This is a genomic window from Pacificibacter marinus (assembly GCF_900109555.1).
Taxonomy (GTDB): domain Bacteria; phylum Pseudomonadota; class Alphaproteobacteria; order Rhodobacterales; family Rhodobacteraceae; genus Celeribacter; species Celeribacter marinus_C.
The window spans coordinates 1-50,072 of sequence record NZ_FNZV01000018.1 but is presented as its reverse complement, the minus strand read 5'-3'; the positions used below and the strand labels follow the sequence as shown (position 1 = coordinate 50,072).

The window sequence follows — 50,072 nt, the reverse complement described above, 5'->3', positions numbered from 1 at the left end:
AATTTGGTACGACCGCTCAGACACATCGTTGATCAGGCAAAAGCCAGCAACGTGGTCCATCGCGTCGGCTTCAGACACGTATTTGGCTTTCTTGCCGATCACAAACCCAAGCTCGACTTCCCAGTCGGTTTTCTCAGACTCGCGCGGGATGATAATGTCATCATTCGGGCCACAAATCGCTGAGGTGTATTTTGCAAAAATCACTGGCTCAGGCGGCACTTCCAGACCGGATTCAGCCGCGTGATCGGCGTAATTGAGACCGATACAGATGAATTTTCCGGTTCCACCCACACAAGCGCCATAGCGCGGATTGCCCTCAACCAGTGGCAAAGTCGCAGGATCAATGTCTTTGAGCGCGCTCAAGTTCACCAGAACTTCGCCAGCAATATCAGACACATGAGCAGACAAATCGCGCAACGCGCCATCCGCATCAATCATTCCCGGTTTTTCAGCGCCGCGCGCCCCATAGCGTACAAGTTTCATAGTCTTCCTTCCTCAAAATCAAATTTCTTAAGCTGTCCAGCCGCCATCGATGATGTGTTCTTGTCCCGTGGTGAAACCAGATTCATCCGAAGCAAGATAGGCCACAAGAGCAGCAATTTCATGCGGTTGCCCAATGCGCCCCATGGGCTGACGCGCCACAAAAGCACTCAGCGCGCCCTCGTAATCGCCGGTATCTTTCAGGCGTTGATGCAATGATGGGCTGTCGACCGTGCCGGGGCAAATCGAATTACAGCGGATGCCTTGCGTCACATAATCCGTCGCGATTGCCCGCGTCATGCCCGCGACAGCCGCCTTGGACGCGCTGTAAGCCAAGCGATTTGCAGGCCCCGTAACAGGCCCCGCGACCGAAGACATATTGATGATAGAGCCGCCGCCGTTGGTCAACATCGCAGGCAAAAATGCGCGGATCATACGGTATTGCGCCTTGGCGTTGAGCGCAAATGCCATGTCCCAATCGTCTTCTGGCGTGTGCAAAATATCGCCCGCATGGACGATGCCTGCGCAGTTGAACAGCACATCGACAGCGCCGATATCAGTTGCCAATTCCGTGATCGCATTGGCATCTAACACATTGAGAACACGCGCCTCTATGCCATCAATCGCGTTCAATTCCGCCACAGAATCCGCGTTGATATCCGTCGCAATAACCCGCGCGCCTTCCGCTGCCATCCGCACCGCACAAGCCCGACCAATCCCCTGACCCGCAGCCGTCATGACAACGACCTTGCCCTGCAACCGTTTGCTCATATCCATGTGTTTTTCCTTTACCCTGCAGCCGGTAAGCACGCTGGCCCTGCCGGTTCGAATGTTTTGTAAGTTAATATAAATTCACGATGCCCAAGCGCTTCGGATTTGCTCTGTGCGCCGTTTGAGACAGACACGACCAAATCGTGAATTTCTTGTCCGATATCGTCGATGGTTTTGAGGCCTTCGATGATCGCGCCTGCGTTGACATCCATATCGCCCGCCAACGCACGATAGGTGTCGGGGTTAGCGCAAATTTTGATCACTGGTGAAATGGCTGAGCCCACAACAGACCCCCGCCCCGTGACAAACAGCGTCACATGCGCGCCTGATGCGATCATTTCGACGATTTCCGCGTTGTCCGAAATGTTGGGGAAACCAAAGCGCACATCGCCGTCTGGCACCACATCCATCAAATACAAACCGCCCGTCGGCGGCACATCGCCCGGCTTTAAGATGCCCGATATCTGGCTGTCGCCCGATTTAACATAGGCCCCAAGGCTTTTCTCTTCGATTGTAGACAGACCGCCTGCGGCATTGCCTGCTGCAAAAGACCCGTAGCCTAAGGTGGCATAATAACGTTCGGCTTTGTGGACACTTTCGCGCAAAAGTTGGCCCAATTCGGGCGTCACAGCGCGCTCGGCCATGATATCTTCACAGCCAATCAATTCGCCTGTTTCTTCGAAAATACAGGCTGCCCCTTGCGCGACCAAAAGATCAAAAGCTTTGCCTGCAGCAGGGTTTCCAGAGATACCAGACGTGCCATCAGACCCGCCGCAAATCGTGCCAATGATCAACTCATCCATGGCCATGGGCACACGCTCAACAGCCATAACTTCGGCCATAACATCGCGCACCCAAGTGCGACCAAGATCGACCGTGCCTGCGGTACCACCCGCCTTTTGAATCACCAGCGTTTTCACGGGTCGTCCCGATGCAGACACCGCATCAGACACGCGTACTTTATCAAAACTTTCACAGCCCAAAGACACAAATAGCACCCCGCCCACATTCGGGTGGGTGCAGAGTTTCTCCATCATCTGTGCTGCGTATTCATTGGGGTAACATCCGGGGAAACCGATGAGTTGTACATCTTCGCCATCAAATCCCGCAACGATTTTAGAGGCCACGAAATGGGCGCATTCAACCAGATATGCGACCAAGATTGTGTTACGAATGCCTTTACGTCCATCTGCTCGGAGGTAACCACTAAGAGGGGCGCTGTTGGTCATTTTGAAACTCCCGATGAAACACCATCAGCATCCTGCAGCATATGGGTTGGGGTATAGGCCGAGCGCATATTGTGCACATGCACATGCGCACCCGCAGGAATATCCGCTGTCGCGATCCCGATGGGCATTCCGTATTTGAGAATTTTAGTGCCGCTCAAAATATCATGGCGGGCGATTTTATGGGCCAAAGGAATAGCCTGAGGCAAATCCACAGGTCCCTGTTCCAGATCAATCTTAGTGCCTTGCGCCACGGTCGCGCGCGCAACTAAAATGGTGTCTTTTTCGTGCAGCAGCAAAAAGGGCCCGATCATGGCGTCATCTCCACCATATAGATATGGTCTGCAACTAAAGCGACCTCTCCGGTCTGTTTGCTAACCGTCAGGCGTTCAGTCACGCGGCCGTACCCGGGGCGTTTTTCCATCACTTCTTTGCCTATAATTTCGACCAAAGACGTGATGGTGTCGCCAATAAACACAGGTTTGACAAAGCGCATCCGGTCATAACCATATGAAAATGCAACAGGATTGATAATGGTCGCCGTCAGCCCCACACCGATGGTGAACACCATGGTGCCATGGGCGATACGTTGACCAAAGGGTAGCGTTTTACAAAATTCTTCATCCAGATGATGTGGGAAAAAGTCACCCGAATGGCCCGCGTGCACCACAAAATCCGTTTCCGTAATGGTACGTCCTACGGTTTTACGCTGCGCGCCAATAACGAAATCCTCGTAATATGTTGTTTGCTCAAGCATCAGGCATTTCCTTGATTTTATGCGCAGGCAAAGCCGCACTTTCATAGGCAGCTTCAACCAGTGCCATCGTGTGCCACGCATCTTCGACAGAGCCTTGCAACGAGGAATCAAGTCCTGCTGCGAACCGCTGAACTTGTGCAAAACGGCCTTTGAAAGCATCAATGAACCAATTGCCAATCAACGGCACTTCTTGCCAATCGCCGTCTTGGTTGATCCAAAGCGTATCGGGTTCACCACGTGGATAATCAAGATTCACACCCATTTTCACATGTGCAGCACCTTTGGTGCCACCGATAATGAACTCGCATCTTTGAAATTTACGGCCAAAACTATGGTTGTGATTAACCGACAGATTACATCGCGCTCGTGTGCCATAGTCCAATATCATAGCACTGCGCGTGTTCGATATGCTCGACGACGGATGGCCCATGGTTGTAGCGTGCACCCCTTGAGGGTTTCCTAAAACATCGCGGATAAAATCGAGATAATGAATGGAATGCAGCAAGATTTCGACACGTGGCAAATCCGCTAAGAATTCCCAAAGATGCCACGGTGTGTCCAAAATCATCGATGCATCAATATCGACAATGTCACCCAAAGCACCCTGTGCGATCGCATCTTTGAGTGCCAGCATCATCGGCGCAAACCGCAGCTGAAAATTCACTGCTACGTTTAACTTTCTTGCGCGGCAAATTTGTAAAATCTCGCTGGCCTCATCTAAATTGGCCCCCATAGGTTTCTGCAAAATCACAGTGGCGCCAACAGGCAAAGTCTTCAAAATCGCAGGTAAAGCGGCAGGAGGAACGGCCAAATCATAGATAACGTCACTGCGCGTGGTGGCCTGTTCAATCGTCTCAAATGCAACGGCTTTGGTGCCTGTCGAAATTCCATCTAAAACAGCGGCGGCTTTAGCCGTATTTGGATCATAAATACCCGCGACAGGCACACCCAATGCGGCATAGGCTGGAAGATGCGCATCTACCACAATCGATCCCGCGCCGAAGATGACCACAGGTTTCACTTCAGTAGGAAGGTCTAAAGTTTGAACAAGTTTGCGTACATCAATCATGAAAAAATACCTCTTCCATATCAGCCCACCACGATCCATCAGTGCGGGTCTTTAGCGGGCATTGCAGGGGTTCGCACAGCGCCCACCATTTTTGAGTTTCGGGATCTGCCGCCATTGCTGCCATATCAGATGCAAAATCAGCACCGTGATATTCAAACGACGCGAATAACAGGTTTTCCGGCTCTCTCAGATAGATGACATAGTTGCGAATATGGCATTCGGAAATTTTCGCCAGCACGCTAGGCCACACATCCGCATGCAGCTTTTTGTATGCCTCGATATGCTCGGCCTTTAGCCCAATCACTTGTCCGTATCGTTTCATGCGAGCCCCCTCACTGCGCTTTCAAAGCATTGCCTGTTTGCGCATCAAAAATGTGGCATTTATCGAGACTGATCTCAAACGTCAGGCGTTCACCATTTTGCACGGGACGCGGGTTAAGCATTTTAGCCTGCACCTCAGAACCCGCGAGTTCAGCGAACAACAGTGTTTCTGTGCCCAAAGGTTCAGTCAAAGACACTTCCATCTCAACCAACGCCATATTGTTGCCAGCTGGCATGGCATGATTTTGCGGCATAATGTTATCGGCTCGTACACCAAACGTCACCTTTTGGCCTTCATTTGCAGCATATCCAGCAGGCATCGTCAAAGCTGTCCCGTCTTGCAAAATGATTTTGCCACCGTCGATCTGCGCCTCAAGAAAGTTCATTGGTGGCGAACCGATAAAGCTGGCAACAAACGTATTCACGGGGTGTTCAAACACATCCAAAGGCGTGCCGATTTGTTCGATATGACCATCACGCATGATCACAATACGGTCTGCCAATGTCATGGCTTCGATCTGATCATGGGTCACATAAACGATGGTAGACTTGACTTTTTGGTGCAGTTTTTTGATCTCAACCCGCATTTGTGTCCGCAGTTTTGCATCCAAATTCGACAAAGGCTCGTCAAACAAAAACACATCAGGATGGCGCACAATCGCACGTCCCATCGCCACACGTTGACGTTGCCCGCCAGACAGCGCGCCCGGCTTGCGATCCATCAAGTCGGTCAACGATAAAATCTCGGCAGCGTTTTGCACGGCAGCGTCAATTTCGGATTGGCTGAACTTGGCAATTTTTAGAGAAAATCCCAAGTTTTCTTGCACAGTCATATGCGGGTAGAGCGCGTAGTTTTGAAACACCATCGAAATATTGCGATCCCGAGGTGCCAAATCATTCACCACGCGGTCGCCGATTTCGATGTCACCGCCCGATATATCTTCAAGCCCTGCAATCATACGCAGCGTTGTCGATTTACCGCACCCTGATGGGCCAACAAGCACAACAAATTCGCCGTCCTCAATATCAAGGTTGATCGCATGCACGACTTCGAGTGAGCCGTATTTTTTAACGACATTCTTAAGATGAACCTGAGCCATATTTTATCCTTTCACGCCGCCAAATGTGAGGCCAGCAATGAGGTGTTTTTGCACAAGGAACGTCAGCACCAGCGCAGGCAAGATCATCAAGACCGCCAGCGCACACATGCCGCCCCAATTGAGCGTAAATTCTGATGTAAAATCCAAAAGCCCAACGGGCATTGTTTTAGACGTGGTTGAACGCGAAAGCTGCGATGCCAAAGCGTATTCGTTCCACGAGGTGAGAAAGGCAAATATCCCTGCCGAAGCGATCCCAGAGCGCGCGACAGGAAATTCGACCCGCCAAAATGCTTGCCAGCGTGTGCAACCGTCGATTTCGGCGGCCTCGGCAAGTTCTTTGGGAATTTGGCGCATAAAACCGTCGATCAACCAAATCGTAAAGGGTACATTCATCGCCACATAGGCCAGTATGATGCCGAAATGGGTGTCGATAATGCCCAAGCGCGCAAAGATAATAAACAGCGGCAAAGACAGTGCCACACCGGGAACTGCACGGGTCACCATAAGCCCCACGAAGATCGCAGATTTGCCTTTGAAATGGTAGCGCGCAAATGCGTACCCGCCCCCCATGCCAACCAAAAGCGCGATCACGGTCGAGGTGATTGAAATGATCATGGAGTTGCGAAAATAGGTCAAAACAGGCACGCCGCCCTCGCCAGCCCCACCGAACATGGCGCGGTAGTGATCAAGGTTTAATTCATTAGGGATCCAAACCGGCGGCTTAGCCATGATTTCAACAGTGGGACGAAACGAGTTGAGCACGATCCAAAGACCTGGGATACAAATGATCGACATCGCAATGAAAAGCCCAACGAAATGCGCCGTTTTGGCGATCCGTTTGCGGTTTTGAGCAGAAACTGATTGCATCATTGATCAAACCCCCATGCCAAGCTCGGCGCGTGCGGCGGTGAGCTTGCGGAAAAAATAGATGGTAAAGAAGATTGCGAGAAAGATCGAAATATAGCCCATAGCATTGGCGTAACCCATTTTCGCATCGACATAACCAGTGCGCCCAATCAGCGTCCAAAGCAATTCAGTACGCCGTGCGGGACCACCATTGGTCATGATCTGCACGATGTCATAGGCCCGTGCCACATCCAACGACCGGATGGCCATTGCGATGTAAATGAACGGCATCAAAAACGGCAGCGTCACAAATCTAAAACTCTGGATTGGCGTGCAACCATCAACTTTGGCCGCTTCTAAAGGGTCTTGGGGAATGGCAAACAGACCAGCAAGGATCAAAATGGCAAAGACCGACGTCGATGTCCACATCTCAGCAAAGATGATGGCAAACATCGCCAACTTACCATCAACCAGCCATGGGATCGCCATATCTGTGATGCCCAAAGATTGCAGAGCGTTGTTCACCAAGCCAACGTTATCGTTGAAGATAAACTTAAATTGAAACCCAACCAGTATGGGTGAAAACATCATCGGAAACATCATCGCAGTGCGCAAAGCACGTTGCCCGCGCGTGACCTTTGACACCATCAAAGCAAGGCCAAGCCCGCACAGCATCTCAAGGTTCAACGCAATCGTCAGCAACAAAATCGTGCGCCCGAATGCCGCCCAAAACTTGGTATCTCCAAGCGCTTTTTCGTAGTTGAAAGTACCGATCCATTTATACAGGCTCTCAGGCCGCGTCAGCTTGTAGGGGGTGAAACTGGAATACAAGGACAGCACAAGCGGGATCAGCACAACAGCCGATAGGATAATGATAGCTGGCAATAACAAGACCAGCCATGGGGGCATTTTAAAGCGTTTCATGGGATTTCCCGTGGGGAGGGCGACGACATGGCCGCTGTGTCGAGGAAAGGATGGCGCACAGCAAAAGCGCGCCATCCCCTAGGGCTGGATGGGCGAAAGGTGTTTAGTAGACACCCTCTTCACGCATCATTTCGTCAACAGCCTCGGCTGCATCAGCCAGTGCTTCGTCAACAGTTTTATCACTCAAGATCGCGGCTTGCAGTTCTGGGTAAATCAAGTTTGTAGCTTCGATCCACAAAGGCGTTGCAGGCACAGCAAATGCTGTTTTTGCAGTCTCTTTAAAGGCAGCTAAAACTTCAGTCCGGAACGCATCGCCTTTCGCATCTTCGGTCACATAGTCCCAAACAGCTGTACGCGTTGGCAATGGACCTGCTGCGCTTTCGATTTTTTGACTGTCTTCGTTCGTCAAAAAATCTACAAGCGATGCTGCTGCGGCCTTGTCATCACATTGCTCAGTCACTGAGAAACCGTGGAACCCAGACCAACCTGTGCGCACACCAGCTGACCCTTTGGGCGCAGGTGCGACACCAAGATTACCGGCAACTTTTGACGCAGATGGATCACTAAAGAACCCAGCCCAGCCTGGCCAATCCAAGTTGAGCGCGATGGTGCCCGACGCAAAGCCGTTGCCCAAATCGTCCCAAAGATAGTTGGTTGTGCCCGCGGGCACCGCTTTGGCGTCGTACAAGTCAACGAACCATTGCAGCGCTTGTTTGCCCTCAGCTGAATCGAACGCAGGCGAGAAATCATCGTTGAAGAACTTGCCGCCTTCAGCGACGACCATTTCATAGTAACGCCCAACGATGGCTTCATCTTTACCAGCGTATTGTGTGCCATAGAAATTCGGACCATCTGCAAAGAAAATCGCTTGGTCTTTCACTTGGGCCCATGTTTCTGGCACAGTAAGATCATAGCCATACTCGGCCTTAAACGCAGTGGATTTGGCCTCATCCGTGTACAGATCTTTTTGGTAGTACAGCGCGGAAACATCAAATTGCGCGCGTGGTAACATCACCAAACGTCCCCCCAGCGTAGCCGCTGCAATGTTTGCGCCGACGAAACCATCAATGCTGTCTTGCGCAATCAACCCGTTCAAATCGGTGTAAAGCGATGGGTATTGCGCAGCAAAGGATGAGTGGTTCGATCCAACACACCACCCTGTGGTGCCTGCCGCGATGTCAGATTTGAATTCTTTATCCAGTTCAAAGTGGTTTTTCTTTGAAATGATATTCACTTTCGCACCCGTCGCCGCTTCCCATTCAGGAATGCGCGCATAGAGCGCTTCATATTGTTGGCCGCCAATCAGCTTGGCATCGATGGTCACACCATCAAATTGGCCAGCCTGCGCGCCAGACGCAAGCCCAAGAGCCAGAACAGCGATTGATGCGCCGTTGGTGAATTTTGTCATTGGTAGTCCTCCCTGAACTCAGGCGGATCAAGTTCGCCTTGACCCATTCCCTAGGCTCCCATTTTTGAATTCAGCACACCAAAGTGTATAAATTTTATATTCGGAAGCTCATTTCATATCTAAACTTGACTTTTATCCCGAGTCAAGATGGACTCCCGCCAAATTCGCTGAAAAATTGAGCCACTCTGGACCTGCAAGGAAACAAAAATGCTCATTGATACCCATCTTCATCTCATTGACCGCACACGACTGAGCTATCCGTGGTTGTCGGGCACACCAGCGCTTGACCAAGACTGGACCTACGCAGCCTACGCGGCCCTTGCCAAACGGATGGGCATCACCCGAGCGTTGCATATGGAAGTGGATGTTGCGGCCAATGACATCGATAACGAAACCTGCATGGTCGCGCAGTTGATGACGCAAAAAGACAGCTTACTATGCGGGGCCATTTCATCCGCGCGACCAGAGGATGCAGGCTTTGACGCCTTTCTCGAAGGCTTAGATAAAACCACAGTCAAAGGGTTGCGCCGTGTATTGCATGTCATGCCCGATGACCTGTCACGCGCAGAAAACTTTCGCAGCAATATACGCAAGATTGGCGCGGCAGGCCTACCCTTTGATATCTGCGTCGCGGCAAGGCAGCTGCCTATCGCGTGCGCTCTTGCTGACGCTGCCGAGCACACGCGATTTGTGCTTGATCACTGCGGCGTTCCAGACATCGCAAGCGGTGAGTTTGAAAGCTGGGCCAATGCGATCACCGACCTTTCGAGGCGCCCAAATGTTTGTGCCAAAATTTCAGGGATTACAGCTTATGCAAACCCAAATTGGACCTTGGACACACTGCGCCCCTACGTGGAACACATCATCCAAGCCTTTGGCTGGGACAGGGTCGTATGGGGTTCGGACAGCCCAGTATGTACGTTAAATGCATCACTCGAACAGTGGGTTGCAGTCACCCATGCGCTGACCATTGGGGCATCCGCCGATGAATTGGCAAAGTTCCATAACCAAAACGCAACGCGTATTTGGAACCTGTAAAGGTATGAAATCAAAGAGCGACCTGCGTCAGGTCACAACATCCGGCGCGGTTCGGCCTGAAAAAGCTTCGGTTTGAATGATTTCATGCGCCACGCTCAGAACATCGGCCAAAGCCACCTGCGGGTCTTGGTTGAAATTCGTCATATCAAGCTTTTCAGCATATAGCCGCATCGTCGCACCTGACGTGCCCGTGCCCGACAAACGCACCACAAAACGTGCGCCGCCTTTAAACACCACACGCACCCCTTGATGCGCAGACGTGCTGCCATCCACGGGATCAAGATATGAATAATCATCCGCAGTCTCGATTGTAAGCGTGCCAAAAGTTTGCCCCGAAAGCCCCGCCAATTTACCACGCAAAGCGGTAATCATCGCGTCGGCTTTGTCGGTTTCAATCGCCTCAAAATCGTGGCGAGAATAATAGTTGCGACCGAATTTTTCCCAGTGATCTTGCATGATTTGTGGCACAGATTTTTTGGTGCTCGCCATGATATTAAGCCACATCAACACAGCCCAAACACCATCTTTCTCGCGCACATGGTCAGACCCAGTGCCAAAGCTTTCTTCGCCACACAAAGACACGCGGCCATCGTCCATCAAGTTCCCAAAGAATTTCCAGCCCGTCGGCGTCTCGTAACATTCAATCCCAAGCGCATCCGCCACACGGTCGACCGCGGCAGAAGTCGGCATAGAGCGCGCCACGCCTTTGAGACCGCCCGCATAGCCCGGTGCCACAGTGGCATTGGCAGCGATCACGGCCAAGCTGTCTGATGGGCTGACATAGCAATTTGGCCCCACAATCATATTACGGTCGCCATCCCCATCCGAGGCACAACCAAACGCAGGCGCATCTGACCCCATCATTTCGTCCATCAACTCATGCGCCCACGTTGGATTGGGATCAGGGTGCATACCGCCAAAGTCTGGCAAAGGCGTGCCATGCACGACTGACCCTTTGGTGGCGCCCAGCAAGTCTTCGATAATGGCAGAAGCATAGGGGCCGGTGATGGCATTCATCGCGTCAAAGCGGATTTTTGTACCGCTGGCAATCATCGCCTTGATGGCGGGAAAATCAAACAGTGTCTGCATCAAGTCGACATAGGCTGAGACGGGATCAACGATTTCGATCTGCATTTCGCCCAATGCGCTGTGACCAAGCGTGGACAGATCAACGGTATCGCCATTATAAATCTGGTAAGTTTCGATGGTTTTTGTCACATCAAAAATAGCGTTCGTGACGCTTTCAGGGGCGGGACCACCGTTGGGCATATTGAATTTAATGCCGAAATCTTCATCAATGCCGCCGGGATTGTGGCTTGCGGATAAAATAATTCCGCCATCTGTTTTCATCGAGCGGATCAAATGCGACGCAGCTGGAGTGGACAACAAACCATTTTGGCCAGCAATGACTTTGGCCGCTCCATTTGCGGCTGCCATGCGCAGAATTGTCTCGGTCGCTGTGTCGTTGTAAAACCGCCCATCGCCACCAACAATCAAGGTTTTGCCTGCAACCCCGCCAATCCCATCAAAGATGGCTTGCACGAAATTCTCTAAATAATGCTGCCCCATGAACACACGGGTTTTTTTGCGCAAACCAGAGGTGCCAGGCTTTTGGCCATCGATTGGTGCAGTTTGGATCGTTGTCATCGTCATAGCAAAATTCCTTTAAGCAATAGGCATTTGGGCAAAAACACAGACCGAAGCGGCCCGAACCAAGGTTGTCGTCCCCGCGACACATTGCGCCCCCGCATCAGGTGCGGATGTATCCAAGATCAATTCCCAAGTCTTAGTGTCCCCACATGGCGGCAAAGTGACATTGGTATCGCCGTCGTTGTTGATCACCAAAAACAGCACATCATCAGACGCACGGTATTCGGGCGTGCCAAAAGAGGTACGAATTTCAGTGCACATGGTTTTGGTCTGTGTGCTTTCCCACTCTTCAGACGTGGGCGGTGTGCCATCTGGCATACGCCAAAACACATCAGGTTTGCCGTCTTTCAGGCGCGGGCGAGAATGCAAAAACCGTTTTTGACGCAGCACATTGTGATCACGGCGTAGCTTGGTGAGCTTCTGCACAAAGGCCAAAAGGTGTTCATCAGCATCTGCCCAATTGACCCAGCCAATCGGATTGTCTTGGCCAAAGGTATTGTTGTTGCCGTTTTGCGTATTACCAATTTCGTCGCCCGCCAAAATCATCGGCGTGCCTTGCGACAAGAACGAACAGGCAAGCAAATTACGTTGGCGTTGCGCGCGGATGGCGTTGACATTAGGGGCATCCGTAGCCCCCTCAAACCCCATATTGTCTGAGTAATTGTCGTCTTTACCATCACGGTTGTCTTCGCCATTGGCATCATTGTGTTTGCCATCATAGCTGACAACATCGCGCAATGTCATACCATCATGACAGGTGACAAAGTTGATCGACGATGTGGCGGCGCGACCGGAATGATCAAAGGTCATAGCACTGCCCAAAAGCCGCTTGCCCAAATTGGCCATCATGCCCTCATCCCCACGCCAAAATTTGCGCAGATCATCGCGAAATTTGTCGTTGTATTCCAAAAACGGATGCGGCCAGTTGCCAAGCTGATACCCACCGGGCCCAAGGTCCCACGGCTCTGCGATCAGTTTGACTTTGCCCAGCACAGGGTCTTGTCCCAGCGCATCCAAGAAGCCGCCTTTGCGATTGAACCCTTCGGCTTCACGGCCCAATACAGTGGCCAAATCAAAGCGAAAGCCATCCACGTGCATGACTTCAACCCAATAGCGCAGACTGTCCATGATCATACGCAGCACCATCGGGTGTCGCACATTCAGCGTGTTTCCAGTGCCCGTATCATTAATATAGTGGCGTTCATTCTCAGCCAAACGGTAATAAGATTTGTTGTCTAGCCCTTTGAACGACAGCGTTGGGCCAAATTCGTTGCCCTCGCCAGAGTGGTTATACACCACATCCAAGATCACTTCGATCCCAGCGGAATGAAACCGGCGCACCATGGTTTGGAATTCCCAAATGCCCCGTTTGGTCATATAGCGTGGCTCTGGCGCAAAAAATCCGATGGATTGATACCCCCAATAGTTGGTCAGTTTTTCCTCAAGCAAAAACTTATCATCCAGAAACGCATGTACGGGCATCAATTGCACCGTCGTCACCCCGAGCTTAGTTAGGTATTCCAGCACAGGCTCTGAGGACATTCCCAAAAAATGCCCCCGCTGCGTGTCATCCAAACCCGGGAACTCAGCCGTCATGCCTTTGACATGGGCCTCGTAAATCACGGTTTCAGACGGAGACGTTTCGGGAGAACGATCATCGCCCCATTGAAAACTTGGGTCCACAACAATACTGCGCGGCACATAGGGGGCGGAATCTCTGGGGTCGAAACTTAAATCCTTGGTCTTGGCCCCGATCGTGTACCCCATGATTGCATCGTTCCAATCAAGCGCACCTGACAGACGCTTGGCATAGGGATCAAGCAGCAATTTATTGGGGTTAAACCGGTGACCTTGCTCTGGTTCATACGCCCCATGCACACGGTACCCGTAGCTGGTGCCCGGCGTCAGCCCCGCAACATAAATATGCCACACATCACCGTGGCGTTCCAACAGTGGGATACGCGCGATTTCAGTGGAACCATCTTGTGAAAACAAACACAATTCTACCTTTTCTGCGTGCTCTGAAAAGACCGCAAAATTGACGCCCTGACCATCAAATGTTGCCCCAATAGGATCAGGGCGACCTGCAGAAAGAGAATGGTTTTTAAGCTTGGTCGGCAAGTCGTGCTTTAGATCAAAGATCACTTGGTCACTCGTTCATAGAGGGTGGCATAGGTCGCCGATGACGCATCCCAGCCTAGGTTCTGGTTCATCCCGCGCTTTTGCAAGCGAGTCCAGTCTGATGTGCGAGAAAAGGCATCAATGACCCCGCGCAAACACTGAGTGAATGAAAGTTGGTCAATTGGATGAAATTGAAACCCTGTTGCGACACCCATTTGGGCCGCCGCGACATTGTAGTTCACCACAGAATCCGCCAAGCCCCCCGTGGCCGCGACCACAGGCACCGTGCCATAACGCAGCCCGTACAGTTGGGTCAGACCACAAGGTTCAAACCGCGAAGGCACCAACACAACATCTCCACCTGCAAACATACGGTGTGACAAAGCCTCGTCATAACCGATGCGCAACCCCACCTTGCCCGGATGGTTGCGCGCCAGCAAACGCAGCGCATCTTCGATCTGCGGATCACCACTGCCCAAAATGGCCAAAGCGCCACCGTTCGCGACAAAATCTTCGGCAGCATTAGCGATCAAATCCATGCCTTTTTGCGATGTCAAACGGCTGACGACAATCGCAAGTGGTCCCTCAACAGACGACAAGCCAAATTCCGACATCAAAGCTGTGCGATTTTTCTTTTTACCCGTCAAAGATTTCGCAGAATACGGTATGATTTCAGGGTCAGATGCAGGGTTCCAAACATCCATATCGATACCATTGAGAACGCCAGACAGCACGCTAGCACGCGCGGACAAGACGCCTTCAAGCCCCATACCGAACTCAGGCCGCATCAATTCAGCGGCATAGGTCGGGCTCACTGTGGTGATGGCATCTGCATGCACCAGACCCGCTTTTAACGTGCTGATCTGCCCCCAGTATTCCAATTCCTCAGCATTAAAAGCATCGATCGGCAGACCCAAAGTGCCAAGCATGGCAGCAGGTGCAAGGCCTTGAAACGCGATATTATGTACCGTCATCACAGTGCCCACATCACAAGGGGGGCCATATTTCAAATAGGTCGCCACAAGACCAGCTTGCCAATCATGCGCATGAACCACTTCCGGCGTCCAACCATCGCTTAACCCAGTGCGCGCAATTTCTGCGGCGACAAAAGACAGCGCGGCAAAGCGTTGCGGATTGTCAGAAAAATCGGTCGGATTGCCGTAAGGCCCGCCTTCGCGGTCATACAAATGCGGCGCATCCAGCAGCAAAATGACATTGCCACCTGCCGTGCCCATCAACACCCGTGCAGGTCCGCCGAACAGATCGTCAGATTGCCACAGCACTTTACGCGCGGCGGCTTTTTTGATCAGGCCAGTATACGCTGGCAAAAGTGTACGCATGTCCCATCCGTGGTCAGCCACAGCAGCGGGCAAAGCCCCCGCCACATCCGCAAGGCCCCCCGTTTTCACGAGGGGCACACATTCAGAGGTCACGGAAAGAACATTACGCATCTTTATCACTCCAGCGCGGCATTACGTTTGTCGATCATCGTTTGGGTGATCAAAACCACACCATCCTCAGTACGACGGAACCATTTTGCGTCGTCCACAGGGTCTTGGCCAACGACCAACCCATCAGGAATAATCACGCCGCGGTCCACCACACATTTGCTCAACTGTGCCTGACGCCCCACCTGCACATACGGCAAGGCCACAACTTGATCGAGCGATGAATAGGAATGACTGCGCACACCTGTGAACAGCAAGGATTCACGAATTTCAGAGCCAGACACAATGCAGCCCCCTGAAATCAGCGATGACACCGCCATGCCACGACGATCTGCTTCGTCATGAATAAATTTTGCGGGCGGCACGCTTTCGGCATAGGTCCAAATCGGCCAAGTGTTGTCGTATAAATCCAGCGGAGGTGTAAATTGCGTCAGGTCAATATTGGCCTGCCAAAATGCATCAATCGTGCCCACATCGCGCCAATATGGTTCGACCTCTAGCCCCGTGGTGACACAACTGTCCTCAAAACGGTGGGCAATGGCTTTACCACCTTTGACGATCTGTGGGATAATATCATTGCCAAAATCGTGGCTCGAATTGGTATCGCTCATGTCTTTGAGCAGTAATTCACGCAAGAACTCCCAACGAAACACATAGATGCCCATCGACGCCAAAGCGTGATCGGGATCACCCGGAATGCAGGGCGGATCGGCCGGTTTTTCCAAGAACTCAGTGATGCGATCTTTGGCGTCACAATGCATCACACCAAACGCCGTGGCTTCCATTCGTGGGACAGTCAAACACCCGATGGTCACGTCTGCGCCCTCATCCAAGTGCTGCTGCAACATGATTTCGTAATCCATCTTATAGATATGGTCACCAGCAAGGATAACAATAAAATCAATACCATAGCTGTCGATAATGTCGACATTTTGCGTCACAGCATCTGCCGTTCCCAAATACCATTTTTCCTCAGAGATACGCTGCGACGCAGGCAGAATGTCCAAAAACTCGTTGCGCTCGGCCCGTAAGAACCCCCAGCCACGCTGACAATGGCGGATCAAACTGTGCGCCTTATACTGTGTCGCAATTGCCATTTTGCGAATGCCGGAATTGAGCGCATTTGATAAGGCAAAGTCGACGATACGAGTTTTGCCGCCAAAATAAACCGCAGGCTTGGCACGGTTATCTGTCAGCTCTTTCAAACGGCTGCCCCGCCCGCCCGCAAGCACAAAAGCCATAGCGCGGTTTGACAAACGCATGTTTGGTGTCGGCTTCATCATGTCTCCTCCCCTTCAATTAAAATTACTGCCGAAAGTGGTGGCACTGTCAATTCAACGGAATGAGTTTGCCCCATCCATTCAACATCTTGGGCGTGGACCCCTCCCAGATTTCCACGCCCGCCTCCTCCGTAAATTTCGGCATCCGTATTGATCGCTTCGCGCCAAAATCCATCACAAGGCAGACCAACACGGTGCCCTGTGCGTTCAACCGGCGTCATGTTCAAAACTATTACGACGCGCGGATCGCCCGCTTTGCCGTGACGCACATACACGTAGATAGAATTGTCGATATCCGCGCCCTCAATCCAGCCAAAGCCAGAGGGGCGCGTGTCGTTCACATGCAATGCAGGTGTATCGCGGTAGACATGGTTTAAATCGCGCACCAAAGCCTGAATACCCGCATGGGCAGGCGCATCCAACAAATGCCAATCCAAGCTTTGATTGTGGTTCCATTCTGCGCGCTGTGCGAATTCCTGCCCCATGAACAAAAGCTTTTTGCCCGGATGCGTCCACATGAAACCATAATAGGCGCGCAGATTGGCGAATTGCTCCCAGTCATTCCCGGGCATTTTGTCGATCATTGACCCTTTGCCATGCACAACTTCGTCGTGACTGATCGGCAAAACAAAGTTCTCAGTATAGGCATAGCTGATCGAATGGGTCAGCAAATGGTGGTGATATTTGCGATTGATCGGGTCTTCTTCCATGTAGCGCAGAGTGTCGTTCATCCACCCCATATTCCACTTAAACCCGAACCCAAGCCCACCGTGATCAACAGGTGTGGACACGCCCGGAAAGGCGGTACTTTCCTCGGCCACGGTCATGGCACCATCAACCTCGCCGTAGACCAAAGTGTTGACGCCTTGCAAGAATGCGATGGCCTCGTAGTTTTCGCGCCCGCCATCTTTGTTGGGCACCCATTCGCCATCATTACGTGAATAATCGCGGTAGAGCATTGAGGCCACGGCATCAACGCGCAGCCCATCAAGGTGGTATTCCTCTAGCCAATACAAAGCGTTAGACCGCATATAATTGGCCACTTCTTTGCGGCCAAAGTTATAAATTAGCGTATTCCAATCTTGGTGGAACCCCTCGTGCGGATCAGCATGTTCGTACAAAGCTGTGCCATCGAACTGTGCCAGACCGTGAATGTCCGTCGGGAAATGTGCGGGCACCCAATCAAGTAAAACACCCAGCCCCTTGGCATGTGCAGCTGTAACCAGCGCGCGAAATTCATCTGGCGTGCCATGGCGGATAGTGGGCGCAAACATGCCAATCGGTTGATAGCCCCAAGATCCATCAAAAGGGTGTTCCGTAATCGGCATCAGTTCAATATGGGTAAATCCCATATCTGCGACATAGTCGATCAAAGTGCTGGCAAGTTCCGTGTACGACAAAGGACGATTGCCCTCTGCGCGTTTCCAGCTGGCCAGATTGACCTCATAAATAGAAATCGGTGCATCGATATTTTGCAACTCTGCGCGGGTGCCCATCCACCCTGCATCGGCCCACTCAAAGCCTTTAATATCGCGCACAATGGACCCCGTTTTGGGCGGATGTTCAGACCCAAACCCAATAGGGTCAGCTTTTAACGGCAAATCTTGTCCACCAGCGCCGCGAATTGCAAATTTATAGACTTCTCCCACGGTCACCTCGGGGATGAAAATTTCCCAAATGCCAGAGGCACCGAGCCTGCGCATACCATGACGGCGCGCATCCCAAGCATTGAAATCGCCGACGACTGCAACGCGGTCTGCGTTTGGTGCCCAAACTGAAAACCGTACGCCATTGATACCTTGATGAACCATAGGCGTTGCGCCAAGCGCATCCCAAATACGCTTCATCGAGCCTTCGCCAATGTAATAAAGATCGTCGGCGGTCAAGCTTGGAGCAAACGCATAAGGGTCATCAAAAACCCAAGGCGCACCGGAAAATTGTGCTTCAATTTTATAGGGCATCTCTTTGGCCAAACGTGCGCAAAAAAGACCCGGGGCAAAAGGCACAGGCGTCATTTGCACTTTATCATTTGCGCCCGTCAAACACAGTAAAGCATCTGCTTCTGGCACAAAGACATTCAACGCAAACCCGTCAGCATAGGGACGTAAGCCAAGATATTGAAACGGATCATTCAAGCGCCCATGGACCAAATCCTGCGCAACATCATGCGGCAAGGCGGCTAAAAGGTCGTCTGTTCGATCACTTAATATCGACATATACTGACTGTCTTTCTGTGTATTTTATATTCTTACACCCCAAGGTGGCGCACAAAGCTTTAACCAAATCCCATTTTTTGCATGAACTGAAACAGGATCGCATAGCATTTTGTAACTTTGTTGCGCAAACTGACAAACGTCCAGCACATATTTACTTTTTATACTTCAACGGCGGATAAACCCCTTTGTGTTTCAAAGAACGCGAACCCAAAGGCAGGCAATGTCAGTTGAGTGCCACTGATGCTTCCATGCGCTTCGCCAATCTGTTTGGTATTTGCGGCCAAATCCACGATCTGCACGTCACCAGATAGATTGAACACACCCGTCAAAACAGTGCCATTTAAACTACGGCTGACCGCAAGAATAGGGTCAGGCACGGACGGAAACTTGGTGTCGCCGTAACGCAGTTCGTCGCGCTGCTTTCGAAATTCCAGCGCCGTGCGGTAGGCGGCCAGAATGCTATCCGGCTTGGTCTCTTGTCCTGCAACGGCACGCGTGATTTGTGGTGCTTTCACTGGTAACCAAGGCTCGCCAGTTGAAAAGCCTGCATGGGTCTCAGACGCATCCCAAACCATTGGCGTGCGACAGCCATCGCGCCCTTTGTTGTCAGGCCAAAAATCAATGTAGCCCAGATCGCGTAGCTCATGAAATTCGATATCGGTTTCGATCTGCCCCAGCTCTTCACCTTGATACAGGCCCAAAGCCCCCGGAAAGCTGATCAACATGTTGATCGCCTGACGTGCCACGGTGTTTTGCAACTCTGGCGCGGAAGCCCAACGGGTGACATGGCGTTGCACATCGTGATTTGAAAATGACCAACACGGCCAACCATCAGGGGCTTTGGTCAGAAATTCAGAAATACAATTGCGGAAATGATCCGGCGTGTGATCGTGGCTGAGCATCGCAAAAGAATAGGCCATGTGCAGCTTGTCACCACCAGATGTGTATTCGCCCATCACCTCGACTTGGCGCAAGCCGTCTTCACCCACTTCACCGATCAACATGCGATCATCAAACTCGTTCATCAGAGTGCGAATACGTTTGAGAACACCTATGTTTTCAGGCTGCGTTTTTGAAAAAAGATGTGTTTGCGCTTCATAGGGATTGCCAGGGAACTGATCCCAGTTGGACGCAGGGTTGTCGCGCAGCTTTTTGTCATGAACATAAAAGTTCACCGTATCCAAACGGAAGCCGTCCACACCGCGTTTCAACCAAAACCGCATAGCTTCAATCAACGCATCAACGACTTGTGGATTGTGAAAATTCAAATCAGGTTGCGACACAAGAAAATTGTGCATGTAGTATTGGCGACGCCGCGCATCAAACATCCAAGCAGAACCACCAAAGACCGACGGCCAATTTGTGGGCGGCGTACCATCTTTTTGTGGATCGGCCCAAACGTACCAATCTGCTTTCGGGTTCACTTTATCGGTGCGGCTTTCAATGAACCACGGGTGTTGATCAGAGGTATGCGACAACACCTGATCGATGATCACTTTCAGACCCAAATCATGGGCTTTTGCCATTAAGGCGTCAAAGTCTTCAATCGTGCCAAACAGCGCATTCACGCTGGTGTAATCGGACACATCGTAGCCCATGTCTTTGTCCGGCGAGGTGAAAAACGGCGACAACCAAATGGCATCAACACCCAACGATGCCACATAGTCCAACCGACGCGTGATCCCTTTTAAATCGCCAACGCCATCGCCGTTGTCATCTTGAAAGGATCGCGGATAAATCTGATAGATTACGGCATCCCGCCACCATTCGCGCATAGTCTGTATCCCTTTTCATGCGCACTTGGTCTAGCTCGACTCAAGCGCCCCCAGATGTTAGCGCCATCTAACGCAAGCTTGATAGAACTCGAAACCAAAAGCCAAAGCAATACAACTGCGTGCAGGCCGCCGCGTCAAGCACAGACACGGCGGATGCTCGGGCGGCGGGCAAAGCGCGCGGTGCAATGCTGCATCTTGCCCCTGAAATGCACGCATATGATGTCAATCCAGAGACTAAGATCTATGACGCCCTGTCGCCGCATTTCGCCAAGCCCGCGAGGTACTAGAATTGAAAAGGCCGCGGTTTAACCCGCGAGCGTTTTCATCCAGCCAAGCGATGCATCGGTGTCGCCGCTTGGTTTATACTCTGCCCCCAAAGGTGCGGAATAGTTCAGACCTTTGATCACTTTAAATACATGAGCATAGTTCAATTCGCCTTGATCAGGCGTGCCGCGCGTTGGCACCGATGCAAATTGGATATGTCCGATATGGGGTAAAAGTGCTTTGAGCTTGTGTGACACGTCCCCTTCCATCAGCTGAACATGGTAACAATCGAACATCAGCTTCAGGTTTGCGCGCCCCACGTCTTTTATGACCTCAAGACCTTGCCTTGTGGTGGTCAAAAAGTACCCCGGTGCGTCATATGAATTCAGCGGTTCGATCAAAATAGTCATTCCATGCTGCGCAGCATTTTCGCACGCATATATCAGGTTTTCGATAAAACATGCATGAGCTGCATCACCCTGCGCAAAGCCCGCCATGACGTGAATATTGGGTACATTCAACGCTGCAGCATAGGCAATCGCCTGATCAATTGCTGCGCGTGCATCAGCTTCGCGTCCAACAAGTGCAGACAGTCCATTTTCGCCCACTGACGTATCGCCACGGTCCGTATTCAAGCCAAGCATCGGCAAGCCTGTCTCGGCTAAAGCCATAGATACTTCTTTTATATCAAATATATAAGGCCAGTGGCATTCAACTGCATCAAAGCCTGCGGCCTTTGCAGCATGGATCGCATCAGGAAGCGGGCGATCTGCCCAAAGAAACCCAAGATTGGCCGACAGCTTCATACATCCCACTCCACATCGAATTTTTCGACAACAGATTTTACCTGTGCATCGGTCAAAATATTGGCGTTCATGCTGCGCAGCATAAATGCCAGCTTTGCACTTTCTTCCAGTTCTTCAATCGCATTGCACGCAGCCTCAATATCTTTGCCAGCCACAACAGGTCCGTGATTGGCAAGCATGACAGCAGAGCGCTTGCCCGCGAGCCCGCGCACAGCTTCGCCCATCGCAGAATCACCCGGCAAAAAGAATGGCAAAAGTTTAACTTTACCCAGTTTCATAATCGCATAAGGCGTCACGGGCGGAATGAAATCATCAACATTGGCATCAGGCAACATAGACAAAGCGACCGAGTGACAAGAATGCAAATGCACGACTGCGCCCGCCGTTGAACGCGTGTCATAAAACGCACTGTGCAGCGGCATTTCTTTGGTCGGTTGATCGCCACTTATGAACTGCCCGTTTGCATCAAAGCGGCTCAACTTAGTGGGATCAAGGCGACCGAAACTTGTGCCCGTTGGCGAAACCAAAAGCCCACCATCCTCAGTGCGCGCCGAAATATTTCCCGTGCTGCCCCCCGTCAAACCACGATCAAACATTGATCTAGCCAATAAGCAAATCTGTTCGCGCAACAGCGTTTCAGTGGTCATGTGCTTTCCAATACGTTAAGCGCGTCAGCAAAGAAGCTTTCGGTTCCAAAGTTACCAGATTTCAATGCGATAGCAATATCATGGCCTGCCGACGTCGCATAGCACCACGGCACGCCAGGCGCGATTTCAGTGCCGATCGCCAGATCAGAAATATCCAATGCTTTGGCAACGGCCCCAGAGGTTTCCCCCCCCGCTGCAATGATACGCCGCGCCCCAAAGTCGCGCGCAGCCACAACGATGTGCGCCAATGCCTCTTCAACAATAGCACCCGCGCGCTGCGCACCCAAAACGTCTTGGGCTGCACGAACCTGATCGGGTTCGGCTGACGCGTAGATAAGTGGTGCCTGCGTCAAATCTTGATCTTTCAACCAATCAATCACCGCTTGCGCTCCGTTTTTTGCCAACTCAAGCGGGTCAAGTCGCAAGCTTGGCGCATGTGCGCTATAAGCTGCGACTTGCGCACGGGTCATTTGCGAACAACTGCCAGACAAAACAATAGCCTGCTTAGACAATTTTGGGCGTATGGCAGTGGGCGCATCGGCAGGCATCAACCCCTGCTCTACATAAATTTTCGGCAATGGCATTGCGACGGCACTTCCGCCCGTCATCAATTTCATGTCCCAACACGCTTGCGCAATGGTCGTCAGGTCACGGTTTGCAGTGGCATCGACCACAACATGAGCCACATTTTGACTGCGCAGCATCGCAAGTTCGCTGCGCAGCATTTCTGGCCCCGAAGACACAACACTCTGCGCGACAAGTCCAACAGGTTGCGTCACTTGAGGTGTCAAAAGCCGCATCAAATTGCTATCACGCATAGGGGTCAAAGGGTGATCTTTCATTGGGCTTTCCGCCAACGGCTGCTGACCCACAAATAAATTACCCATGTAAATCGAACGCCCATTTTCTGGGAAAGCGGGGCAATATATCGTTTGATCTGCGCCAATATCGGCCATCAAAGCTTCGGCCACAGGGCCAATGTTGCCCTCAGCCGTACTGTCGAATGTCGAGCAATATTTCCAAAAGAACCTCTGCGCACCTGCGGCTTTCAACCATGCCAATGCTGCGCGGCATTCTTGAACCGCTTCATCCACAGGCAATGTGCGGCACTTCAAGGCGATCACCTCAAACGCTTCGGTATCTTTGGGGGGCTCAGTCGGCACACCAAGACGCAAACGTACAGCAACACCAGACCGGGATAGCAAACCAGCCAAGTCGGTTGCGCCAGTGAAATCATCAGCAATACAGCCTAAGAAAGTCGTCATGATGAGCTACTCTTTGTTTTTGGCTGCGGCAGTGTGATATTTGATTGCGCCTCGTAAACTTTGGTGATGGCAGTGTCGTCTTCAAACCCAAGCCCCATGCCTTGCGCGGTCAAATACACCTGCAAAGCGGCAGACGCGATTGGAGTGGCAAACTGTGCGCCGCGTGAAATATCTTGGACAATACCTAGGTCTTTTGGCCAAATATTGATCATGCTCGACGGGCTGTAATCTGCCGTGGCCATTTTGGGGCCGCGATGCTCAAGCGCCCAACTGGTGCCCGCTGATTTACTGATCACATCAATCATCAATTCGGGGTCAATGCCTTGGGAAATACCAAAGGTCATGGCCTCGGCACACGCTGCAATATGAACCCCGACAAGCAATTGATTTACGGCTTTCATGGCGGATCCAGCCCCAGCACTGTCGCCCAATTTAAACACATTAGACGCGATGGCATCTAGCGTTGGCGCAAGCGCCGTATAGGCCGCCTCACTTCCCGATGACATCACCGAAAGTTCGCCAGATGCCGCGCGGACTGTGCCACCAGACACCGGTGCATCAAGATAATATACGCCAAGCTCGGCACAACGTTTTTCCATCTCACGAGCGAAATCCGGCGCAACTGTGGCACTTGACAAAATAGCAGCCCCTTTACGCAGCTTGCCCGCGATCCCATCAGAACCAAACAAAACAGATTCAGTTTGTGCCGCATTGAGAACAATCGTGACAACGGCATCCAAATCACCGGCCACTTCAGCCATGCTGCCCTTTGCCCCACCGACGGCCTGAAAGGCTTCGACCTGTTTTGGATTGATATCAAAACCGTAAACCGTGTGACCCGCGCGCAACGCTGATTGCGCGACGCCAAATCCCATAGATCCGAGGCCGATCACACCAATTTTCTGTTTTTGTTCGCCCATGTCCTGCCCCAAATCTTGAATTTCCATGATCAAATTCGGACCATCCGAACTGATTGCTTGAATTTGGTATACCAAAATGCATATTCGTGGCAACGTTGAAATACAAATTCGCGTCGACACCGTGATGCGATCATAGGAGAAGCCACATGAAGGCTCAGCTACAGCTTGCCGACAGCCTGTCACGACTTGGTACTGAATCCGCTTTTATGGTGCTGGCACGGGCGCAAGCCTTGGCAGCGCAAGGGCAGGATATTATCAATCTTGGGATCGGTCAGCCAGATTTTAAAACGCCCGAAAACATTGTAGAAGCAGGCATCAAAGCGCTGCGTGACGGACATCACGGCTACACGCCTGCAAACGGCTTGCCGCAACTGCGCCAAGCCGTGAGTGCGGATTTGCACCGCCGTCACGATGTCGAAGTGAACCCAGACAACGTTGTTGTCGTTCCTGGCGGCAAGCCGACAATGTTTTTCGCGATCACAATGTTTGGGCAGCCTGATGTGGAAATTATGTACCCCAACCCAGGGTTCCCTATTTATGAAAGCATGATCAACTATACTGGCGCAACGCCTGTGCCTATTGCCTTGAAAGAGGAAAATGACTTTGCCTTTTCCGCCGAAGCTGTGTTGGCGCAAATCACTGATAAAACACGTCTTATCATCATCAACAGCCCGGCCAACCCCACTGGGGGCGTGACGCCGAAAACCGAAATCGACAAACTTGTTGCTGGGCTTTTAGAGCACCCGCATGTGGCGCTTTTGTCGGATGAAATTTATTCAAACATGCTTTACGGTGGTCGTGAACACGTGAGCTTATTGCAATATCCTGAGATCAGAGATCGACTGATCATGCTTGATGGTTGGTCGAAAACATACGCGATGACAGGTTGGCGTATCGGCTATGCTGTGTGGCCTGACAGCTTGGTGGATCATGTCACGCGCCTGTGCATCAACGATCATTCGTGTGTAAATGCCGCAACACAATTTGCCGCCATTGAAGCATTGAACGGACCACAAGATGCAGTTCATGATATGGTCGCCCAATTCGATGCGCGCCGTACGGTTATAGGCCGCGAACTTAACAGCTTGCCCGGCGTGCGCTGTCCCGATCCTGCTGGGGCATTTTACGCCTTTGCCAATATCGAAGGCACAGGTATGACGGCCACCGAAGCACAAGACAAATTTCTAAATGACGCGGGCGTGGCAACTGTCGCGGGCACATCATTTGGGGCATGGGGGGAGGGCTATTTGCGCTTTTCATATGCAAATTCGACAACAAACATCATCGAAGCCATCCGCCGCATTCGCGGCATTCTGTAATTTTTGAAAGGGCATTCCAAATGACCAATACACCTCTTCTCATCCTCGGCGCCGCCTTTTCTAGCGAGGAGCGCGCACGCCTTGAAGCCGCGCACAGCGCCAGTTTTTCTGCCGCGCCTGATGCTGTTTCCGAACTGTCTGAAGCCACACGCGCGACGATCAAAGCCATTGCGTTCAAAGGGCACACTCCACTGAACGCCGCGACAATGGACTTGCTGCCCAACCTTGGCCTGATCGCAAACTACGGTGTTGGCTATGATGCAATCAATGTCACGGACGCTTCCGCGCGAGGCATCAAAGTCACCAACACGCCAGACGTTCTCAACGACGATGTGGCAGATATCGCGGTCGGCATGATGATTGCTCAATCGCGCAATATGGTGGCGGGCGATGCATGGGTGCGCTCTGGCACATGGGCTGGTGGAGAAAATCTGCCACTCAACCGCAAAATGTCTGGATCGTCTGTTGGGATCGTTGGGCTTGGCCGGATCGGGCGCGACATTGCGGACCGTTTGGCTGCCTTTAAGATGGACATTCACTACCACGCACGATCAGAAAAAGAGACGCCAAACTGGACCTATCACGCAGATGTCGTGTCTTTGGCCACTGCAGTTGATTACCTTGTCATCGCGCTTGTCGGCGGCAAAGAAACTGAAAAATACGTCTCAGCAGAAGCCATAGCAGCCCTTGGCCCACGCGGTGTTGTGATCAACATTTCACGCGGCTCAACCATTGACGAAGACGCTTTGATCAAAGCGTTGGCCGATGGCACCATCGCAGGTGCGGGACTGGATGTATTCAACGACGAACCAAAAATTGATGAACGGTTTTACGACTTGAAAACGGCTATTCTACAGCCACACCAAGGCTCTGGTACTGTTGAAACGCGCCGCGCTATGGCCGAGTTGCAACTTGCCAATGTGTCAGCTCATTTGGCAGGCAAAGATTTGTTGACCCCAGTCAATTAATCTAGCTGTTACCGACATTAAAAAACGAAAAAGGGCGCCTCAATCGGGCGCCCTTTGACATATATTTAGCTCAATCAAGCGTTTGGTTGATCATCTTCGATATAGTACCGAATGTTCTCTTCAAAGCTTTCATCAGCGGTCAAACCCAGTGCGCGCGCTTTGTCAGTTTTGAAAGTGAACTGCCAGCCTTTGGCAATCGCCCACACATCCTCATCCGTCTCATATGTGATCAATTTTTCTGGCTCTGGCCCTGCGACAGCCGTCATCGCATCGATCATTGCCCCAATGGTCAAATTTTGTCCCGGCATGGTCATGCAACGATTTTGACCAAAGTCTTCAGCAGAGATTTCAGCACCTTTAATAAGGTTTTCAATACACTTGCGCGGTGACAGGTAAAAATGCGGGAAATCACGGCTTACAGGGCAGTTGGATGTCATGCCATTAAGCGGCTCGCGAAAGATCGACGACATAAACCCAGAAGCCGCGCGATTTGGTTTACCGGGGCGCACAGAAATCGTTGGCAACCGAAAGCCGCGTCCATCAATCAAACCACGACGGGAATAATCGTTGATCAACAGCTCGCCAATCGCCTTTTGCGCGCCATAAGACGTCTGCGGATTGAGCAAGGTTTGATCGGTGATCACGTCAGGCAAATCGCCACCAAAACACGCAACAGACGAGGTGAAAACCACGACAGGCGCATGAGGCAAAGCGCGGCAACGCTCCAACACATTGAGCGTGCCCATCATATTAATGCGCATCCCCAAATCGAGATCTTCTTCGGCTTGGCCTGACACGATAGCGGCCAAAAGGTAGATGACATCGACGTCTTCGGAAATCAGTTGATTGACTTGGTCTGGATCAGAAATGTCGCATGTCGCCACCTCAACGCCAAAGGGCGCTTCAACAACCGCAGGATCGACAACATCTGCCAACACAAGCGTTTTGATGTTTTCCCCGCGCAAGGTGCCACGAGCCACCAAACTGCGCGCCAGTTTTTGACCAACAAAGCCACCACCGCCTAGAATAAGAACTTTCATAACGTCGTTTCCTTCATTGAATTATATCAGCCCACGGGCTGCAAGATTGCGCATGAGTGCGGCCGTGCCAAACGTCCAAGGAGGGCACTGGGTTGATAGGCGCACCGTATTTTGCAACGCACCCAAATTTGGCTCAGAGATCGTGACAACATCGCCCAGTTTGTGCGTGAAACCTTGCCCTTTGACGTCGCGGTCTTGCACCGGTGCAAACAGCGTACCGAGGAACAAGAAGAACCCATCAGGGTATTGATGATGGCGACCAACGGTTTGATCGACGATGCTTTGCGGAGTGCGACTGATTTTATTCATGAACGAGTGACCATCCAACACAAAGCCGTCGTCGCCTGTGATCTTGAGATCCAGCTCAGCGTTTTGCACATCTTCCATGCCAAAGCTATCATCGAACAAGCGTACGAAAGGCCCGATCGAACACGATGCGTTGTTGTCTTTGGCTTTGCCCAACAGCAACGCAGAGCGCCCTTCCACATCGCGCAAGTTCACGTCATTGCCCAAGGTCGCGCCAACAACTTTGCCCGCAGACGTCACGGCCAAAACCACTTCGGGTTCGGGGTTGTTCCAGCTCGACATCGGATGCAGACCCACGCTAGCGCCCCACCCCACCGCGCCCATAGGCTGCGACTTGGTGAACACTTCGGCATCGGGGCCAATGCCCACTTCCAAATACTGCGACCACAGGCCTTCTGCTTGCAGGATCGCTTTGACCTCCATCGCTTTTTCAGATCCAGGAACGATCCCAGACAGACTATCGCCAATGCTGGATTTGACCTTTTTACGGATCGCTTCGGCATGGTCTGCGTTGCCTGCAGCCTGCTCTTCGATCACCCGTTCAACCATACTTTCCGCGAACGTCACGCCAGAGGCTTTGATCGCTTGCAAATCGGTCGGTGGCAAGAAATGCAACACATCTTCGCCCGCGCCCTCAACCGAGCCGCGCGTCACATCAGCCAAGGTTCCAATCACGTCGCCTTGCGCGGCTCGCACAAAGTTGACGACATCATCACGTTCTAGCAAATCGCGCATGGTGGGCGCGTCTTTTGACGTGATGTCAATCACCTGATCTGCGCGCAAGACCACAAGACAGGGTCCAACATTTGGGCGCCAGACACGGCCAACAAACGTGGCGTCTGGGTTAGGGTTTGAATGTGGAATCATTGTGTTACCTCTTGTCCGTGGCTGTAGGAATGACCTTGCCTGGGTTCAAAATATTGTTGGGATCAAGCGCGGCTTTCACCGCACGCATAAAGGGGACAGCCGCGCCATGTTCGGCATCCATGAATTTTATTTTTCCTACGCCAATGCCGTGCTCGCCGGTGACCGTGCCACCAAGGCGCAGCGCCAATTTGCATAGGTTATCGGTGAACTCTTCGACCCGCGCGATTTCATCAGGGTTGTCTGTGTCCACGCCTACACCGCAGTGAAAGTTTCCGTCGCCGACATGACCAACAATGGTCGATGTCAGCCCCAAACGAACGCTGTCTTCTTTGGCTTTGACAACAGCTTCGGCCAATCGCGAGATTGGAACACACACATCTGTGGCCAAAAATTTCTTGCCCGGATTGAGCGACCAAGACGCGTAATGTGCCTTGTGACGCATGGCCCAAAGCGCTGTGCGTTCTTCAAGTTTTGTTGTCCATGCAAAGTCTTCAGCCGAAAATTCCCCAGCGATATCGCCAAAATTTTCGGCTTGTTCAGCCACAGCAGTGGGTGAGCCGTGAAATTCGACAAACAGATGTGGTTTTTCCGGCAGATCGCTTTTGGAATAGGTATTAAACCCACGCACCATCACATCATCCAACAGCTCGATACGCGCCATTGGAATACCCGATTGGATGGTCAAAATAACTGTATTCACAGCATCCTCGACGCTGTCAAATCGACAGGTCGCGGCGGACACCGCTTCGGGAATTCCGTGTAGTTTGACTGTAAGCTCGGTGATAATACCAAGCGTGCCCTCGGACCCGATCAGCAGGTGCGTGAGATCATAACCCGACGCCGTTTTGCGCGCGCCTGTGCCGGTGCGGATGATCGTGCCATCCGCCATCACGACCTCAAACGCTAAAACATTGTCGCTCATCGTGCCATATCGCACTGCTGTTGTACCCGATGCGCGCGTGGCAGCCATGCCCCCCATCGAGGCATTCGCCCCCGGATCAACCGAGAAAAACAAACCCGTATCGCGCAAATAGGTGTTCAGATCTTCACGTGTCAGTCCGGGTTGCACCACAGCGGTCAGGTCTTCGTCACGCACTTCAAGCACGCTGTTCATATTGGAAAAATCAAGCACGACACCGCCTTGCACGGCCAAATGTTGCGCCTCAAGCGACGTGCCCGCGCCATAAGCCACGATGGGGCAAGCGTGCATGTTACAGAGCTTAACGATTTGCGACACGTCTTCGGTATTTTCAGGGAAAATGACCGCATCAGGAGGTGTGTTTGTAAAATAGGTTTCATTCTCGCCGTGCTGCGCAAGCACTGCATCAGACGTCACCAAACGGTCCCCCAAAAGCCGCTCGAGCGCTTTCAAAGCTGATTGAATTGTCATGTGATATTCCTTGAAATGGGAAACGATATCGCAGGCATTAAACGCCCCTGATCATCGAAAAAACCGCAAGCCCAACCACCAACATCATGGACAATGCCATGGCGTAGTTGATTTTGCGCTGTGTGCGTTCAGCCAAATCCAATCGATGCACCGCCACACCAAAATAAAGCCAACCTAGATGAATCGGGGCCCAAATCAGCGCGATGATAACTAGCTTCAGTCCTGCTTCAGCGATCAGGTTTTCAGGGGCAAATGCAAAGCCTGAAAACAAGGCGATGTTCACACTATAGGCTTTAGGATTAATCGCCTGAAGTAGCAGTCCTTGCTTGATACCTGGGGCAGAGCGCGCTTCGATAAACGCCATTTTCGAGCCTGCAAAGGCGATCTTTGCCGCCAGATAGGTCAGATACGCGACCGACAGCACCATCAAAACGGTTCGCACCACAGGCACAGACAAAACAACCGCTGCGATACCCGTTATCGCCGTAAGTGCCACGAGGTTGGTACCTATGAATAGACCCAAGACATAACGCAATCCCGCTTTAAAACCATAGGCCGCGCCGACCCCAGCCGTCGACAAAACACCAGGCCCTGGGGTCACGATAAGAAAAAACACAGCCGCCATAAATATCAACATACCGCGCGACCCGTGCGATGTGCTCTAGAGGCATTAATGACGTGTTGATCTTGCCGCTGCGCCAGAGCGGTCTTTGTGTTTTGTGTTTTCATGTGTATCCCCCCGCACGACGCCGCGATGCGCGGCGTACATGTCTTGCATAACCGACAAAATGGTATACCATTTTCAAAAAGCATCAAGACCAAGTTGTTGATTGAAGCAAAAAAGCCAAACCAAAGGAAGTTCAAGCTCTATGAAACTGTTCGATCTTAGCGGCAAAACAGCTCTCATCACTGGCTCTTCTATGGGCATCGGATTCGCTTTAGCACGCGGGCTGTGCGAAGCGGGGGCGCATGTCGTTCTCAACGCACGCGGCACAGACCTTCTTGAGGCTGCGGCACAAAAACTGCGCAACAAAGGATACACGGCACACACCCTAAATTTTGATGTTACAGATCACGCAGGTGTTGCGCAGTCCATTGATGGATTTGAGAAAAACCATGGTCCGATTGATATTTTGATCAACAACGCCGGCATGCAATTTCGCGCGCCTTTGCACGAATTTCCTGCTGATAAATTCGACCAATTGATGCGCACAAATGTAACTTCGGTGTTCAACGTTGGACAAGCTGTTGCCAAACATATGATCAAACGTGGCACTGGTAAAATCATCAATATCGCGTCAGTTCAAACCGCTCTCGCCCGCCCCGGTATTGCGCCTTACACCGCGACCAAAGGCGCTGTCGCGAATCTGACCAAAGGCATGGCGACTGATTGGGCACAGCTTGGATTAAACTGTAATGCCATCGCGCCAGGATATTTCGACACACCGCTGAATGCAGCGCTTGTTGCCGATCCTGAGTTTAGCGCTTGGCTGGAAAAACGTACCCCTGCAGGGCGCTGGGGACAAATCGAAGAGCTGGTGGGCGCGGCTGTGTTCTTGGCCTCAAATGCATCGAATTTTGTCAACGGACACACTCTTTTCGTCGACGGCGGCATCACTGCCTCACTTTAATCACTGCTCAAAATCCTGTGGGAGGACACACAATGAAAACCAAACCAATAATCGGCTTTATCGGCGTCGGCTTAATGGGGCACGGCATGGCCGCGAATATCCTCAAAGGCGGCTACACACTTTACATAAAAGGCAACAGCAACCGCACGCCTATCGATGACTTGGTGGCAAAAGGCGCAACAGAAGTGGACAGCCCCAAAGAAATGGCTGCTCTGTGCGATATCATTCACCTTTGCTTGCCCAACAGTGATTCTGTCGAAGCAACCATTCGCGGCGATGACGGCATTTTAGCAGGTGGCAAAGCCGGCTTGATTGTAGTGGATTCCAGCACCGCAAACCCCACGTCGACAGTCACGCTGGCGCAAGAATTGGAAGCAGCTGGCATGCATATGGTCGACGCGCCTTTGGGGCGTACACCAAAAGAAGCCGAAGCAGGGATGCTTGATGCGATGGTCGGCGCGGACGATGCAACCTTTGCCAAAGTTCTACCGCTGATCGAATGCTGGGCGGGGATCATCAATCACGTGGGGCCGGTTGGCTCAGCCCATAAGATGAAACTCATAATGAATTTCATATCCATGGGATATGCGGCGATTTATGCAGAAGCGCTGAGCGTTGGCGTCAAATCAGGTCTAACGCCGCAAGTCATTAACGATGTGATTGGCGCGTCGCGTCTGTCCAATGGCTTTTTTGATACGTTTATGTCCTGCGCTGTTGGGCGCGACATGGAGGTGCATAAATTCTCGATCACCAATGCCTCAAAAGACGTTCACTACGCCTCAGCGATGGCATCAAATGTGCGGGCTTTGAACCCAGTTGGTGAAGCCGTGAAATCTTATTACACAGCTGTGGAAGCCGCAGGTCATGGGGCAGATTATGTACCGCATCTTGCAGATCACGTCGCACGCATGAATGGCTTTGAACTGGCCGAGGCCGTCAAAAAAGGCGCGAAATAAACCGAACCCCTTGAACAAAAAACAAAAGGCCACCCGCGTAATATGCGCGGGTGGCCTTTTATCAATCAAGCATATCAATCGTGATATGTGGTCTGATCACTTTCAAGCAAATCCAAAATATTTTGCGGCACCTTCAGACCCTCTTCGACCTCTTTATCAAGCGCATATTCCAGAGTTTTCACCTGCTCAAGCCGTGCAATGACAGCATCAATTTGGGCGAATGGAACAACAACAACACCGTCGCGGTCCGCAACAATCATGTCGCCTGTTTCCACCTGACGCCCACCAATATTGACGCCAAATCCGACTGTGCCCGGCCCCTTGGTAAAGGGCGAATTTGGGTTGAGACCCGTACACCAACTGGGCAAGCCCACTTTAGCGACACCTTCGAAATCGCGCATCGGACCATCCGTGACAAACCCAATTGCACCGCAATTTTTGGCCATGCCAGTGATCCGATCGCCCACAGTTGCGCAGCCTTGAAATCCATTGACGCTCGACACCAAAATATCGCCCGGTTGTATAAATTTAAGCGCCGCAAGCGCGGCCAAAACATCAGCCGGCCCATTATAGGCTGTCAACGCAGGCCCAGCCGCAGCATAGGGCAAACCAAAACCTGCACCGAGAGCTTGGATTTGAGCATCCATTGCGCCAAGCCCATCCATTGCATCCGCAACAAATCCCGTTGGGGTGTTTTGAAACGCATCAATCTGTGCCTGCGTCGGTCTTTGGGCAGGGCGTTTTACTTTCAACAGAGGGGGCTCTTCAAGCATAGGATTATCCTTATTTTTAATGGGTTAAGGGAAATATCACTTTAAGTTTTCGGACTGCGCAACAAGTTTGGCAAACACCAAACCATTTGCTGTAGCGTCGCACCGTGCCGCAGTTATTTGAGTTTGCTCAGTCGGCGCAGCACGCAACATCGTAAGTTCGCTCATCCGTTGGCATTGTAATTTATTTTGCAATAAATCGAATTTCACTTCGATTCCCGCCACGGCAGCCAAATCATCGCCGCCCTTTTCAAGCACGAAATCCATACGCGCGCCGATGTAGTTGGTCCATACTTTTTGCGCATCCAAAAAACACAGCAAAGCCGCTTGCGGTGCATCCGATATGAACTGAATGCAGCTGCCCTGCGCTTCATTAATACAAGAAATACTTGGTCCGCCACTTTGCGCTTGCGACATCAAACACGTCTCAACCTGTTCTTGCGGGGGCAGAACTGCGTCGTCCGCAAAACCTGTAGATGGCATCAACGCAAGTACGCCGATAAAAACCAAACGCTTCATATAACATCCCTCATTCAATTGATGACTTACGTCAAATTATTGCTCTTGCATTTGGTATACCAAATCGCGATGCTGTGCAAAGCAACAATATTCCCCAAGCCAAATTCATGGCCTTTGGGCAGCAAGCAGGGACATGACATGAGCAATACAAGGGCCGGAAAAAAGTTTCGATCACAAGAGTGGTTTGACAATCCAAACAACCCCGGAATGACCGCGCTGTATCTGGAACGCTATCAAAACCAAGCCTTTACAGTTGAAGAACTGCAAGGCGAGCGACCCATTATTGGCATTGCTCAAACAGGATCAGATTTGGCCCCTTGTAATAAAATTCATGTCTTTTTGATGGACCGGATCAAAGCGGGTATTCGCGATGGCGGCGGCATTCCAATGGAATTTCCGGTGCACCCAATCCAAGAAACAGGCAAACGGCCCACGGCAGCGTTGGACAGAAACCTATCCTATTTGGGTTTGGTCGAAGTGCTGCACGGCTACCCGCTTGACGGCGTTGTTTTGACAACAGGCTGCGATAAAACCACACCTGCGATGTTGATGGGCGCAGCCACGGTCGACATCCCAGCCATTGCTTTGAACGGCGGTCCAATGCTGGATGGCTGGTGGAAAGGCGAACGTGCTGGGTCAGGCACGATCATCTGGGAAAGCCGCAGATTGCTGGCCGAAGGCAAGATCGAATACGATGAATTTATTGAACGCGCCTGTTCGTCTGCGCCCTCTTTGGGCCACTGCAACACCATGGGCACAGCTTCAACAATGAACGCAATGGCCGAAGCTTTGGGCATGACATTGACCGGAAACTCAGCCATTCCAGCGCCGTTTCGCGAGCGTATGAACATGGCCTACGAGACCGGAAAACGTATTGTCGGCATGGTTATTGAGGACCTCAAGCCCTCAGACATCATGACGCGCGAAGCCTTCGAAAACGCTATTGTCACGAACTCTGCCATTGGCGGATCAACAAATGCGCCCCCCCACTTGCAAGCCGTCGCACGCCATATTGGCGTCGAGTTGAATGTGAAAGATTGGGAAACTGTTGGCTTTGATGTACCGCTTTTGGTCAACATGCAGCCTGCTGGCGAATATCTTGGGGAAAGCTTTTTCCACGCAGGCGGCGTACCGGCTGTGATGGCCGAGTTGCACAAAGCGGGCCGCATCCACACTGATGTGATGACCGCATCCGGTAAAACCATGGGCGAAAACCTAAACGGGCGCGAATCGCACGACACCAAGGTGATCAAAACCTATGACGCACCCATGCGTGAAAACGCAGGCTTTATGGTCTTGTCCGGTAATTTGTTTGACAGCGCCTTGATGAAAACCTCGGTGATCTCACCCGATTTTCGCGCACGGTTCCTATCAGAACCCGGCAACGAGGGCGTCTATGAAGCCCGCGCAGTCGTCTTTGAAGGGCCCGAAGATTACCACGACCGTATCAACGATCCAGCGCTTGAGATTGACGAAAAAAGCATCCTATTCATCCGTGGCGTCGGCTGCGTCGGCTATCCGGGCTCTGCAGAAGTGGTCAACATGCAGCCACCAGATGCCATTATTCGCCAAGGCATTAAACACCTGCCAACTGTGGGCGACGGGCGGCAATCTGGCACCTCAGAAAGCCCTTCGATTTTGAACGCATCGCCTGAAAGCGTCATTGGCGGCGGGTTGGCGTTTTTGAACACAGGCGACAGGGTCAAACTGGATCTCAATGCACGTGCTTTGAATGCTCTGGTGGACGACGCCGAATGGCAAGCCCGCATAGACGCATGGGTCCAGCCTGAATTGCACCATCAAACCCCATGGCAAGAAATTTACCGTAAAAACGTCGGCCAATTGTCTGAGGGCGGCTGTTTAGAATTGGCCACGGCCTATCAAAAAGTCGGGCAAGATTTGCCACGCGACAACCACTAGGAGCACCTTTACATGCAAACAATTATTGTCACAGGCGCAGGCAGCGGCGTTGGACGTGCCACGGCGCACACCTTTTTAAAAGCAGGCTGGAAAGTGGGTCTTGTTGGGCGTCGAGAAGCGCCCCTCAATGAGACCGCCGAAGGTTATGAGCACGCAATGGTTTTACCTTGCGATGTGACCGATGAGGCGCAGGTCGATGCGCAATTTGGCAAAGCACATGCAGCTTGGGGGCATCTGGACGCCCTGTTCAACAACGCAGGTGTCAGCATGGGCGGCGCGCCGATTGATGAGCTGTCCGTTGATGAATTTCGTAATCTGATGAACGTCAATGTAACCGGTGCCTTTATCGCTGCGCGCGCAGCCTTTGGCCTGATGCGCCATCAAACACCGCAAGGTGGGCGGATCATCAACAACGGCTCAGTCTCTGCTTATGTGCCGCGCATCGGGTCCTCGCCCTATACAGCATCCAAACATGCCGTGCTTGGGCTCACCCGAACCCTGTCGCTGGACGGGCGTGCGTTTAACATTGCGTGTGGGCAAATCGACATTGGCAATGCCCTAACGGATATGGCGCAATCCATGACCACAGGCATGCCGCAAGCAGATGGGTCGACTAAAATCGAACCCGTGATGCATGTCGATAATGTTGCAAAATCAGTGCTGCACATGGCCTCTTTGCCTGAGGGTGCAAACGCACAATTCATGACGGTTATGGCCACCAATATGCCCTATATCGGGCGCGGCTAACCACAGGTATCCTCCCTGAAACGGGCTGCGTAGCGTATGCTTGCAGCCCGTTTTTGGATCAAGCAGCTTTGTGGCGTTCGCGTTGCCAGATATAGATACCTGAGGCGATGATGATCGAACCACCCGCCAAGGTCCAAATCGTTGGCCAAGTGTCAAACACCAAGACGCCAGCAAGCGCCGCCAAAAACAGTTGGATATATACGACAGGCGACAGAATAGACGCATCTGCAAGCCGGTGCGCAGAGGTCGCAAAAATATGACCAAATCCGCCGAACAAACCAATTGCCACCAACACGACAAATTCCATGACCTGCGTCGGCCAGACCCATACAGGTAACGCCACAGGTGCAAGACACAATGTGGCCAGCCCAGATGACCAAAGCTGCATAGTTGAATTACGCTCAACACCTGCAAGCAACCGTGTCATCACAAAATACATCGCCGCCAGCACAAGTGCACAGAGGTTCAAGAACATCGCAGGATGGAACCCGACTCCCCAAGGTTGCATCACAACGATCACCCCTAAGAACCCGACACAAACAGCGAGCACACGGCGAATACCAACCTTTTCACCCAACACAGGGATGGCCAACAGCGTGACCACCACAGGAACAGCAAACATAATGGTCGTGGTCACTGTGATGGGTAAATATTTAAGCGCGGTAAAGTTGCAGACGGTTGATCCGAATAAAAACAATGCACGGAAAAACTCTTTCCACGGCTTTTTAGACCGCACAGCATTCATCCCCTCTTTTGGGATAAACAACACTAAAGACAATATAAAATGCACAGCATATCGCGCGAAAACAACTTGAATAGCGGGAAGCCCCGCCAAGATCAGCCATTTCGCAGAGGTATCAATGCAGGTGAAAAACAAGATCGCGAGCGCCATCATGGCCACGCCCAGACCAACATTGTCTTCTCGCGGGGCAATCGTTTGAGAATATGATCGAGACATATGCGAAGTCCTAAACCGGTGCGGTTAAACTGCGCCGCCGTTATAATTATCTGGCACTTGGCCAAGGGATAGTGTCGTGCCATGTTGCGCCGCCAAAAGCGTCGCCAAGGTGAGTTCAAGCGTTTTTAATCCATCGCGTCCCGTGGCCAAAAGGTCGTCTTGGCCCCCGTTCACCACGGCCGCAAAACGTTCGGTTTGCACCAACAATGGATCAACCTTTGCGAAAGTAGGCCCCGCGGTTTTAACCAAGGCAGAGCGCCACTCCACAGGGTCCGTGCCACGCCCATGCCATCGCGTCAACGATGGAAAGGACAGCGCGCCTTTGGTACCTATAATCCGCAGCGAGTCTTGACCTGAATACGCAAGATCAGGGTTTTCCCCCGTCGCCGCCTCAAATGACCAAGGCGATGCACCCGCATCTGAGATTAAAAAAGAACCAAGTACGTGATTTTCAAATCGAAAGCTCAAAGAGGCCGTATCTTCGATATCCAATCCACGTGTCGCATTTGACGTCATAGCTGAAACTGCGCAAATCTCGCCAGCGAAGAACCGCAGCAGATCGATTTCATGGCTCAGGTTGGTCAAAACAGGTCCTGCACCGGCACGCCTGCGCCAATCCACATCGTAATAGCTGTCATGTTTGCGCAGCGACCATAGCCCTTGCAGTGAGACTATATTGCCAATGTCGCGTAGATGATCTTTGGCCGCGATAGAAAACGGATGGCAACGACGGTGATGGCCCGTGAACAATGGCAGATCAAGACGCTCAGCTCTCTCACACAGCGCTTTGCCTTCGCCAAGAGTGCTGGTCACAGGCTTTTCAACCAATACCGCCCATCCATGATCCAGCGCAGCCAATGCCGTTGTCGCGTGATCTGTTGTTGGTGTCGCAACAATTGCACCACGTGTATGTTTCGGCACCTCATCCAGCGTGGCAACAGCCGGCATTCCCAATGACAAAAGCTCTTTGCGTCGTTCAGCGACGGGTTCTACCACGGCGGTCAAATCAACATGGTCTGACAGTTGAGCGACGCTCATGTGTCGCAAGCCGATAGACCCTCCACCGATGACGCAAAGAGGTGTTTTTGTCATTACATCACGGCCCCGACTTGCCACGGGACGAATTCATAATCGCCAAGCCCTTGGGCTTCGGATTTGGATTGACCGCCTGAGGCCATATGCAACCAAGCCTCATAGATTTCGCGCCCCACCTCTTCAACCGAAGCACCTTCGGTCAGAACGCGCCCTGCGTTGATGTCCATGTCTTCGGACATACGTGCGTACATTTCGGTGTTGGACGCCACTTTCAGCGTCGGAGCAGGTTTTGACCCAAAGGCAGATCCGCGTCCCGTTGTGAACACAACCAGATTGCAACCAGATGCGATTTGCCCTGTCACTGACGCGGGGTCGTAGCCGGGGCTGTCCATAAAGACAAAGCCTTTCGCGGTGACTGTTTCGGCGTATTTATAGACACCATTTAGCGGCGTTGTTCCGCCTTTGGCAGCCGCACCCAAGGATTTTTCCAAGATGGTGGTGAGACCGCCTTTTTTGTTTCCGGGGCTTGGATTGTTGTCCATGCTGCCCTTGTTGATCGTCGTGTATTCTTGCCACCAATCAATCAGGCCGATCAGTTTTGTGCCGATAGTTTCATCTGCGGCACGCGCTGTCAAAAGATGCTCTGCGCCATAAATTTCAGGGGTTTCAGCCAAGACGCCAGTCCCGCCTTGGGCCACCAAAAGATCAACCGCATAGCCAACCGCAGGGTTCGCTGTGATGCCAGACCACGCGTCAGATCCACCACATTGCAACGCCACCATCAATTCAGAAACGGGGCATTCGGTGCGGGTATCAGCATTGACTACGGGCAACATGGCTTCGATTTTTTTGATGCCAAGCTCAACGGTTTTACGCAAACCACCGACGTCTTGGATGTTCATAGATTGAAAGCGTGGGCCAGGTTCAAGCCCATAGGACTCGATCAGCCAATCGATTTGCATCATTTCGCAACCGAGACCTGCCATCAACACACCGCCCACATTCGGGTTTTTCGCATACCCCCAAAGCGTGCGTTGCAACAATTCAAATCCAGTGCCATCCCCGCCCATCGCGCAGCCTGTGCCATGGCAAAACGCGGCAACGCCATCGACATTTGGATAGGCGCTCAGTTTTTCGTCGGTGAAATGCGCCGCGATCAGTTTTGCAGCCGTAGCAGAACAGTTAACCGATGTTAGAACGGCAATGAAATTGCGCGTCCCAACACGACCGGAGGGGCGTTTGTAGCCCATGAATGTGTCAAGTTTGGCAGCGGGTGCCGGCTTCTGCAAGTTTGATCCAAAACTGTGCTCTTGGTCAACGTTGCGAAAATCTAGGTTATGTATGTGGACATGCGCGCCCTTGGCGATGTCTTCCGCTGCATACCCGATAATTTGAGCGTACTTGTAAACAGCTGCGCCTTTGGCGATATTTTCAGAGGCAAGTTTATGACCCCGCGGAATAAGTTGGGTCGCATCACTTTCGCCAACTTGCAGCGAACGGATGGCAGTCACGACATTGTCGCGCTCGGAGAGTCTTACAGTGTTCATTATGGAATTCACCCGCGAATTGATAGCTTTTCAGTGTGGCACAAGACTAGAGAGAAAGCCGGAGCGAACGCATCGCTCCGGCAATTGGTGTAAATTTAACGTACTAGAATTACAGCTTTAATCTTCGATCAAAACCGCAGAATAATCTTACAAGAACACCGCAATAATCGGTGGCCAAACAAGCAAGACACCCAAGGCGCACAATTGGATCAAGATGAATGGCAAGAAGCCCTTGAAGATATCGACCAAAGTGATGTGCGAAGGTGCGACAGATTTCAAATAGAACGCTGCAGGACCAAAGGGAGGAGACAGGAACGATACTTGCATGTTCATACAGAACACCACACCGAACCAGATACCCACATGTTTGGATTCTAGCCCACCCAAGACGCCGATCTCATCGATAGGCAATTTGAGAACGATGGGCAAAAATACCGGCATGATCAAAAGCACGATCCCGATCCAGTCCATGAACATGCCCATCACAAGGAAGATCAGCATCATCACAAGGATCACGCCCATGGTCGGCAATTCAGCCCCCACGATCATGTTCGCTACATACGTCGGACCACCCGAGAGAGTGTAAGCGGCAGCCAAAGCGGCAGCACCGATCGTCACCCAGATGATTGTACCTGTCGATTTCAATGTACGCATCAAGCTGTCGTAAACGATGTCAAAGGTCATCTCGCCGCGAATAGCACTGATCACAAACACAGCGATCACGCCCATACCAGCAGCTTCTGTAATGCCTGTAATGCCACCATAGATGGACCCAAGCACAACACCAATCACAACGATCGGCGCGATTAGACCTTTGCCCATTTCCCAACCTGTTGCAGTACGTTCTGGGCCAACGATATAGCGCACGACAACAAAGCACAGAGCAAACGCCCCAACGATGTATGGCAGATCACTGACCATCCCAAGGAAGATCGGGTCAACGCCTTCGGTCACTTTGTTTGACCCCATTAGCGTAAAGAATACGGCACGGGCAAAGATGACGCCAGAAACCCACATGGCGAATTTTGCCATGAAGCCAAGGAACATCAAGCTTTTCTCAGATCCGTGTGGAGCAGTGGGATCAGGCTCTGGCAAAGGCGCCAAAGATGGGTTCATCCGCGTGCGAATGACAATGTACAGAATAAAGAACGTGGCCAGCATAAACCCAGGCAAGAACGACGCCGTGAACAAGGCTTTGATCGAAGTTTCGGTGATGAGACCGTACATGATCAAAACAATGGACGGCGGGATCATGGTGCCAAGAGAACCTGAAGCACAGATCGTCCCGATCGCAAGGTTTTGGTTGTAGCCAAGACGCAACATCTGTGGCAGAGCAATCAGACCAAGCAACACAACTTCGCCGCCAATAATCCCTGACATAGCTGCCATGATGACCGCCATGATAGAGGTCACGATGGCAATACCGCCGCGTGTCCGTGCCATCCACACATTGAGTGATGAATACATGTCACGCGCAATACCTGAGCGTTCCAGCAAGGATGCCATAAAGATAAACAGCGGTACCGATATCAAAACATAGTTCGTCAGCTGCCTATATACGGCTTGCCCCAAAACGTTGAATGGACCACGTCCAAAATCGCTAAACATCAGTTCAGGACCGAACTTCATGACCAGCGTGGCAACCGCCAAAAACGCTGATGCAAACCCAAGCGGCATACCAAGCGCCAAGAGCGCAAACATGCCAAGCAAAAGTAGGATAGAGATGGTGCCAATGTCAGCCACCTTCATCCACGCAAAGGCTTCCAAAAATTCCATATTAATCTTCCCTCAGCGTAGCGCGGATGTTTTCAATTTCCGTTTCATCAATCTCGTCATGTGCGGCGGGGGCTTTGTGCCAATCTGCGATCAGATTTGACAAGGCTTGCATCGCAACAAGACAGATAATGATCAAAATGGCAGGCTTGATCGTGGCAGGAATGGGCGGATCCCACGCTGTACCAAAAGTTTCCATCCGAGAGAATTTAAGAAGGGCTTCATTATATCCACCCCAAACAAGGGCAAAGGAGAAGACCCAAATCAAGAACACTGAAATGATATCAGCCATCTTTTGAAACCAACGTGGCATGATGTCGTAAATGACATAAATGCGAATGTGGCTTCGTTGTTGCATGGCGTAGAGCCCTGCAAGCATGAATAAGAACGCAGCAATCCACAGCGACATTTCGTTGGCCCAAAGAGTTGGTGCCTCAAAGGCGTAGCGCGATACCACTTCGTAAAACATCACCAAAACGATGCTGACGATGCCGATCATAGCGATACGTGAACAGACCAAAGACAGGGTATCAAAGAACCCCTGCGGTTTTGATTCAATCGCACCGACACTGTCTGACATGTAAAGCGACGTGAATAAAATTGCGCCCGAGAAAGTGAATAAAACCAACTGCGCCAAGAAATGGCCAGAAGGCCTTACTATATCGTACATTGTCGTTGGCTCTGTCGCGACAAAAGTTTGAATCGCCATCCACGCAAACGTAATGGCCGCCGCTATCGCAAATCCGATCATCCCAAGACGAACAGGCTTGCGCATTGGACCGAGCCATATGCTCTCGCTTTCCATGTGCTTAACACCCCACTGTTATAAGTTTTTTAATTTTAGGATACAAAGGCGAGCCAAAATTCAATCCGGCTCGCCCCATATCCACGATCTCTTAAGCGAGACGCATCTTACTCAGAAATCAAACCGAGTTGTTTCAAGTAAGAACGGTGGCTTGCAACCAAAGCAACAGCTTCGGGCGAACCTTCAGCAAACTTATCCCATGCGCGTTGAGCTGCGGCACGGAAATCAGCTTTGTCAGCGTCAGACCAATCGTACAAAGTCACGCCTTGCGTTTTCAGCATAGCAGCAGCTTCAGCGTTTTTCTTTTCATTTGAAAGCGCTGTGTGCATTGAAAGCTTTTGCATCGCTGTGTCCATGATGCGGCGCTCTTGCTCGCTCATGCCATCCCAAACGGCTTTGTTACACGCAAGGTGGTCAGAAGGCATAGAGTGGAAGCCAGGGTAGTTGGCGTGCTTAACGATATCGTACAGACCAAGGCCAACGTTGTTGGCAAGACCAGACGCATCAGCGCCGTCGATGATGCCAGTTTCAAGCGCTGTAAAGATTTCAGTGAAATCCATCACGATTGGGGTTGCGCCCATTTCGGTGAAAATCTCTGTTTCAAGGCCAGGAGGTGAGCGGAATTTCCAACCTTTCAAATCTTCTGGGCCCGCGATCGGGCGTGAAGATGCGAATGATTCTTGGCCGTAAAGCCACCAGCCTACAAGCTGCATGCCTTCTGCGTTGTACAGTTTTTGAGCCGCTTCATAACCGTCACCGTAGTAGAGCCAAGACAACTGCTGCCAAGGTGTGTCGTAGCCTCCCATGATGTCACCAACGAATTGGAACGCTGGGTTTTTACCAGTTTGGTACGCACCACCTGTCATGTCACAATCAAGAATGCCGTTTACAGCAGCATCAAATGTTTCAACTGTTGCAACAACAGATGAAGAATAGAACATTTCAATGGTGATCTCGCCACCAGACATTGTTTGAACATCGTCAACAAACTGTGCCGCGAGCTTACCGGATGGGTGCTCAGTGGCGTAGTGTGTTTGAATGCGCAAATGTGTTTGTGCACTTGCAGCTCCGGCCAGCAGAGCAGCTGCAGCAGTCGCAGTCAAAAGTGTTTTAAGTTTCATTCGTCGTCCTCCCTTACGGCGTTTGCGCCGCGTTATTTTCATCAGCCGAATCCTCACTCGGCCGCCTAGATGGTATACCATCGCCGATAACGCTAGCGATGTCGCTATCGACAATCAACAGTAATTTGGTATACCAAATGGAAATATTATTTTAGTCTGGTCAACAGCCCCATATCGCGCAACAACAGGAAGTTGGCAAAACCACCATAAACACCTAGGCCTTGAAACATATGACTGACAAAACACTGCCGGAACAAATCGCCGACAAGCTGCGCCGTGACATTTTAAAAGGCACGCTTGCGCCCGGACAGCAAATCAAAGAGCGCGATCACGCCATAGAATTGGATGTGTCGCGCACCCCTATGCGTGAAGCTATTCGGATTTTGTCCAAAGAAGGTCTTGTGCTTTTACGGCCATCGCGCAGCCCGATTGTTGCCGACCCATCCTTTGAAGAAATTTCAGATGTTATTGAGGTTCTTACGGCTCTGGAACTGCGGTGTGGCGCATTAGCCTGCAAACACGCCACGGACAAAGATATCGCTAAACTCCAAGCCATGCATGACAATATGGCTCTGGTCCAAGGCAAGGTTGGCAAGATTGATTTCTTTGAATTTGATATGGAATTCCACATGGCCATCGCTGCTGCGTCACACAATGCTGTGCTGGCAGAAACCCACAGCGCGTTTGTACGTCGCCTGTGGCGTGCCCGCTATTTGTCCGCCAGCCGCAAAGAAAGCTCTGATCGGGTCAAACGTCAGCATGGTGGAATAATGGCTGCGCTGCAGTCGCGCGATATTGACCTGACATATAAACATATCAACGAGCACTTGGATGCGCTGATCGAAAACATTCGCGATAAATATGCCAGTGAAGCAGACGTTAGCGCGCCTAACGATTAAGCTCATCTTAATTTATGATTAAGGTTAAATGATAGACCTCAATCAAGCTTTGCCCTTTGATGCCCCAACCTTGTCGTTGCGGTATTTTCAAAGGGGATCACACCATGGCCCACCCAACAAGCCAACATCACTCTAACACCAGCCTCGCGCGCCGCGCGTGGAACATTCGGCGCACAGCCCTGCGCATGGGCGCAGTTCAAGGACAAGGCTATATCGGCCAAGCTCTTGGTGTCGCTGATGTTTTAGCCGTATCCTATTTTCACGCTCTCACACATCGCCCTGATGACCCAGAATGGGAAGGCCGCGATCGGTTCTTTTTATCCATCGGCCACTACGCAATTGCGTTGTATTCCGCGATGATCGAAGCAGGCATTTTGCCCGATGACGAGCTTGAAACATACGGCATGGATGACAGCCGCATGCCCATGTCAGGCATGGCAGCCTACACACCCGGCATGGAAATCACCGGTGGTTCATTGGGCCACGGGCTGGGAATTGCTGTAGGATCGGCCCTTGGCCTCAAACGCAAAAACAACCCTGCTTTTATCTACAATCTCATGTCAGACGGGGAACTCGGCGAAGGATCAACATGGGAAGCTGTGATGTCCGCCGTGTCGCATAAGCTTGATAATCTGATCTGCATAGTGGACTTCAACGACCAACAAGCTGACGGTAAAACAACCAACGCCTTGGCCACAGGACGCGGGACTGAGGCCGCAAAATGGGCCGCATTCGGATGGCACGCGCAAGAAATTGATGGCAACGATATGGACGCTGTGGTCGCGGCCTTTGACATAGCCCGCGCCCTGCAAGACCCCCGCCCCCGTGTCATCATCTGCAACACCAAGATGTGCAAAGGCGTGCCTTTTTTGGAAGAGCGCGACATCACTCACTTCATCCGCGTCGAAGCCGATGAATGGGACAAAGCCATCGCCATTCTAGACAAGGATATGCCCCAATGACCTTTTCTGTGCCTCATGAAGCCCCCATCGGTCCGCTTTCACGCCGCAAATCGAAATTCGCGCCTCGCTCTACACCTGCCTCTGATGGGGGTGAAAAACTGACAACATCTGCAATGATCGCCTCGCTCGACAGTGAAGGCCGCAACACGATTTCTGCGCCCTTTGGTCATGCCTTGTGCGATTTGGCCAAGACCCGCGACGACATTGTTGGGCTCACAGCTGACTTGTCGAAATACACCGACCTGCATGTTTTCGCCAAAGAATACCCAGATCGGTTTTACCAAATGGGCATGGCCGAACAGGTGATGATCTCAGCTGCGGCAGGCTTGGCCCGCGAAGGCTTTACGCCATTCGCAACCACCTATGCCGTGTTTGCCTCGCGACGCGCCTATGATTTTATCTTCATGGCAATCGCCGAAGAAAATCTGCCAGTCAAAATCGTCTGCGCTCTGCCCGGACTAACCACAGGATATGGCCCCTCGCATCAAGCCACCGAAGATTTGGCGATCTTTCGCGGCATGCCAAACCTGACCATCGTGGACCCTTGTGATGCCACGGATATCGACCAAGCCACCCGCGCCATCGCAGATCACAACGGACCTGTTTACATGCGCCTTTTGCGTGGCAAAGTACCTGATGTTTTGTCTGAATACGGTTATAAATTCGAATTGGGCAAAGCCAAGATGATCCATGACGGCAATGATGTTTTGTTCATTTCCACAGGATTTATGACCATGCGCACGATTGATGCTGCCAAGCGCCTCAAAGCCGATGGAATCGATGCAGCCGTGCTGCATTGCCCCACCATTAAACCGCTCGATGTGGAAACCATCAAACGCGAAGCCGCCAAAACGGGACGCCTTGTGGTAACGGCTGAAAACCACACCATTATCGGTGGCTTGGGCGAAGCGGTCGGCGCAGAGTTGATGCGCAGCGGCGTATTTGTGCCATTCAAATCCATCGCCCTGCCCGATGAGATGCTCGATGCGGGCGCATTACCAACATTGCACCACCAATACGGGCTGACAGCAGATGCTATCGCAGCCCAAGTCAAATCATGGATGTAAAATAGATATGAAACTTCTCGATGGAAAAACCGCAATCATCACTGGTGCGGCCTCAGTGCGGGGGCTTGGCAAAGCCACAGCTCAACTGTTTGCCGAGCATGGCGCGCGTGTCGCAATTTTAGACTTGAATGAAGCCCAAGCCCAAGATGCAGCAGCCGATTTAGGTGGCGATCAGGCGGGACATCACATTGGATTGGCCTGCGATGTCACCAACAAAGCTCACTGCGAAGCGGCAGCCTATAGCGTGATCGAAACCTTTGGTCAGGTCGATATTTTAGTCAACAATGCGGGCATAACTCAGCCGCTCAAGCTGATGGATATTGCGCCTGAAAACTACGATGCAGTGTTGGATGTGAACCTGCGCGGTACGCTATACATGTCGCAAGCGATCATCCCACATATGCGGTCACGTACAACCGGATCGATTGTGAATATGTCGTCAGTTTCCGCACAACGCGGCGGCGGTATTTTTGGCGGACCACACTATTCAGCTGCCAAGGCAGGCATCTTGGGTCTGACCAAAGCCATGGCTCGCGAACTGGCCCCTGATGGCGTGCGTTCAAACGCCATTTGCCCCGGGTTCATTGCGACAGATATCACAGGCGGAATGCTGACAGATGAAATCAAAGCGCAAATTGTCGAAGGCATCCCAATGGCGCGCGCTGGCCAAGCATCAGACGTTGCAGGCTGCGCGTTGTTCTTAGCGTCACAGCTATCGGCCTATGTCACGGGGTCGGAAATTGACGTCAATGGTGGCTCCCTCATACATTGATCCAATGTGGTGCCGCAGCACTCTTGCGGCATCAAAGCTACGTTGTGCCTGCGCCCTGCCCGCCAAGCTCATCCGCAGGTGATTGCAACACATCAACACTCAAATCATATTGTTCCATGATGCTTGATGTTGTGATTTTGTGAAGGTCCGCTTGCTCAGAAATCCATGTCAAAAACGATGCCACAGCGCGGCGTTTCATATGCCGCGCAGGGCACACCACCCAATAGGCTGGAAATTCTACAACAGGCAAAGTTGGGGTCAAGGGCACCAGATCACCACGCGCAACCTCACCCGTTGCAACGGCCAAAGATTCAAGCACAACCCCAGCCCCATCGCAGGCCATTTGCAGCGCAAGAGATGAGCGATCCAGTAAGATCGATTTGGTGTTGGACTCGACAGACAATCCATTTCTGTGCAGCCAAAAATCCCATTGGCACAGCGCTCGCGCACTGTCGATCAATCGTGCACCGCCCAGCATCGCCGCAGGATCTGTGCCAAAACGCGCCCGCAGATCATCACGCATTGCAGGCGCACACAATGGTAAAACTTGGTCAGACAAAATGGGTTGGCATTCAAACCCTTCCCATGCAGCGGTGCCGTAGCGAATGTCAAAATCCATGATCTCACGATCAAAGTCAGTAGGATCAGGAGCCGCATCGACCCGCAAATCCCATGTTGGCTGGCTTTGCACGAAATCAGCCAAACGTGGCCCAAGCCAACGCACGCCAAAGCTTGGTGTCACACGCAAGTTAAGACGACGCGCTTCATGCTGTTTGCCCAAATGCCGCTGCGCGTCTTTCAGCATCCGAATGGCCGCAGAACTGGCTTTAAACAGTTGCTCGCCTTCAAGCGTCAAACTTGAACTTCTGCCCTCGCGCCGAAACAGCTTTATCCCAAGTTGCTGCTCCAAAAGTTTCACTTGTTGGCTGACCGCAGAAGGCGACACCAACAACTCTTCTGCGGCCCGCGTCACCGACTTGCGTCGTGCCACTGCTTCAAAAAAAACATAACTGTTTAGGCTGTTCAAGCGCGCCATAGTGTGCTCCAATTTGGTATACCATTTTAAAGCAGACCTTAAAGATAAGAGCAACTCCTCTAATCAATCAGGCCCAAGCTTTACCTTGAGCCCATGATTTTAGGGCGCGTAAGATTGAGTAAACAAACAAAGGATATTGATGTGAACCAATATGATTTAGAGGGCCAAGTGGCGGTTATTACAGGCGGCGCTCAAGGCATCGGACGCGCTGTGGCGGAACGTATGATTGCCTCGGGTGCACGGGTCGCTCTGTGGGACATGGATCACAGCCTTGCCGAAAAAACAGCGCATGAACTTGGCGAAAATGCCCGCGCATATGGCGTCGATGTGCGTGATTTAAATGAAGTCGCAAAACAAGCGGCGCAAGTCATCCAAGACTGGGGACAGATTGACGTTCTGGTTGCCAGCGCAGGCATCGCAGGACCAAATGCGCCAGTCATAGATTACGACCCAAAAGCGTGGAATGACGTCATGGAAATCAACCTGACTGGCGTGTTCAACTGCTGTAAATCTGTACTGCCCTATATGGTTGAACGTGGCTACGGGCGCGTTGTGAATGTCGCGTCCATTGCCGGCAAAGAGGGCAACCCAAACGCTGGTCCCTATGCGGCCTCTAAAGCTGGCGTCATCGGCCTGACAAAAACCTTGGGCAAAGAGCACGCGGGGCAAGACATCGCAGTCAATTGCGTAACCCCAGCGACTGCCAAAACCCGTATTTTAGATCAACTCACACCAGAGTTTATTGACTACATGCTGTCTAAAATTCCACGCGGGCGCTTTTTGGAAGTCAGCGAAGCGGCCAGCATGATCACATGGCTGTGCACCAAAGATAATTCCTTTACCACAGCATCGGTCTTTGACCTCTCTGGCGGACGAGCGACCTATTAAAGGTCCAAATCGGCCAAATGACGACGCCAGTCTTGAGTCGCTCCACCGCAAGGTTGGGCGGCTTTTTTCAGGAATGCACACTGCGCCTTAATATCAGCACGAGCCATGTTAGCGCCCCCATTACAATGCCGCCCATTGCAGCCAGTGCAACACACGAAATGCGCAATCTTGCAACCTTTTGTAAATCAAACATATTTTACCAATAGTAAAACATGTTTACAAAAAATACGCTAAATTGGAAAAATATTTTACAAAAAAACTGATTACAGACAGTAAGTTACATGAAATTTGACAGAAACAGCTGTAAAATACTCTCTAAGTAGCCCCAACCCAATTGGTGGCAGCATAAGGGAGGAACACCATGACCGACACGACCTATTCACCGGATGAGGCATTTACGGCCTCGGCTCATATTGATCGCGCGGGCTATGATGCGATGTATGC

46 protein-coding genes are annotated in these 50,072 nt (G+C 51.7%); 12 read left to right on the top strand and 34 right to left on the bottom strand.

What is annotated here, in order from left to right; translation table 11 throughout:
- The 11 genes from BM025_RS17540 to BM025_RS17490 form a co-directional block, all read right to left on the bottom strand.
- Positions 1-483: fumarylacetoacetate hydrolase family protein (locus BM025_RS17540; protein WP_139204561.1), on the bottom strand; the 483-nt coding region annotated here is incomplete at its 3' end.
- A 27-nt stretch (positions 484-510) separates the two neighbouring features.
- Positions 511-1,251, bottom strand: a complete 741-nt coding sequence (locus tag BM025_RS17535; protein WP_085850898.1) for an SDR family oxidoreductase — start codon at positions 1,249-1,251, stop codon at positions 511-513.
- 17 nt (positions 1,252-1,268) lie between these two features.
- Positions 1,269-2,480 (bottom strand): UxaA family hydrolase, encoded by a 1,212-nt coding sequence (locus tag BM025_RS17530; RefSeq protein ID WP_085850682.1) that lies wholly within the window; start codon positions 2,478-2,480, stop codon positions 1,269-1,271.
- Positions 2,477-2,791, bottom strand: a complete 315-nt coding sequence (locus BM025_RS17525; RefSeq protein ID WP_085850683.1) for a UxaA family hydrolase — start codon at positions 2,789-2,791, stop codon at positions 2,477-2,479. Before BM025_RS17525 ends, BM025_RS17530 begins: the two co-directional genes overlap by 4 nt.
- On the bottom strand, positions 2,788-3,234 hold the full coding sequence (locus BM025_RS17520; protein ID WP_085850684.1) for a MaoC family dehydratase: 447 nt from the start codon (positions 3,232-3,234) through the stop codon (positions 2,788-2,790). The genes BM025_RS17525 and BM025_RS17520 overlap by 4 nt, the downstream gene beginning before the upstream one ends.
- Complete coding sequence (locus BM025_RS17515) at positions 3,227-4,303, bottom strand: Gfo/Idh/MocA family protein (RefSeq protein ID WP_085850685.1); 1,077 nt, start codon at positions 4,301-4,303, stop codon at positions 3,227-3,229. The genes BM025_RS17520 and BM025_RS17515 overlap by 8 nt, the downstream gene beginning before the upstream one ends.
- Positions 4,296-4,625 carry an L-rhamnose mutarotase gene (locus BM025_RS17510; RefSeq protein WP_085850686.1) on the bottom strand — a complete coding sequence of 110 codons (330 nt, stop codon included), beginning with the start codon at positions 4,623-4,625 and terminating at the stop codon, positions 4,296-4,298. The genes BM025_RS17515 and BM025_RS17510 overlap by 8 nt, the downstream gene beginning before the upstream one ends.
- Before the next feature lie 10 nt (positions 4,626-4,635).
- Positions 4,636-5,724, bottom strand: a complete 1,089-nt coding sequence (locus tag BM025_RS17505; protein ID WP_085850687.1) for an ABC transporter ATP-binding protein — start codon at positions 5,722-5,724, stop codon at positions 4,636-4,638.
- 3 nt (positions 5,725-5,727) lie between these two features.
- On the bottom strand, positions 5,728-6,594 hold the full coding sequence (locus tag BM025_RS17500; RefSeq protein ID WP_085850688.1) for a carbohydrate ABC transporter permease: 867 nt from the start codon (positions 6,592-6,594) through the stop codon (positions 5,728-5,730).
- A 3-nt stretch (positions 6,595-6,597) separates the two neighbouring features.
- Positions 6,598-7,494 (bottom strand): carbohydrate ABC transporter permease, encoded by an 897-nt coding sequence (locus BM025_RS17495; RefSeq protein WP_085850689.1) that lies wholly within the window; start codon positions 7,492-7,494, stop codon positions 6,598-6,600.
- Between the two features lie 103 nt (positions 7,495-7,597).
- The gene (locus BM025_RS17490) at positions 7,598-8,902 is read right to left on the bottom strand and encodes a type 2 periplasmic-binding domain-containing protein (RefSeq protein ID WP_085850690.1); all 1,305 of its coding nucleotides are present in this window, start codon (positions 8,900-8,902) and stop codon (positions 7,598-7,600) included.
- A 207-nt stretch (positions 8,903-9,109) separates the two neighbouring features.
- Between BM025_RS17490 and BM025_RS17485 the strand changes: the two genes are divergently transcribed.
- Entirely contained in the window at positions 9,110-9,940 is an 831-nt protein-coding gene (locus BM025_RS17485; RefSeq protein WP_085850691.1) for an amidohydrolase family protein, read from the top strand.
- A 27-nt stretch (positions 9,941-9,967) separates the two neighbouring features.
- On the opposite strand, the gene BM025_RS17480 is transcribed toward BM025_RS17485, so the two are convergent.
- From BM025_RS17480 to ltnD, 10 genes are all read right to left on the bottom strand, one after another.
- A complete protein-coding gene (locus tag BM025_RS17480) occupies positions 9,968-11,593 on the bottom strand; it encodes an alpha-D-glucose phosphate-specific phosphoglucomutase (RefSeq protein WP_085850692.1) in 1,626 nt (541 codons plus the stop codon).
- 12 nt (positions 11,594-11,605) lie between these two features.
- Positions 11,606-13,735: a glycogen debranching protein GlgX gene (glgX, locus tag BM025_RS17475; protein WP_085850693.1), complete on the bottom strand. Its 2,130-nt coding sequence runs from the start codon at positions 13,733-13,735 to the stop codon at positions 11,606-11,608.
- Entirely contained in the window at positions 13,732-15,162 is a 1,431-nt protein-coding gene (gene glgA, locus BM025_RS17470; protein WP_085850694.1) for a glycogen synthase GlgA, read from the bottom strand. The genes glgX and glgA overlap by 4 nt, the downstream gene beginning before the upstream one ends.
- A 5-nt stretch (positions 15,163-15,167) precedes the next feature.
- Positions 15,168-16,439 (bottom strand): glucose-1-phosphate adenylyltransferase, encoded by a 1,272-nt coding sequence (glgC, locus tag BM025_RS17465; protein WP_085850722.1) that lies wholly within the window; start codon positions 16,437-16,439, stop codon positions 15,168-15,170.
- Entirely contained in the window at positions 16,439-18,655 is a 2,217-nt protein-coding gene (gene glgB / locus BM025_RS17460; RefSeq protein ID WP_085850695.1) for a 1,4-alpha-glucan branching protein GlgB, read from the bottom strand. The genes glgC and glgB overlap by 1 nt, the downstream gene beginning before the upstream one ends.
- A gap of 158 nt (positions 18,656-18,813) precedes the next feature.
- Entirely contained in the window at positions 18,814-20,430 is a 1,617-nt protein-coding gene (locus BM025_RS17455) for an alpha-amylase family glycosyl hydrolase (RefSeq protein ID WP_085850696.1), read from the bottom strand.
- A gap of 305 nt (positions 20,431-20,735) precedes the next feature.
- Positions 20,736-21,500, bottom strand: coding sequence for a hydroxypyruvate isomerase family protein (locus BM025_RS17450; RefSeq protein ID WP_085850697.1), 765 nt, complete (start codon positions 21,498-21,500; stop codon positions 20,736-20,738).
- A complete protein-coding gene (otnC, locus tag BM025_RS17445) occupies positions 21,497-22,147 on the bottom strand; it encodes a 3-oxo-tetronate 4-phosphate decarboxylase (protein ID WP_085850698.1) in 651 nt (216 codons plus the stop codon). Before otnC ends, BM025_RS17450 begins: the two co-directional genes overlap by 4 nt.
- Complete coding sequence (gene otnK, locus BM025_RS17440; RefSeq protein WP_085850699.1) at positions 22,144-23,412, bottom strand: 3-oxo-tetronate kinase; 1,269 nt, start codon at positions 23,410-23,412, stop codon at positions 22,144-22,146. Before otnK ends, otnC begins: the two co-directional genes overlap by 4 nt.
- Positions 23,409-24,359, bottom strand: coding sequence for an L-threonate dehydrogenase (gene ltnD, locus BM025_RS17435; RefSeq protein WP_244515895.1), 951 nt, complete (start codon positions 24,357-24,359; stop codon positions 23,409-23,411). Before ltnD ends, otnK begins: the two co-directional genes overlap by 4 nt.
- 119 nt (positions 24,360-24,478) lie before the next feature.
- Between ltnD and BM025_RS17430 the strand changes: the two genes are divergently transcribed.
- Positions 24,479-25,651, top strand: coding sequence for a pyridoxal phosphate-dependent aminotransferase (locus tag BM025_RS17430; protein WP_085850700.1), 1,173 nt, complete (start codon positions 24,479-24,481; stop codon positions 25,649-25,651).
- Positions 25,652-25,671: 20 nt separating this feature from the next.
- Entirely contained in the window at positions 25,672-26,619 is a 948-nt protein-coding gene (locus BM025_RS17425; protein ID WP_085850701.1) for a 2-hydroxyacid dehydrogenase, read from the top strand.
- Positions 26,620-26,693: 74 nt separating this feature from the next.
- Here the strand turns inward: BM025_RS17425 and denD are convergent, their stop codons facing one another.
- The 4 genes from denD to BM025_RS17405 are packed head-to-tail and all read right to left on the bottom strand — an operon-like array spanning position 26,694 to position 30,859.
- Positions 26,694-27,659, bottom strand: coding sequence for a D-erythronate dehydrogenase (gene denD, locus BM025_RS17420; RefSeq protein WP_085850702.1), 966 nt, complete (start codon positions 27,657-27,659; stop codon positions 26,694-26,696).
- Positions 27,660-27,680: 21 nt separating this feature from the next.
- Entirely contained in the window at positions 27,681-28,832 is a 1,152-nt protein-coding gene (locus BM025_RS17415; RefSeq protein WP_085850703.1) for a fumarylacetoacetate hydrolase family protein, read from the bottom strand.
- Between the two features lie 4 nt (positions 28,833-28,836).
- Positions 28,837-30,222, bottom strand: a complete 1,386-nt coding sequence (locus BM025_RS17410; protein WP_085850704.1) for an FAD-binding oxidoreductase — start codon at positions 30,220-30,222, stop codon at positions 28,837-28,839.
- 37 nt (positions 30,223-30,259) lie between these two features.
- Positions 30,260-30,859 carry a LysE family translocator gene (locus BM025_RS17405; RefSeq protein WP_085850705.1) on the bottom strand — a complete coding sequence of 200 codons (600 nt, stop codon included), beginning with the start codon at positions 30,857-30,859 and terminating at the stop codon, positions 30,260-30,262.
- A 232-nt stretch (positions 30,860-31,091) separates the two neighbouring features.
- Here BM025_RS17405 and BM025_RS17400 point away from each other — a divergent pair, with 232 nt between their 5' ends.
- Positions 31,092-31,853 carry an SDR family oxidoreductase gene (locus tag BM025_RS17400; RefSeq protein WP_085850706.1) on the top strand — a complete coding sequence of 254 codons (762 nt, stop codon included), beginning with the start codon at positions 31,092-31,094 and terminating at the stop codon, positions 31,851-31,853.
- Between the two features lie 32 nt (positions 31,854-31,885).
- Positions 31,886-32,809, top strand: a complete 924-nt coding sequence (locus tag BM025_RS17395) for an NAD(P)-dependent oxidoreductase (RefSeq protein WP_085850707.1) — start codon at positions 31,886-31,888, stop codon at positions 32,807-32,809.
- 74 nt (positions 32,810-32,883) lie between these two features.
- On the opposite strand, the gene BM025_RS17390 is transcribed toward BM025_RS17395, so the two are convergent.
- Both BM025_RS17390 and BM025_RS17385 read right to left on the bottom strand, forming a co-directional pair.
- Positions 32,884-33,582: an RraA family protein gene (locus tag BM025_RS17390; RefSeq protein WP_085850708.1), complete on the bottom strand. Its 699-nt coding sequence runs from the start codon at positions 33,580-33,582 to the stop codon at positions 32,884-32,886.
- 36 nt (positions 33,583-33,618) lie between these two features.
- On the bottom strand, positions 33,619-34,098 hold the full coding sequence (locus BM025_RS17385) for a hypothetical protein (RefSeq protein WP_085850709.1): 480 nt from the start codon (positions 34,096-34,098) through the stop codon (positions 33,619-33,621).
- Positions 34,099-34,236: 138 nt separating this feature from the next.
- Here BM025_RS17385 and BM025_RS17380 point away from each other — a divergent pair, with 138 nt between their 5' ends.
- The gene (locus BM025_RS17380) at positions 34,237-36,018 is read left to right on the top strand and encodes an IlvD/Edd family dehydratase (protein WP_085850710.1); all 1,782 of its coding nucleotides are present in this window, start codon (positions 34,237-34,239) and stop codon (positions 36,016-36,018) included.
- A 12-nt stretch (positions 36,019-36,030) separates the two neighbouring features.
- On the top strand, positions 36,031-36,765 hold the full coding sequence (locus BM025_RS17375; RefSeq protein ID WP_085850711.1) for an SDR family oxidoreductase: 735 nt from the start codon (positions 36,031-36,033) through the stop codon (positions 36,763-36,765).
- 58 nt (positions 36,766-36,823) lie between these two features.
- On the opposite strand, the gene BM025_RS17370 is transcribed toward BM025_RS17375, so the two are convergent.
- The 6 genes from BM025_RS17370 to BM025_RS17345 all read right to left on the bottom strand — a co-directional run bounded on the left by BM025_RS17370 (position 36,824) and on the right by BM025_RS17345 (position 44,004).
- The gene (locus BM025_RS17370; RefSeq protein WP_085850712.1) at positions 36,824-37,723 is read right to left on the bottom strand and encodes a DMT family transporter; all 900 of its coding nucleotides are present in this window, start codon (positions 37,721-37,723) and stop codon (positions 36,824-36,826) included.
- 24 nt (positions 37,724-37,747) lie between these two features.
- Complete coding sequence (locus BM025_RS17365) at positions 37,748-38,815, bottom strand: Gfo/Idh/MocA family protein (RefSeq protein ID WP_085850713.1); 1,068 nt, start codon at positions 38,813-38,815, stop codon at positions 37,748-37,750.
- The gene (locus BM025_RS17360) at positions 38,815-40,305 is read right to left on the bottom strand and encodes a UxaA family hydrolase (protein WP_085850714.1); all 1,491 of its coding nucleotides are present in this window, start codon (positions 40,303-40,305) and stop codon (positions 38,815-38,817) included. Before BM025_RS17360 ends, BM025_RS17365 begins: the two co-directional genes overlap by 1 nt.
- A 147-nt stretch (positions 40,306-40,452) precedes the next feature.
- The gene (locus BM025_RS17355) at positions 40,453-42,081 is read right to left on the bottom strand and encodes a TRAP transporter large permease (protein ID WP_211753593.1); all 1,629 of its coding nucleotides are present in this window, start codon (positions 42,079-42,081) and stop codon (positions 40,453-40,455) included.
- Between the two features lies 1 nt (position 42,082).
- A complete protein-coding gene (locus BM025_RS17350; RefSeq protein ID WP_244515894.1) occupies positions 42,083-42,853 on the bottom strand; it encodes a TRAP transporter small permease subunit in 771 nt (256 codons plus the stop codon).
- 137 nt (positions 42,854-42,990) lie between these two features.
- Complete coding sequence (locus tag BM025_RS17345; protein WP_085850716.1) at positions 42,991-44,004, bottom strand: TRAP transporter substrate-binding protein; 1,014 nt, start codon at positions 44,002-44,004, stop codon at positions 42,991-42,993.
- Positions 44,005-44,234: 230 nt separating this feature from the next.
- Between BM025_RS17345 and BM025_RS17340 the strand changes: the two genes are divergently transcribed.
- The 4 genes from BM025_RS17340 (at position 44,235) to BM025_RS17325 (ending at position 47,704) form a co-directional block, all read left to right on the top strand.
- A complete protein-coding gene (locus BM025_RS17340; RefSeq protein ID WP_085850717.1) occupies positions 44,235-44,903 on the top strand; it encodes a GntR family transcriptional regulator in 669 nt (222 codons plus the stop codon).
- A 104-nt stretch (positions 44,904-45,007) separates the two neighbouring features.
- Positions 45,008-45,865 carry a transketolase gene (locus BM025_RS17335; protein ID WP_085850718.1) on the top strand — a complete coding sequence of 286 codons (858 nt, stop codon included), beginning with the start codon at positions 45,008-45,010 and terminating at the stop codon, positions 45,863-45,865.
- Positions 45,862-46,932, top strand: a complete 1,071-nt coding sequence (locus tag BM025_RS17330; RefSeq protein ID WP_085850719.1) for a transketolase family protein — start codon at positions 45,862-45,864, stop codon at positions 46,930-46,932. Before BM025_RS17335 ends, BM025_RS17330 begins: the two co-directional genes overlap by 4 nt.
- Before the next feature lie 7 nt (positions 46,933-46,939).
- Positions 46,940-47,704 carry an SDR family NAD(P)-dependent oxidoreductase gene (locus tag BM025_RS17325; RefSeq protein WP_085850720.1) on the top strand — a complete coding sequence of 255 codons (765 nt, stop codon included), beginning with the start codon at positions 46,940-46,942 and terminating at the stop codon, positions 47,702-47,704.
- A gap of 37 nt (positions 47,705-47,741) precedes the next feature.
- Here BM025_RS17325 and BM025_RS17320 read toward each other — a convergent pair whose 3' ends face one another.
- Positions 47,742-48,740, bottom strand: coding sequence for a LysR substrate-binding domain-containing protein (locus BM025_RS17320; RefSeq protein ID WP_085850721.1), 999 nt, complete (start codon positions 48,738-48,740; stop codon positions 47,742-47,744).
- A gap of 141 nt (positions 48,741-48,881) precedes the next feature.
- Between BM025_RS17320 and BM025_RS17315 the strand changes: the two genes are divergently transcribed.
- Entirely contained in the window at positions 48,882-49,628 is a 747-nt protein-coding gene (locus tag BM025_RS17315; protein ID WP_085850725.1) for an SDR family NAD(P)-dependent oxidoreductase, read from the top strand.
- The last annotated feature ends 444 nt before the right edge of the window (positions 49,629-50,072 follow it).

Excerpts from the sequence above, each read along its gene's own strand:
- denD (WP_085850702.1), bottom strand. The coding sequence starts at position 27,659 with ATGAAAGTTCTTATTCTAGGCGGTGGTGGCTTTGTTGGTCAAAAACTG.
- BM025_RS17355 (WP_211753593.1), bottom strand. The coding sequence starts at position 42,081 with ATGGAATTTTTGGAAGCCTTTGCGTGGATGAAGGTGGCTGACATTGGC.
- BM025_RS17370 (WP_085850712.1), bottom strand. The coding sequence starts at position 37,723 with ATGTCTCGATCATATTCTCAAACGATTGCCCCGCGAGAAGACAATGTT.
- BM025_RS17365 (WP_085850713.1), bottom strand. The coding sequence starts at position 38,815 with ATGACAAAAACACCTCTTTGCGTCATCGGTGGAGGGTCTATCGGCTTG.
- BM025_RS17350 (WP_244515894.1), bottom strand. The coding sequence starts at position 42,853 with ATGCGCAAGCCTGTTCGTCTTGGGATGATCGGATTTGCGATAGCGGCG.
- BM025_RS17530 (WP_085850682.1), bottom strand. The coding sequence starts at position 2,480 with ATGACCAACAGCGCCCCTCTTAGTGGTTACCTCCGAGCAGATGGACGT.
- BM025_RS17480 (WP_085850692.1), bottom strand. The coding sequence starts at position 11,593 with ATGACGATGACAACGATCCAAACTGCACCAATCGATGGCCAAAAGCCT.
- glgB (WP_085850695.1), bottom strand. The coding sequence starts at position 18,655 with ATGTCGATATTAAGTGATCGAACAGACGACCTTTTAGCCGCCTTGCCG.
- BM025_RS17500 (WP_085850688.1), bottom strand. The coding sequence starts at position 6,594 with ATGATGCAATCAGTTTCTGCTCAAAACCGCAAACGGATCGCCAAAACG.
- BM025_RS17325 (WP_085850720.1), top strand. The coding sequence starts at position 46,940 with ATGAAACTTCTCGATGGAAAAACCGCAATCATCACTGGTGCGGCCTCA.
- BM025_RS17375 (WP_085850711.1), top strand. The coding sequence starts at position 36,031 with ATGCAAACAATTATTGTCACAGGCGCAGGCAGCGGCGTTGGACGTGCC.
- BM025_RS17485 (WP_085850691.1), top strand. The coding sequence starts at position 9,110 with ATGCTCATTGATACCCATCTTCATCTCATTGACCGCACACGACTGAGC.
- BM025_RS17495 (WP_085850689.1), bottom strand. The coding sequence starts at position 7,494 with ATGAAACGCTTTAAAATGCCCCCATGGCTGGTCTTGTTATTGCCAGCT.
- ltnD (WP_244515895.1), bottom strand. The coding sequence starts at position 24,359 with ATGGAAATTCAAGATTTGGGGCAGGACATGGGCGAACAAAAACAGAAA.
- glgC (WP_085850722.1), bottom strand. The coding sequence starts at position 16,439 with ATGAAGCCGACACCAAACATGCGTTTGTCAAACCGCGCTATGGCTTTT.
- BM025_RS17330 (WP_085850719.1), top strand. The coding sequence starts at position 45,862 with ATGACCTTTTCTGTGCCTCATGAAGCCCCCATCGGTCCGCTTTCACGC.
- BM025_RS17535 (WP_085850898.1), bottom strand. The coding sequence starts at position 1,251 with ATGAGCAAACGGTTGCAGGGCAAGGTCGTTGTCATGACGGCTGCGGGT.
- BM025_RS17525 (WP_085850683.1), bottom strand. The coding sequence starts at position 2,791 with ATGATCGGGCCCTTTTTGCTGCTGCACGAAAAAGACACCATTTTAGTT.
- BM025_RS17400 (WP_085850706.1), top strand. The coding sequence starts at position 31,092 with ATGAAACTGTTCGATCTTAGCGGCAAAACAGCTCTCATCACTGGCTCT.
- BM025_RS17380 (WP_085850710.1), top strand. The coding sequence starts at position 34,237 with ATGAGCAATACAAGGGCCGGAAAAAAGTTTCGATCACAAGAGTGGTTT.
- glgA (WP_085850694.1), bottom strand. The coding sequence starts at position 15,162 with ATGCGTAATGTTCTTTCCGTGACCTCTGAATGTGTGCCCCTCGTGAAA.
- BM025_RS17390 (WP_085850708.1), bottom strand. The coding sequence starts at position 33,582 with ATGCTTGAAGAGCCCCCTCTGTTGAAAGTAAAACGCCCTGCCCAAAGA.
- BM025_RS17395 (WP_085850707.1), top strand. The coding sequence starts at position 31,886 with ATGAAAACCAAACCAATAATCGGCTTTATCGGCGTCGGCTTAATGGGG.
- BM025_RS17425 (WP_085850701.1), top strand. The coding sequence starts at position 25,672 with ATGACCAATACACCTCTTCTCATCCTCGGCGCCGCCTTTTCTAGCGAG.
- BM025_RS17450 (WP_085850697.1), bottom strand. The coding sequence starts at position 21,500 with ATGAAGCTGTCGGCCAATCTTGGGTTTCTTTGGGCAGATCGCCCGCTT.
- BM025_RS17505 (WP_085850687.1), bottom strand. The coding sequence starts at position 5,724 with ATGGCTCAGGTTCATCTTAAGAATGTCGTTAAAAAATACGGCTCACTC.
- BM025_RS17430 (WP_085850700.1), top strand. The coding sequence starts at position 24,479 with ATGAAGGCTCAGCTACAGCTTGCCGACAGCCTGTCACGACTTGGTACT.
- BM025_RS17515 (WP_085850685.1), bottom strand. The coding sequence starts at position 4,303 with ATGATTGATGTACGCAAACTTGTTCAAACTTTAGACCTTCCTACTGAA.
- BM025_RS17415 (WP_085850703.1), bottom strand. The coding sequence starts at position 28,832 with ATGATTCCACATTCAAACCCTAACCCAGACGCCACGTTTGTTGGCCGT.
- BM025_RS17360 (WP_085850714.1), bottom strand. The coding sequence starts at position 40,305 with ATGAACACTGTAAGACTCTCCGAGCGCGACAATGTCGTGACTGCCATC.
- BM025_RS17510 (WP_085850686.1), bottom strand. The coding sequence starts at position 4,625 with ATGAAACGATACGGACAAGTGATTGGGCTAAAGGCCGAGCATATCGAG.
- BM025_RS17335 (WP_085850718.1), top strand. The coding sequence starts at position 45,008 with ATGGCCCACCCAACAAGCCAACATCACTCTAACACCAGCCTCGCGCGC.
- BM025_RS17490 (WP_085850690.1), bottom strand. The coding sequence starts at position 8,902 with ATGACAAAATTCACCAACGGCGCATCAATCGCTGTTCTGGCTCTTGGG.
- BM025_RS17340 (WP_085850717.1), top strand. The coding sequence starts at position 44,235 with ATGACTGACAAAACACTGCCGGAACAAATCGCCGACAAGCTGCGCCGT.
- BM025_RS17320 (WP_085850721.1), bottom strand. The coding sequence starts at position 48,740 with ATGGCGCGCTTGAACAGCCTAAACAGTTATGTTTTTTTTGAAGCAGTG.
- BM025_RS17520 (WP_085850684.1), bottom strand. The coding sequence starts at position 3,234 with ATGCTTGAGCAAACAACATATTACGAGGATTTCGTTATTGGCGCGCAG.
- BM025_RS17385 (WP_085850709.1), bottom strand. The coding sequence starts at position 34,098 with ATGAAGCGTTTGGTTTTTATCGGCGTACTTGCGTTGATGCCATCTACA.
- BM025_RS17455 (WP_085850696.1), bottom strand. The coding sequence starts at position 20,430 with ATGCGCGAATGGTGGCGGGATGCCGTAATCTATCAGATTTATCCGCGA.
- otnK (WP_085850699.1), bottom strand. The coding sequence starts at position 23,412 with ATGACGACTTTCTTAGGCTGTATTGCTGATGATTTCACTGGCGCAACC.
- BM025_RS17345 (WP_085850716.1), bottom strand. The coding sequence starts at position 44,004 with ATGAAACTTAAAACACTTTTGACTGCGACTGCTGCAGCTGCTCTGCTG.
- otnC (WP_085850698.1), bottom strand. The coding sequence starts at position 22,147 with ATGACCACTGAAACGCTGTTGCGCGAACAGATTTGCTTATTGGCTAGA.
- BM025_RS17410 (WP_085850704.1), bottom strand. The coding sequence starts at position 30,222 with ATGACAATTCAATCAGCTTTGAAAGCGCTCGAGCGGCTTTTGGGGGAC.
- BM025_RS17405 (WP_085850705.1), bottom strand. The coding sequence starts at position 30,859 with ATGTTGATATTTATGGCGGCTGTGTTTTTTCTTATCGTGACCCCAGGG.